The organism is Bacteroides sp. OF03-11BH (assembly GCF_003604005.1).
In the GTDB taxonomy this organism is placed as follows: domain Bacteria; phylum Bacteroidota; class Bacteroidia; order Bacteroidales; family Bacteroidaceae; genus Bacteroides; species Bacteroides ovatus.
In genome coordinates, this window is record NZ_QTMW01000021.1 from 58816 (window position 1) to 116486 (window position 57671).

General features: G+C 43.2%; 38 protein-coding genes (2 of these 38 only partly in view). 10 read left to right on the forward strand and 28 right to left on the reverse strand.

The window, feature by feature from the left end; genetic code table 11:
* Positions 1-582, reverse strand: partial view of an alpha-N-acetylglucosaminidase gene (locus DXA54_RS16090; protein ID WP_120080039.1) — the 5' end (the start) only. It extends 1554 nt beyond the left edge of the window; only the first 582 of its 2136 coding nucleotides appear in the window; it begins with the start codon at positions 580-582; its stop codon lies off the left edge, out of view.
* A gap of 457 nt (positions 583-1039) precedes the next feature.
* Here DXA54_RS16090 and DXA54_RS16095 point away from each other — a divergent pair, with 457 nt between their 5' ends.
* The 4 genes from DXA54_RS16095 to DXA54_RS16110 are packed head-to-tail and all read left to right on the forward strand — an operon-like array spanning position 1040 to position 7006.
* The gene (locus DXA54_RS16095) at positions 1040-2338 is read left to right on the forward strand and encodes an AAA family ATPase (RefSeq protein WP_008650996.1); all 1299 of its coding nucleotides are present in this window, start codon (positions 1040-1042) and stop codon (positions 2336-2338) included.
* A gap of 4 nt (positions 2339-2342) precedes the next feature.
* Positions 2343-2951: an RloB family protein gene (locus DXA54_RS16100; protein ID WP_061411400.1), complete on the forward strand. Its 609-nt coding sequence runs from the start codon at positions 2343-2345 to the stop codon at positions 2949-2951.
* 28 nt (positions 2952-2979) lie between these two features.
* Entirely contained in the window at positions 2980-5178 is a 2199-nt protein-coding gene (locus DXA54_RS16105) for an ATP-dependent endonuclease (protein ID WP_061411394.1), read from the forward strand.
* On the forward strand, positions 5156-7006 hold the full coding sequence (locus tag DXA54_RS16110; protein ID WP_032852892.1) for a UvrD-helicase domain-containing protein: 1851 nt from the start codon (positions 5156-5158) through the stop codon (positions 7004-7006). The genes DXA54_RS16105 and DXA54_RS16110 overlap by 23 nt, the downstream gene beginning before the upstream one ends.
* A 71-nt stretch (positions 7007-7077) precedes the next feature.
* On the opposite strand, the gene DXA54_RS16115 is transcribed toward DXA54_RS16110, so the two are convergent.
* The 16 genes from DXA54_RS16115 to DXA54_RS16190 all read right to left on the reverse strand — a co-directional run bounded on the left by DXA54_RS16115 (position 7078) and on the right by DXA54_RS16190 (position 31356).
* Complete coding sequence (locus tag DXA54_RS16115) at positions 7078-11079, reverse strand: Eco57I restriction-modification methylase domain-containing protein (RefSeq protein ID WP_061411396.1); 4002 nt, start codon at positions 11077-11079, stop codon at positions 7078-7080.
* A 6-nt stretch (positions 11080-11085) separates the two neighbouring features.
* Positions 11086-12102, reverse strand: a complete 1017-nt coding sequence (locus DXA54_RS16120; RefSeq protein ID WP_008650987.1) for a hypothetical protein — start codon at positions 12100-12102, stop codon at positions 11086-11088.
* A gap of 251 nt (positions 12103-12353) precedes the next feature.
* A complete protein-coding gene (locus tag DXA54_RS16125; protein WP_008650986.1) occupies positions 12354-13565 on the reverse strand; it encodes a site-specific integrase in 1212 nt (403 codons plus the stop codon).
* Positions 13566-13570: 5 nt separating this feature from the next.
* Positions 13571-14359 carry a hypothetical protein gene (locus DXA54_RS16130; protein WP_032584237.1) on the reverse strand — a complete coding sequence of 263 codons (789 nt, stop codon included), beginning with the start codon at positions 14357-14359 and terminating at the stop codon, positions 13571-13573.
* Positions 14356-15408, reverse strand: a complete 1053-nt coding sequence (locus DXA54_RS16135; protein ID WP_032584234.1) for a relaxase/mobilization nuclease domain-containing protein — start codon at positions 15406-15408, stop codon at positions 14356-14358. The genes DXA54_RS16130 and DXA54_RS16135 overlap by 4 nt, the downstream gene beginning before the upstream one ends.
* Positions 15405-15755: a plasmid mobilization protein gene (locus tag DXA54_RS16140; RefSeq protein ID WP_032584232.1), complete on the reverse strand. Its 351-nt coding sequence runs from the start codon at positions 15753-15755 to the stop codon at positions 15405-15407. Before DXA54_RS16140 ends, DXA54_RS16135 begins: the two co-directional genes overlap by 4 nt.
* Positions 15756-15931: 176 nt before the next feature.
* Entirely contained in the window at positions 15932-16651 is a 720-nt protein-coding gene (locus tag DXA54_RS16145; protein ID WP_120080041.1) for a hypothetical protein, read from the reverse strand.
* Positions 16652-16685: 34 nt separating this feature from the next.
* Positions 16686-16931 (reverse strand): helix-turn-helix domain-containing protein, encoded by a 246-nt coding sequence (locus tag DXA54_RS16150; protein WP_230583851.1) that lies wholly within the window; start codon positions 16929-16931, stop codon positions 16686-16688.
* A gap of 239 nt (positions 16932-17170) precedes the next feature.
* Positions 17171-18361, reverse strand: coding sequence for a hypothetical protein (locus DXA54_RS16155; protein WP_032584224.1), 1191 nt, complete (start codon positions 18359-18361; stop codon positions 17171-17173).
* Between the two features lie 10 nt (positions 18362-18371).
* Positions 18372-19742, reverse strand: a complete 1371-nt coding sequence (locus DXA54_RS16160; RefSeq protein WP_032584221.1) for a site-specific integrase — start codon at positions 19740-19742, stop codon at positions 18372-18374.
* Between the two features lie 167 nt (positions 19743-19909).
* Complete coding sequence (locus DXA54_RS16165; protein ID WP_207903509.1) at positions 19910-22240, reverse strand: beta-galactosidase; 2331 nt, start codon at positions 22238-22240, stop codon at positions 19910-19912.
* Positions 22241-22328: 88 nt separating this feature from the next.
* Positions 22329-23894 (reverse strand): DUF4874 domain-containing protein, encoded by a 1566-nt coding sequence (locus DXA54_RS16170; protein ID WP_004325013.1) that lies wholly within the window; start codon positions 23892-23894, stop codon positions 22329-22331.
* A gap of 28 nt (positions 23895-23922) precedes the next feature.
* Positions 23923-25233 carry a SusE domain-containing protein gene (locus DXA54_RS16175; protein WP_008650977.1) on the reverse strand — a complete coding sequence of 437 codons (1311 nt, stop codon included), beginning with the start codon at positions 25231-25233 and terminating at the stop codon, positions 23923-23925.
* Positions 25234-25248: 15 nt separating this feature from the next.
* Complete coding sequence (locus DXA54_RS16180) at positions 25249-26763, reverse strand: RagB/SusD family nutrient uptake outer membrane protein (RefSeq protein WP_032852946.1); 1515 nt, start codon at positions 26761-26763, stop codon at positions 25249-25251.
* A 12-nt stretch (positions 26764-26775) separates the two neighbouring features.
* Positions 26776-30165, reverse strand: a complete 3390-nt coding sequence (locus DXA54_RS16185; protein ID WP_120080045.1) for a TonB-dependent receptor — start codon at positions 30163-30165, stop codon at positions 26776-26778.
* A gap of 168 nt (positions 30166-30333) precedes the next feature.
* Positions 30334-31356 carry a FecR family protein gene (locus tag DXA54_RS16190; RefSeq protein WP_004301856.1) on the reverse strand — a complete coding sequence of 341 codons (1023 nt, stop codon included), beginning with the start codon at positions 31354-31356 and terminating at the stop codon, positions 30334-30336.
* Between the two features lie 134 nt (positions 31357-31490).
* Between DXA54_RS16190 and DXA54_RS16195 the strand changes: the two genes are divergently transcribed.
* Positions 31491-32066 carry an RNA polymerase sigma-70 factor gene (locus DXA54_RS16195; RefSeq protein ID WP_004301854.1) on the forward strand — a complete coding sequence of 192 codons (576 nt, stop codon included), beginning with the start codon at positions 31491-31493 and terminating at the stop codon, positions 32064-32066.
* 315 nt (positions 32067-32381) lie between these two features.
* Here DXA54_RS16195 and DXA54_RS16200 read toward each other — a convergent pair whose 3' ends face one another.
* From DXA54_RS16200 to DXA54_RS16210, 3 genes are all read right to left on the reverse strand, one after another.
* On the reverse strand, positions 32382-34280 hold the full coding sequence (locus tag DXA54_RS16200; RefSeq protein ID WP_120080055.1) for an ATP-binding protein: 1899 nt from the start codon (positions 34278-34280) through the stop codon (positions 32382-32384).
* Positions 34281-34397: 117 nt separating this feature from the next.
* Positions 34398-37034, reverse strand: a complete 2637-nt coding sequence (locus DXA54_RS16205) for a valine--tRNA ligase (protein WP_008650965.1) — start codon at positions 37032-37034, stop codon at positions 34398-34400.
* A 66-nt stretch (positions 37035-37100) separates the two neighbouring features.
* Positions 37101-37739 (reverse strand): hypothetical protein, encoded by a 639-nt coding sequence (locus DXA54_RS16210; protein WP_004309825.1) that lies wholly within the window; start codon positions 37737-37739, stop codon positions 37101-37103.
* A gap of 140 nt (positions 37740-37879) precedes the next feature.
* On the opposite strand from DXA54_RS16210, the gene DXA54_RS16220 reads away from it, so the two are divergent.
* Positions 37880-38935: a DUF3810 domain-containing protein gene (locus tag DXA54_RS16220; protein WP_120080047.1), complete on the forward strand. Its 1056-nt coding sequence runs from the start codon at positions 37880-37882 to the stop codon at positions 38933-38935.
* Between the two features lie 12 nt (positions 38936-38947).
* Positions 38948-39736 (forward strand): nucleoside triphosphate pyrophosphohydrolase, encoded by a 789-nt coding sequence (gene mazG, locus DXA54_RS16225; protein WP_004304635.1) that lies wholly within the window; start codon positions 38948-38950, stop codon positions 39734-39736.
* A 106-nt stretch (positions 39737-39842) separates the two neighbouring features.
* Here mazG and DXA54_RS16230 read toward each other — a convergent pair whose 3' ends face one another.
* From DXA54_RS16230 to rpsA, 6 genes are all read right to left on the reverse strand, one after another.
* Positions 39843-40310 (reverse strand): hypothetical protein, encoded by a 468-nt coding sequence (locus tag DXA54_RS16230; protein ID WP_004301847.1) that lies wholly within the window; start codon positions 40308-40310, stop codon positions 39843-39845.
* A 27-nt stretch (positions 40311-40337) separates the two neighbouring features.
* The gene (locus DXA54_RS16235) at positions 40338-40718 is read right to left on the reverse strand and encodes a hypothetical protein (protein WP_004301846.1); all 381 of its coding nucleotides are present in this window, start codon (positions 40716-40718) and stop codon (positions 40338-40340) included.
* Between the two features lie 47 nt (positions 40719-40765).
* Positions 40766-41317 carry an RNA polymerase sigma factor gene (locus DXA54_RS16240; protein ID WP_004304634.1) on the reverse strand — a complete coding sequence of 184 codons (552 nt, stop codon included), beginning with the start codon at positions 41315-41317 and terminating at the stop codon, positions 40766-40768.
* 24 nt (positions 41318-41341) lie between these two features.
* Entirely contained in the window at positions 41342-42883 is a 1542-nt protein-coding gene (locus DXA54_RS16245) for a L,D-transpeptidase family protein (RefSeq protein ID WP_229036809.1), read from the reverse strand.
* A complete protein-coding gene (locus DXA54_RS16250; RefSeq protein WP_008775508.1) occupies positions 42873-43811 on the reverse strand; it encodes a ribonuclease Z in 939 nt (312 codons plus the stop codon). Before DXA54_RS16250 ends, DXA54_RS16245 begins: the two co-directional genes overlap by 11 nt.
* Before the next feature lie 301 nt (positions 43812-44112).
* Positions 44113-45915 carry a 30S ribosomal protein S1 gene (rpsA, locus tag DXA54_RS16255; RefSeq protein ID WP_004301842.1) on the reverse strand — a complete coding sequence of 601 codons (1803 nt, stop codon included), beginning with the start codon at positions 45913-45915 and terminating at the stop codon, positions 44113-44115.
* 96 nt (positions 45916-46011) lie between these two features.
* On the opposite strand from rpsA, the gene DXA54_RS16260 reads away from it, so the two are divergent.
* Positions 46012-51969, forward strand: a complete 5958-nt coding sequence (locus DXA54_RS16260) for a DUF3320 domain-containing protein (RefSeq protein WP_120080049.1) — start codon at positions 46012-46014, stop codon at positions 51967-51969.
* A gap of 1 nt (position 51970) precedes the next feature.
* On the opposite strand, the gene DXA54_RS16265 is transcribed toward DXA54_RS16260, so the two are convergent.
* Positions 51971-53101, reverse strand: a complete 1131-nt coding sequence (locus tag DXA54_RS16265; protein ID WP_008650956.1) for a retron St85 family RNA-directed DNA polymerase — start codon at positions 53099-53101, stop codon at positions 51971-51973.
* 205 nt (positions 53102-53306) lie between these two features.
* Complete coding sequence (locus DXA54_RS16270; RefSeq protein ID WP_008650954.1) at positions 53307-55514, reverse strand: DUF5686 family protein; 2208 nt, start codon at positions 55512-55514, stop codon at positions 53307-53309.
* A gap of 665 nt (positions 55515-56179) precedes the next feature.
* On the opposite strand from DXA54_RS16270, the gene DXA54_RS16275 reads away from it, so the two are divergent.
* Both DXA54_RS16275 and DXA54_RS16280 read left to right on the forward strand, forming a co-directional pair.
* Entirely contained in the window at positions 56180-56659 is a 480-nt protein-coding gene (locus DXA54_RS16275) for a hypothetical protein (protein ID WP_008650948.1), read from the forward strand.
* A 132-nt stretch (positions 56660-56791) separates the two neighbouring features.
* Positions 56792-57671: the 5' end (the start) of a glutamine synthetase III gene (locus DXA54_RS16280; RefSeq protein WP_004301833.1), read on the forward strand. It continues 1310 nt past the right edge of the window; only the first 880 of its 2190 coding nucleotides appear in the window; it begins with the start codon at positions 56792-56794; the stop codon falls past the right edge of the window.

Below are 57671 nucleotides of genomic sequence, written 5' to 3' on the forward strand. Positions count from 1 at the left end.
CCACCAAGCCATAAAGGCCGGGCCGGAAATAAATTCATTGACTTCTTCTGTTGTGTATCCCAAACGTTTCAGCAAATTGTACCAGACCACCTCCATTCCGGTGATGCTCAAAGGCATATTGATGCCATGCATTGCCATCCAGTCTATTTCTTTTTCCCAACGCTCCCAATCCCAGAAAGCCATGGAATAAGAATAAGTGCAATAGTTCAGATAATATCTGTCCTGCATGGATGTTTCCTTACGTATCTTTTCTTGTGGAAGCGGTAGTATTTCCGGTAACTTCTGCGAAAGATTATTCCAGGAAAGATGAATACCGGCTACATATTTCAGATACCAGTTCAACCCCGTAGCCAGAGACAAATCAGAGTTTCCGGTTATCAGCACTTTACCGTCTTCAGAAGATATTTCAAAATAATCTTTTAACGGATTGTTTTCATCAGCAATCATCCGAAAAAGAATTCGATCTTTCGAAGTACCCTCTGTCACACGATCTGCCAATGTATTGACAGGAGACTGTTCGGTTTGGCAGCTACACATCCATGTAGCCCCCAATAATAGAATGAATAAAAGACGTGTATACATAGTTTTATTTACAGTTTGTCAAATATAATAATTAAGAGTCGTATTTTATCTATTTACTACGTTTTATTCAATGAAATAAGAAGAATTGTGGGCGACAAGATATAAAATTCTATAATAAACTGATTTACTATATTTTATAAAGTATATAAAAGAGTAGTTTTGTAATTTAGCGCCATTTTAGTACCACTATTTAGCCATCATAAATAAATCAAGAGATGACGCAAATGACATTGAACAATTAACTTCTTTGGCTGCATAATCCACATTCGTTTACCGTCCTCAAATCAGTCAACACCTTCCGGAGATAATCAGACGGTTAATTTACAGTCCCAACAAATAGCTATTCGCTGATTTTATATTTATATTGCGTAGTTTTTCTACAATAATCGAGCTTATAGTTTGCCATGTGAGATTTTATTTATACCTTTGCACCATGCAATAGATAAAATCAACGATTATGATAGCAGAGATCAGCATTGAGAATTTTTTCTCCATTAAATCGGTTCAGAAAATCAGTTTTGAGCCATCGGCAGATACTTTTATGTCTGATGAGTATTCGTATGAAGTTAAGGACGGTGTAAGATTGCTGAAAGTGGGCATCATCTATGGTGCCAACGCTTCCGGTAAAACGAATATATTAAATGCTATTGAATTTTTCAAGATGCTGGTTTTGAGAATGCCTAAAGACAGGACTGAGAAAACTGGGGTTGTCCCTTTCTTGTTGGATGACACTTCAAGAAACGAAAAGACAAAGATGTCAATGATATTCTATATCAATCAGTCGAAGTACATCCTCAGTTTTGAATTGGATGCAAAGCATATCTATTCCGAGACATTGATTGTTTATGATTCCATTCGCCCGACCAAGCTGTATAACCGAAATTATGATACCACGACAGATTCCTCGACTATTGACTTTGGCGTAAATCTGAAAATGACAAAGAAAAGCCAGGATGTAATTTCCGGAAACACTATCAATAATTGTAGTGTGCTTGCCGCGTTTGGCAAAAGCAATGTGGAACGTACCAGGCTAAATGATGTGTATGATTATTTTGCCAAGCAAGTAAAAGATGTACTGGCTCCCGGTATGTTGCTTTCGGGATATGTCAAATCACGATTGGATAAAGACGAGGCAGGAGATTTGAAGAAATTCATTTTAAATTTCTTGAAAGCGTCCGATTTCAATATAGAAGATGTGGTATTACATGAAGAGGAAGAGCTGATTACACCTGAATTGGAACAACTGATCCAGAATGCCCCTATTGATAAAGATGCAAAGGCTGAAATGCTTAGAAAGGGAAAAATTACAAATACGGAACTGACCTTCAAGCATAAGGCAGGCGATAAAGTATATGATTTGTCGGAAGAATACGAGTCCAATGGTACCATGAGGTTCTTGGGAATGGCGGTGATACTGAATTTCCTGTTAAAGACCAATCGGTTTGTACCCATTGATGAAGTGGAGACAAGTATTCATTATGAACTGTTGGCTTATTTCTTAAAAGTCTTTCTGGCAAACAGTAATGGAACATCCCAAATGCTCCTGACCACACACGACATCAATCTTCTCAACGAGGATTTTATTCGCCGTGATACAATATGGTTTACCGATAAAGACGAACTTGGCGAAACTAAAATAGTACGTCTGTCTTCTTTGGGACTGCATAAGAATCTTTCCCCATATAATGCTTACAAGCAGGGAAAATTGGTAAAGTTGCCGTTCTTGGGTAGTCAGTATATCAACCTGAATGACTAATGATATGGGACGGACAGTAACAAAAAGTATCGCCATCATAGGCGAGGGAGAAACAGAATGGTTTTATTTCGATTCTCTGAGGATTGCGTGTCGCTATCCCTTTAAGGTCGCTCCGGATTTTCCGCAGCACAGCGACATCAATCATATACTGAAACTGGTGGAATCTTACTTGAACAAGCAATATGATTATATTGTATGTCTGTTTGATATGGACAGGCTGTATCAATATCCTTCCGAAATGCAACTGTACCAACGAGCAAAGAAAGAGTATAGCAAGAAGAAATATGCCGGAAAGGTGATGTTTGTAGAAACGAATCCTTGCACGGAGTTTTGGTTCCTGCTCCACTTCTTGCCTAATGTGGTTTGTCGGCGATACGATAGTTACGACCAATTGCTTCCTGAATTGCAGAAATATATGCCGGGGTATGAAAAGACAAAACGATATTTCATACGCACCAACCTCTATAAATACCTAACAGAGAATGGTGATTTGGAACGAGCTATATCAAACTCAGAAAAGTTATGCCAACTCTGCAAGGAATCGCCAGAGGATTTGAAGGCATATTCGGAGGTACATAAGGTGATAAGATTGCTCAATGAAATAGGGTTATAGATTTAACATTTACAAAAGCAAGTAGCGCATGAAAATACAATCTGTTCATATTAGGAATTACCGAAAATTGAAAAATTGTCATATAGATTTTGACGAGAAGAAAACAGTTTTAGTTGGTGCAAATAATAGTGGCAAGACTTCCGCTATTAGTGCTATTGTTTGGTTTCTAAAAAACACAGATAGATTCACTTTAAAAGAGTTTACCGCAACAAATTGGGCAGCAATTAATGAGATTGGCGAGAAATGGCTCGAACATGATTCTGTAGATGAAGCATTATTGGATTCTCATCAATGGGATAACATTGTGCCATCAATGGATGTTTGGATAAATGTCGAAGATGGAGAACAATATCGAGTAAATCACTTGATACCATCACTTAGTTCTTGGGATGGTAAAAAGGTTGGTGTCCGTGGACAATATGAACCCAAAGATGTAAAAAAGCTCTACACTGTTTACAAGGATGCCAAAATAAAGGCAAAAACTTTAGAGGGTACTGAAGAATGGGAGAAAGCTGGCTCTCCAGATTTATATCCAAAAAATTTATGCGATTTTTTAGGCAAAGGTCTAAATCTTAGAGAGTATTTTGATGTGAAATACTACATCATAGATCCTTCTCTTGATCCTGATAACGAAGACGAAGTGCAATCAACGCCAGACAATGAGATAGGCAACAATCCACTTGACGGACTAATCAAAGTAGATACTATACTGGCATCAAGAGATTTTTCAGATCCGGAAGGACAAACAGACAGTGATATAGATACGTTGTCTAAACAGTTTCAACAGTACTATAAGAGCAGTGGGCAAGAAGATGAGGAATTGACTTGTGAAGGGTTGAAACTCCTTGGAGGTATTGTAACAGCGAACAAAACATATGATGAAAAATTAAAAAAGACTTTTGAGGTTCCTGTTGGAGAATTGAAGAACATCAATTACCCTGGATTCCAGAATCCAGAGATAAGAATACGAAGTAAGATTCAGATTGAGGAATCCATAAAACATGACTCAGCAGTTCAATTTGCTATTCAAGGTATGGAGGAATTAGTACTTCCTGAGAAGTACAATGGGCTTGGTTATAGAAATCTTATCTCTATTTATTTGAAGTTGATTGACTTCAGGGAAAAATGGCTGAAAGAATTAAGTGAAGAAAAGAATATTGAGCCTATTCATATAGTGTTTGTAGAGGAACCAGAAGCGCATTTACATGCCCAAGCACAACAAGTATTTGTAAAGAAAGCTTTTGAAGCCTTGTGTAACAATAAACTAATTGAAGAAAATCCTTGGCTAAGCACACAACTTGTGTTAAGTACGCATTCAAATCATGTTGTCAACGAACTTGACTTGAATTGTATGCGCTACTTCAAACGAGTAATAGATGTCGGCAAAAAGATACCTGTTTCAAAAGTTGTAAACTTATCTAGTACATTCGGAACAGACGATGAAACAAAGCAATTTGTAACAAGATATATACGTTTAACTCACTGCGATATATTCTTCTCGGATGCTGTTATTTTTGTTGAAGGCCCTGCGGAAAAGATACTTGTTCCCAGCTTTCTCGCAAAAGCCGGATTAGATTCTTATTATATTTCTGTTATAGAGGTAAATGGTCGTCATGCGCATAGTTTCCGTAAACTTATTGAAAAAATTGGAATTGCAACCTTGATTGTGACGGATATAGATGCGACTGACACAAAAATAGAAGACGGAAAAGAAAAACATCCGTCCGTGATTACAGCCAAAGGAAATGATTATAAGACAGGTAATCCCTCCATTAAAAGTTGGCTTTCAGGAAAAGAACAAATAGACGATTTGTTGGCATTGGATGGAAGAGAAAAGCTTGTGAATAATGTAAGGATAGCATTCCAAACACCGGTAAACGTCAAGTGGGATAAGAATAAAGATGACTTGACTGAAGTATGTCCTTATACATTTGAAGATGCATTGATATTTACCAATCTTGAATTATTTCGACAGGAAGGGTTAAAGAAAATGGGTACTATTACCACAATAGCGAATCTGTTGAAACATAGTAATTCTGCTAATGAATTACAAAATAAGATATTTAAAAAGTTGGAAAGCAAGAGTGGTTTTCAGAAGGCTGACTTTGCTATTTCTCTGCTTTATAAAGACGATTTTGTCGATTTGGTTGCCCCAGTATATATTCAGGAAGGGCTTGAATGGATGAAGTCATATTTGGATTCTAATGGAAACAGAAATGGAGAATAATATAGACTTTCAAGTAGATGAGACACTAGAAAAGTGCATTCTTTCAACACCGCGTAAAAGTTTCTTTCTTTTTGCTGGAGCAGGCTCAGGGAAGACTTACTCTTTGGTTCTTCTTTTGAAAAAAATACATAATAGTATTGGTAAAGACCTTTTGTTGCAAGGAAAGAATGTAGCTGTTATTACCTTTACGAATGCTGCCACAGATGAAATAATCAACCGATTGGATTATAGTCCTATTTTTCATATTTCAACAATTCATAGTTTTGTTTGGGATGTTATAAAGTATTATCAGGCAGATATAAAAAGATTGTATTGTTTTTATATTGAAGAAGATTTAAAAGCGTTGGAAAAGAAGTTAGAAGAAACAGAAAAAAAGACTACCAAAACATATCTTTCCAACGTAGAAAAGTTTGAATACCAGAAAGAACGGTTAGCAAAAGCGCAGATAATAGAAAAGTTTGTGTATAATCCCAATGGCAGTAATCCTGAATATAATGCATTGAAGCATGCTGAGGTTATTAAAATATCTGCTCAAATGATTCTTGAGAACAAAATGTTACAGCGAATCATAGCACAACGATATCCGATACTATTGATCGATGAGAGTCAAGATACGAAAAAAGAACTAATTGATACTTTCTTTGAAATTCAAAGAAACTTTGCTGATATCTTTACTTTAGGTTTACTTGGAGATCAGAAGCAACGAATTTATGCAGATGGGAAGGAGAATATAGAAGATTCTATTCCTATCGGGTGGGAGAAGCCGGTAAAGAGGATGAATTATCGCTGTGCTAAACGGATAATCCAGTTGGCTAACAATATTGGAAAGGATATTGATATTCATGCAGAACAAAGACCGCGTGAAGATGCTAATGATGGTTTGATTAGGCTTTTTGTTATACAACAACGTGAGGGACTAAATAAAGATGAAATAGAGCAAAATGTGATGAGGATTATGAGTGAGCAAACCCAAGATGCAAAATGGACGACCATAGGTACTGAAGTTAAAGTTCTAACATTGGAACACATGATGGCTGCACGAAGGTTAGGATTTTCTCGTTTTTTTGCTCCACTTTATAAAGTTTCAAAATATCAGATGACATTCCTCCAGGGTTCTGTATCAGAAATAGAATTTTTCACAAAGGAAGTGCTACCAATTGCAGAATCTATAAAAGAAGATGGACGAGTTGCTTTAGAAATTTTGAAAAAATACTCGCCATTATTAAGCGGACAGAATACAGAAAAACCATATGAACTTTATTTGAAATGCAGAGAAGAAGCAATAAAGGTTGCTAATCTTGTAAATGAGAATGGAACTATCCGTGTCGTGGTAGATGAAATTATAAAATCTCAACTATTAACAGTACCGGATGTTGTAAGACAAGCGTATATGTTGAGCCCATCGGACATAGAAGATACAGTAGAAGAAGAACTACGTGCCTGGGTAGAAGTAATGGATTTACCAATTAACATGGTACGCAGCTATGATGATTATGTGAACCACCGTTCACAATTCGATACACACCAAGGGGTTAAAGGTCTTGAATTTGATCGAGTAATGGTTATTATAGATGATTCTGAAATAAAAGGATTCTTATTTAGCTATGACAAACTATTTGGTGTTAAAGATTTATCTAATGTAGATTTGAAAAATAAAGAAAATGGTAAGGAAACCTCCATTGAACGAACTCAAAGATTATTTTATGTTACATGTACTAGAGCAAAGAACTCATTAGCTGTTGTGATGTATACAAATAATCCAGAGAGAGTAAAAACTGAAACTATCAGAAAAGGCTGGTTTGAAGAGAATGAAATTATTGTAATGTAATATTGGGATAATATGCACAATAAGAGAGACTGTGCCAATTGTGAGTTACTGGACAGCCTCTCTTCTGTATATTATTCTTTTGAGGTAAGAACCTCTCGTATATACTGTTGATTCTTATCGTCAATGCCAAATAATTTATAAAGTTGGTCGTTCACATCACCATTGTAATCAATAATGCCATTGGCGTCGGAGTAGTCCAATAAGTCAGGAACCTTCTTTGCCAAAGAGGTCAAAGATTCATCGGTAAGTAAAAAGGCGAAGCGGATTATCTCGCTTGTAGCATATTTGAAAAAGTTTTTGGCTTCTTGTTCTGTAGCTAATGTTTTCAATGCTACACGAGAACGGCCAAATGCACTATGGTTATCTGCGATTGCGATTTGATTGCTACGCTTTTGTCCTCCTGCATTGGCACTTGAAACGATGACTTTCCATCTATTCAAGTGTTCCAACCCTGTTGTGATAACATTTTTATTTGCGATGTACCATCGGGCTCTGCCGCTCTTGCCAGCTTTGTCATTTGTGAAGAGTTTTATTTCTGATTTTGGGTCAAAATAATCTCCATCGTTATATTCTCTTACAAGCGTTGGATTCCGTTCGACAAAATCACTTTCAATAGAAAAGAGTTTCTGAGATAAGACAGAATCGTGCAAGCATTTGTATCTGGCAATAATAGTATCTAAACAAGAAACAATTTCATTATCAAGAGGATTTAATGGGAATAAATCTTCCTTGGGGTTATTAGCATTAACTATTATATCTTTTCCATGGATAGAATAGATGTATTTAAAACCACCACTGCCTTTCTGTGTATCTTTCATCACAATAGATAAGCCATCAGCAATACCGACTTCCTTGAACACATCTGTTGAATCAGGGAAAAATTTCAGGAAACATAAATGAGGATCATTGATTTGTGAAAGTCCAAACTGTTCAAGTCCTTTTCCTGAGCGATGAATCCATCTTGCACCGGGATAAATTAGTGAAGTGTATCTGCCCAATCTGTCACTTATTGTTTGGAAATGTTGGAATATACTTGAACTTCGTTTTTGGCCGTTGGTTGTTTCTTTTTGTGCAACAACCTCTTGATACGGTGGATTTCCTACTATCGCATTGATTTTCATCTTCTTTACTCCTGTTCTTTCTGTGATGAATTTATCTACCTGCTTGATAAAATGTTCAGGTTTGTTTTTGATTTGATTTATTAAGTCCTCGAAGTATCGAGTGTTTACCTTTGCTTTTCGGAAGCCGATAAGCGTGCGTTTGGTGATGCTCTTTGCCATAGGAGTTTTGCAGATGACAAAGATGTTTTCAGCCACTACCTTGTCCCATATACGCTGTTCATCCTCAATGCTGGACACCGAAAACAAAGAGTTCTTGACCCTTATACGGTAAATGCTGTATGCCATATACAAAGGGTATAATCCGGACTTGGAATTTATTTCAAGGATTCGGGAATCTGGGGCGAACACATTGGCGGTCACTTCGCCACGGTCAATGAAACGAGGTTCAGACAAGGTGGTTTCATAACCCTTTTCAAAGAAGTTATATCCGCCCAGACAATCGCCAAGGTGCATATTGACGACACGCCAAGGCGTAAGCACCGTTTCCTTGTCGGGATTGCGGAACGTGCTGAATATATCCGTTATACGTTCGATGCGTTCCTCCACACTAAGTTTGTCCGCTGCACGAGCCATGGCACGGATGCGCTTGCCTGCCGCACAGAATATCTCCGGGTCGTAATATTTCTTGATGCTGTTGAACTTCTGTTTGGTAACACCCTTGGGCATGAACTCCTCCCACGATTGCGGGTCAATGAGTGAAGCGAAGTTGTCAATCGTTATATCTTGACCCTCATCGCTCAACTCTGCACCGTAGATAAGCAAAGGCATACGGATGGAGATACCCCGAAGAATAGAAATAGCGGCCTCGCGGTTGTTCTTTTTCTTTTTCAGCTCTTCAAGACGTTTCTTTTCCTCTTCCGTCAAAGGTTGCTTGTCCTTGCCGCGTTTCTTGGATTTCTTTTCAAGGTCTTCAAGTTCCTCGTATTGCTCATCGGTCAGCCCTTGGTTGTTGATGTCCACCTGATTGGTCTTTGGCATTGCCTTGGTCTGGCCGATAATCTTTTTCAGGTCATCAAACTCCTGCAATTCCAAGTCATTGAGCTTCATCAACTCGTCATTATACAGGCTCTTGTCCTCGAAACCGTTGCGGACAACCCTTTCCACATAAACACGTTTGAGTTGCTCCAACATCTTGGGTACATCGAACTGGCTCATCTTAGAGCCTTCGATGGAGATAATCGGACAGAAGTTCAGGAACTCTCCCATAATCTTGCGGTCGTTCCCGCTGGTTTTTCCTGCCTTGGAAGAAATCTTTGCTGTCTCAGCAATGACTTTCAGTGTCCTGTCCGGCGCAAAGTCAAACACATAACACTGTTCCTTGACGCGTCCGTTGATGGTGGCTGGCGTCTGCACACGGAAGATGGTCTGCATATAACTTGATGCAGCGGTATTATAAGAGCCGGACAACATGAATACGCCCGTCCACGCCTTGACACTGACACCCGTGGTCAATCGTCCGCAGGACAAGGTAATGGTACGGGTGGCATCAGGATCTTTGCCGATGGCTTCTTCCACCGCTGCAAGCGCATCCTTGCTCTCTTCGTCCTCGTCACCGTCTCCTGCCACATTCACCACCTTGAAATGCTGGAATACAGGATGTGATTGTAGTAAAGCACTCATGGCACGAGCCTCCTTCACACCCGGCAACATCCATAGCGTATGACGGAAGATGTTGCGATATTCCTCGTTGGCAAACGGATAGCAACTGTCCTTGTCCTCCTTGGAGATAAGACTCAAAAATGCCTTCACATCTTTTTCATGGATAAAGTTTCCGGCTTCATTTACCCGGAAAAACTCACGGAAGTTAAAAGCCACATCTTCATCCACGAACTCATGGAGCAACCGTCCGAGGTCGTATGTATAGATGTTCATCGTGGGCAGGGAGGCGTATGGATTCGGATCACCGAAATGGGTCAAATCCCATGAAGCCTTTGCCCGTTGCTCCATCACATAGTCCCAAGTGTAAATCTCGTCCTCCTTGAAGTCGTCCAACAGGTTGAACGGAGTGCCGGAAAGACGCAGTATCTTGGTATTTGCTTTTGTCAGTTCCTGCATGACAGCCTTGCCGAGTTCTGTCTGTGTCCCTTCGTGCGCCTCGTCCACGATGATGCAATCCCAAGCGGTGGCAAACACCTCATTGTTCTTGTCGAAGTTGCCGCCCACAAGTTCAGAACCGCGCAAATCCTGCATGGAAGCGAAATAGACATATTGGCATTTACCCTGCTTCGCTCTCGCTTCAAGTGAAGCATGGCTGTCACCATTGTTCTTTGAGCCGTATGCAAAACAGGGACAGTCATAGAATATCTTGCCGAAATCCTCGAACCAGCCGCTATCCACCACAGGGCGATGTGTAAGAATCAAAGTGCGACTGAAATCCATATCCTTCACCACTTGCAATGCCGACAACGTCTTGCCAAAACGCATCTTGGCGTTCCAAAGCATCTGATTACCCCTCTTGAATTGTTTCTTGGTCTTTTCAATGGCTTCCCGTTGTTCCGGGCGGAATACAATAGGAGTCTGGTCGTGTGAAACTTCGGCGGAAGAGAGCGATTCCCGTCCCTCCTTTACGGCAACTATTGCCCGTTTGACAGTCTCAAGGTCGGTAATAAACCACTCGTTGGCCTTGTTCTCGGTATCGAATATCTTTTTTCTGATGCCGGAACGTTCCAGAACGCTATGCACTTCCTTGTCGTTGAAAGAACACAAGCCCTTTCTGCTGTTGTATATCGTCAGTTCCGTATATAAGAGGTCGTATGCGATACCAGCCGTCTGCGTATATTGGTTGATGCGTTTCTTCGCTGACTCGTTGAGAGCCTTGCTGTTCGGAGCAAGACCGAAAACATTGTCATTGTCACAAGTGGCCTCGCCCACTTTCAGACATCCCCTGTGTGCGGCATCATTGATGCGGAACACATATATCAGTTTTAATTTTAGTGAAGATGTGAATTTCATGCTGCACTATTTTATGAGATCGATAAATCGGATTCGTTTTCCCATTTTTCCTGTTTTAGGATCTTTGGCCCGCCAGTCCTTAATTTGGCAATAGACACCGTTGTGCCTGCGGATGTCATCTTTCTGACAGCCTTCGCATTGACTGACTTCTTCCCTTGTCCCGAACAAATCAGTTACAACAGTCCGGCGTTCACCGCAGCTGTTCGGGATGACACCTTTAAGTCCGTCCATCTGCCAGACGTTCCATGAAATGATGTAAGCGATATAATTGATGGATTTCAACAAAGGTCGCTTGCCGAACTTTTGTTGATAGTATTCGATAAAGGAGATAAGCATGGATTCACGGGCAATCAGCAAATTGTCACCTTGCCATTCGTAGGCGTAAATGCTCTTATACGCTTCCTGTACCCATTCCAACCATTCGCCGGAAGTTTCCGTGTTTTCGCCAACTACCCGCAACTTGCGGTCAAGCAAACCGATGCGTTCCTCAATAGGAATGGTCTCTCCCGTTGTGGTGTCATAGCGACTGACGATATAAGGGGCTTCCCCGCAGGTTATCTCCAGTCGGTTGTCACGTACATAATCTTTCCAAGTCTTGTCTTCCGGAAATTGAATTTTCTCTGAGTTGGGTCTCCACCGATGACAACCCTGTTCGTCGGTGTACTCCGTATTGAACACATCCTTTCTTCCAAACCATGCTTCATCGATCAGATTGTTCTGCGCATTGCATATCCATGACGGAGTGAATACCTCTGCCATTTCTCGCGAACGTGCGGTTTGGGTGTCACGACTTTTGAGGATACGCGGCATGATGACATGCCCGTTATCTCCGGTAATAAGACAGGGAAGAATTGGCGAATCACATTGATATCCTTCGCCCAGATATTCATAATCGGAAGTCGCCCAAAAGATATTGCGCTGAATATCCTCCTTGCTCGTTGTATGGTCTTTGAGCAGGATATTCAACAGTTCGGGCGAAAGCCGAAAGATACTATCTTCCAATATATCAACTTCAACAGGCATTTTATATCGGGTTTATGAGTATCTCTTGATAAGAGAGCCATCCCGAAGGAATAAGCACTAATAATCAGCACTATAGAAACCCGATTTGACGGATTTACAAAACAGATTATCGCAAAATGCCTTTCATATACCATTATAAATGAGTATTGAACACGGAATTTGAAATATTATGTGTACTTTTGCAAAGTAAACTATATCTCTTATCAAGAGATTCGTCTTTTCGCTCAACACATTTCACCATAAATATCCGGTCAAAAATCTTTCAGGATAAGGCTGTTCGCCTTGTCCACCACGCTTGTGTCAAGCGATGCGAGATAGATGCGCGTGGTCTCTTCCGAATCATGTCCCATGCCCTCCCTGATGACAGAAAGAGGGATGTTCTTGCTCTTGGCAACGCTCGCCCAACAATGCCGGGCAACGTGCATGGTCAGCGGTATGTTCAATCCTGCCAGACCGGCGACTTCCTTCAACGCCACATTGATGCGGCAGATGGCGTTACGATATTGTGGCCGCTCATCGGAGCATGGGTTGGTGATTATCGGCAGGAGGTAGCGGGTGGCCGTATTCTCTCCATACTTGGCGATGATGTCTTCCATGCACTTCTCCCATTTGACTGTGAGTTGCTGCCCAGTCTTTCTTCTACGGTACGTGATTATTCCGTTCTTCAAATCCGATTTTTTCAGATAGGCCATATCAATGAATGACATGCCACGGGTATAAAAGGAGAAGAGGAACATATCCCTTGCATAGTCCAGATGCGGTTTCAAAGTCAAATCAAGTTCCTTAATGTGCTTGATGGACTTCAATGGGATGGCTCGTTTTACTGTCTTCCCGATACCCGTGTAAACGTGTTTAAAAGGATGTCTCTGTTCCGTCAGCTCCTTTTCCACGGCACGGTTGTAAACGGCACGGAGTATGCGCATATAAAAGGAAACCGTGTTGGGGCAGATGCCCTTGCCTTTGAGCCAGGCCTCGTAAAGCATCATGGTGTTGCCGTCAATCTCGCACAAGAGTATGTCCTGCCCCTCACGAAACTTCATAAAACTGGTCAATGCCGCCGTATAGGTTTCTGATGTGCGGACTTTGCCAAGCTGCTTCAACTGTCCTTTGATGCCCTGCATGAAACGGAACAGCGATTGTTCGCCCGTTTGCCCGTTGAACTTCTCGACGATGCTGTCAGCGGAATCAATTCCTCCTTGCCTGTCGCATTGGGCGACTATGGCTTTCAACCGTCTGGTGTCCCAGTCAATATGTTCCGCCACTTCACGGAGATACCGTTTCCTGTTTTCACCGATTTCGGACAGGATTTTCACAGAGGAAGTTCTCTTGTCCCATTCCGTGTCAAATATGCGGTAGTCCGTCTTGACTTGGCGGACTATGCGCCCGTGGATTACCTGATAATATATGCTGCCCTCCCTGCCGCTTGCGGTGGAAGGACGAAATTTCACTTTTATGGATGCCATTCACTTTATTTTTGTTGTTTGGATTGTTTTTCTTCTTCTCTCACTGTCTTGACCTGCCTGTTGAATATGACTAAAGTGGAATCCGCACCGACAACATCCACCAGTTTCTCGTAAGCTCCGACGGTCACAGCCAGTCCTGGGTGCAACTCGTTAAGCATGATTGTAGTCACATGGTGTTTGTCTGCAACCGTTCTCAACCGCCTGTTTTCTTCCCGGTACTCATGCCATTGTACCCAACTTACGGCAAACAGGGCAAAGAATACGAGCATACAACCAATACCAGCCCATGCGTAAGGGTTCTTGTGCCAGCCATCGGGAACTTTGCTCCATAACAGCCTTATTGTGCTTATTGCCTTGTCCGGGCGGATTATCTGCCATAGTTCCGATATGGAACTTTGCTTTTGGCGTGACTTTTCCGAAGCCAGTTTGTCATTCTCAATGTGGCTTGTCAGCCTTTCCAATATTTTGTTGAGCTGTTCCTTGATGGTGAGAACACCATGTTTGCGCATATCCTTCTCGTTGGCTTCGGTGTATAACCGCAGACTTGCTACCGCTTCATCACCTATTGATTGCTTGTATTTCTCGATGGCTTCCTTGCTTCCGAAAATGGCATTGACATTTTCCGGTGCATTGCCATTGAAGAACCGTATAACAGGCTCCAACTTCGCTTCCAGTCTTTTCAATGCCTCGTTCTTGTCCGGGCTATCCTTTGCGTCCAGTTTTTTCTTGATTTCCTCGATGTCCACTGCCAATGCCCCGATAAGGTCGGTTAAGTTCTGCTTGTTGTCCTTCATCTTTTTCTCCTCCTTGGTTTATGTTTGTCCTTTTCGTTGTCATTGTCTCCCCAGCCGCTTTCGTTTCCTCCACCTCCGCCACTGGATGAGACCTTGGCTTGGTGCGGTTGTACGCACAACTCCATGAGTGTGCCGATGGTCACTTGAACGATGTTTGAACCGGGTTCGGTAGGGATGCTTCCGTTGCCGTCCGCTTCCGCTTTGGCCGGTGACGGCTCTCTTATAAAAGTATCAGCCGTATTGTTGTGGAATCCCACATCCTGCCGAGTCGGTTGTGGCTGTTCTTGCACACGGGGCTGCCATTCCATGCCCTCGGCAATGTGGCTTCCGAACAGCTTGTCTAACTTATAAAAGCTCATGCTCCGGTCTATCCGTGAGCCGCTGAATGAGATTTCATTCTTCGTGAACGACACACCGATTATTTTACCTTCGTTCCTATTGTATTTGAAATTCACCCCGATACCCTGTTTTGCCAGCATGTCACACAAATCCGACCAGCAGTTACAACAGGGTAATGCCGCCTTGATAGCGTCATAGATTTGGTATTTCACCTTGTCCTTACCACGCAGGCGGTCACGTTTCACGTTCATCTTGCCCTTGGAGAAGTACAGTCCGTATTCCCTCGTGAGAGCTTTGCATACTTTTACATTACGCACATTATCGTTGCTGTCACTGATGGTGTTCCCGTCATTGTCCACCCTGTTGGCCACGATATGCAGATGCTGGTGTTCCCTGTCGGTATGGCGGCACACGATATACTGGGTGTTCGTTATACCCATGCGCCGCATATACTCACGGGCGATTTCGACCATCAGGGCATCCGTCAGCTTGGGTGTGTCCTCGTGTGCGAAGTCCAGCGAGATATGGTACACCGGATTTTTCAGCTTGCGTCCCGGTTTGTCGTCCGCCTGTCCCTGCATACTTCTTGCGATGGTGGCGTTGTCATCAAGCCTCACGTCCTTGCTGTCGATGAGCCTTGCCTTTTTCGGGTTGTTCACGTAGTTCACCACTCTGGCGAAACTTGCCCGTTTTTTCAAGTCGCCCATCATATCTTCCCGATGATTTTATTGAACTCGTCCAGCAAGTCCATGATTTTGCCTTTCAAAAGAGAAAAGCCCTGCTGGTGCGCCATCTTCGCTAGCTGGTTCAGGTTGTTGCATCCTCCCTCCAGCATCCTTATCTGTTGCCTGTCCTCCTGTGTCCGTGCCGCCTCGACTTTGCCATGTAACAACAGTTCGCGCAGGAAGTGTGACGGCTTCTTGCCGGCATCTGTTATCCGTTTCATGACCGCTTTCCATTCGGCAAGCGTGAGCCGTGTGGATATGGTTTTTGTCCGCGCCTTGCCTTTCACCGCCTTGGGGCGGCCACCCTTGTTTCTGTTCTCCTGATATGTCATATCCGTTTTCCTTTATCCGTTAAACCGTTCTGTTTTTTAGGGCTGTAATCCGGGCTTGCCGTTTCCCGTGTGGCCGGGTCGCCATTGGTGGCGTGGTTTTCGTGGACGAAAACATTAACTTGCCAGCCCTAAAAAATATCCCTTCTAAAACGCTGTCGCTTGCCATTTCTGCCGCTTCATTCCTGTGGATGTTTCCATTTCTGTGAGCCGGACAGAGTATTGCCATCCTCTAAAACAGGTGTGTTGCCGGCATCCACAACGGCATTTTCCACAGTGCTTTCCACTTCGCTTTCGGTTGTTGCTGCCGTTTCGGTTTCCGCTGTTCCTGTACCTTCTATAATAGGATTGGAACCGGTCAGATTCATGGACGGTAAGCCATCCGTTCCCTCTGCCGTTTCTTCTATCGGTTTTTCTTTCTTCTTCCTTGTCGAACTGCGGCGCAAGGTCTCTAATTGTTGCCCGTTGAAAAGGAAAATCCGTACCCCTTCGTATGCCTTGATTGTCTGGCGGTATGCCGGATTCTCGATGAGCCGCCCTGCTATCATCCACGACTTCACGCACACCATGTCTATGATGGAAGTCACGGGATTGGAATCAACACGGATTAGCCCGCGTTCCGAGAAATCCTCCAACAGGCGGGACACCGCCTTGCGCCAGATGCCCCATTCCTTGGCCAGTACCAGCATGGAGCTGTCCACCTGTCCGGGATGGACGGCATAGCCCAATCCCCGTTTGGTGCTCTGTACTTCCGATACTGTCATCTTCGACAAAAGGGAAAGAAGATAGGTAAGGTTGCATATCCCGTCCGTGCTCCCGTGCAGGAAGTACCATGCCTCCACGGACATTGCCATCTCCAATTTGTAGCACGGCAAAACAAGCTGCTTCAAATTCTTCATAAGCCTTGACGTTTTTTGTTGTGCGTCTTGTAAATTATCCCTTGGAGTTCTTGTCAGCCTTCCTGTTGGTCGCTTTCAGGCTCTTGATGCGGTCTATCTGTTCCTTGGGAAACAGGACACGCCGTCCAATCCGCTGTCCTTTGATGTGTCCTAACTTCTCGTGCCGCCAGATGGTCGCTATGCTCACACCCCATTTCTCCGCCAGTTGCCGGATGGTGTAATACTCCGACGTGTCCTGTGGTGCCCGTTCCTGCCGGTATTCCTCAAACGCACACCTCACGCTTGCGCCGATAAGCTGTTGAAGCTCGTCGCGCGATACCAGTACCATTTCTGTCTTATCTGTCATAATTCTCTGATTTTAAGTTCATGGCGGCAAAGGTAGAGCAATAATAAAACCTGTGAATTTGTGGTATTCTGTAAAATGACACCGCATGAAAAAAGCCGTCAAACAACTGGTGCTTAACGGCTTGTGGAAGTCTGTGGGTTGTGGTGAATTGTAGCCACCTGTGGGTTATGTCACTATTTTATCATGGGAAGCAGCTCTTTGAGCTTCGCTATAAAGGTTTTCTCCACGTTATACTTGGCGAGGCTTTCGGGTGTCAGCCCCATGGAACGGGCAGCGGATGCCCTGTAACCTTTCCAGTCCTTGAAGTATGCTTTGGACAGCAGGATGGCGACACAGCGCATCTTGCCCTTCACGCAACTGCCGTATATCATGGAATAGTCGGCACGCATGACGGCACGGAGGAAGTCCCGGTCGGAAACGGCATTGCCGTCCAATAGAGGCTTGCCTTTGTCGGAGCCGCTCTGTACGGTGAAAGTGGTAAGGAAACGGTACAGCCTTAAAACGGGAACCTGCGCGGTCGTACTGAACGCGCCGCCTTGCATTGTATCTGTGGCGGTAAAACCGGATGACGCTTCTTCCGTACAAGAGGGTATTGTTTGTGATGTTGCCGACTTGGACTCGTTCTCATGCAGCACGTTCCTCTTGACATATCCCATCGTCATTGCGATATGGAACATCTTTATTCCTGCGGACTGCGCTTTCACATCATCATTTTGGGGCAGCATGGAAAGGTGGACGGCTTCCGTAAAATATTCCGTGAAGAGTTGTGCCAAATCCTTGTCGTTGGCATTGACAATATACTCCTTGACGGCTTGGATTTTCGCCTTGTCCACTTTGGCAAGCATGGCATACATTTCTTTCCCTCTGTTCCCGTCTGAATCCTTTGCACACTTCCGTATGGTGGCACGGATGGTGTCGATGCAGTCGGTGGCTTCGGTACGTGTCATTGATTTGGGAGAAATATCAGAACCTTCCGGCGATACTTGCTCCTGTTCTTTTTCGGGAAAGAAGTATTGACTTATGACTTCCATACTCAGGTAAGCCACCCCTGTACGGAAAGCCGCCTTGTTCAAGTCCGCATATTTGGAGCAGATACCGTGAAGCCTTTTCGTGTCATCGTGAAGTTCGACAAACTTCCGTGCCAACTCCTTATCCTCGTGCTCGGTGACATATTCCCTGATGCCGGCCAAAAGAAAAGACAGGGGCTTTAAGTTGTATCTGATGTTCCGGCAAATATCCTTGCAATCCGTTTCGTCACTGCCGGAAGACTTGTCGGCAAGCGATTCCGCAAGCTTCAGGCTCCCACTGATTACGTTGGACAGCTTGAACAGGTCGCTAATGATGTCAAACCTTGATTTTTTCATAAGCACCTTCTTATATTTTGATGATACCCTTGAAGTCCTTTAATGCTATGACGGCCTTTTCCTCCGCGTCCAGTTTCAGGTAGCGGCGCAGTTGCGCCTCGCTGCTGTGTCCGGTGATGGCTTGGATGGAAGGCAGAGGGACACCAGCCTTGTACGCGTTGGTGGCGAAACTTCTCCGGGCTGTATGGGAAAGGAGCATGTCGCAGAACCTCCTTCCCCGTTTGGGGTTGAGACGCTTCTCGTCAAAGCCGCAGTCGTGTGTCCAGCCGAGCAACAGGCCGATGGTCTTCACCAGCTTGTTCATTTCATTGGGATGAACCGGTGGCAGCTTGCCGTCATATTTGGCAAGTATGGCTCTCACGCGCCTGTCAACGGGGATATAGACTTTCTTCTCCGTCTTCTGTTGGGTGATGAGTATGAACTCCGTGCCGCCTATTTCCGTTATCATGTCCTCACATATCCTTGAATAGTCGGAAACGCGCTGCCCGGTCAGGCAGCCCACGATGAAAATGTCCCTCACGTGCTCCAGTGTCCTGATATGGGTGATGCGGCATTTGGAAAGTTGTGCCAATTTCTCGTCCTCGCTGATGTCAAGTGATTCCAGTCTCTTTTTCACAGCTTCCTTGGTGGAAAGGTCAAGGTTGAGCATTTCCTGTATCTGTTCCGGCGTGAGGTAGATGTTGTCCACCTCCTCCTTTTTCGGCACGAAGTCGGAATGACGGAAATCATCGCATTTGGTCAGCTTGTCCTCATAGGCCGCCTTTGCCACTGTGCGGACATCGGTCATGTACGAGTTGATGGCGTTGGGCATCAAGCCTCGTTCTTTCCAGTAACCGACAAGGCTGTTGCGTGTCTCCATCGTCATGTCATCCAATCCGAGTTTGCGGTGTGTTTCCTTTTGGTAGTTGCGAATCTGTTTTTGGATAATGCGCAGACCTTTTATATAGGCAGGTGATACTTTCACGGTACGGCCTTTCTTGGTGCGCCGTCCGGTTTCCATGTCTTCTATATAAGAGGTAAGGAAATCCTCGAACAGCATCCTGCCTTTGGGCTTGACCTCCACAATCTGCATCATTCCGTTGAGCACGTCGTGTTTCACGCTCTCGATGATGTTCTTGGCCTCCTTGGGGTTGAACCCGTCCGCTTCGAATGCCGCCTTTATCCTCGCGAGGACTTGGGCGAACTGCCCGTACTTTATTCCGATGCTTGACATCAGGGCTGACGAGGTGTATTGCAGGCTGCGATACTTTTCCCATTCAAGCTGCTTGATGGTGAAGCCCGTCACGACTTTCATGTTCGCCTTTCCGGTGCGCACACGGGCATAGATGGAACCGTAGTCCTCCTTTCCTGCCTTGGATGATTTGATGAAGATGAAATCCATACGCGATATATCTTGGTTACTGTGATGCAAAGGTACAAAATATATCCCGAAATATGGTATCAAATAGTACCAATATTTTCTAAAACAGTGAAATTTCGTGAGTATTCAAACCAAATGAAAACATCTGCAAATAACTGATATACAAAGATAACCTATAAAATGGAATTTCACTGAATATATTTAGTGGATAGTGGGAGACCATATATATTTATATCTTTCACCTTTCCTGATAAGAATGAACCTTTACGAACTTTCACGCGAAAAGCCGAAACCTTATAAATTTCTTTCAGGTCTATAATAACCCGGTGAGGATGGTTAGACTCCACAGCCGCATTCGTATGCCAGAAAGAAGAGATATCTCCATCAAACAGGTTTTCTGCTATTCCCAAGTTCTTATCAGCTTGTTCGCTGCTTACATAAACGACTTCCCATTTAGTTTTGTCAATCGGCTGTCCCTTATCATCTATCAGTTCCACTTCCGAAATGCAGGCCTGATTATCCTCTGTGTAGGAAGACAGAGTCTCTATACAGAAGTGGCGAAGAGTAGTCGCAACCGGTAAATCGAATGACTGCCACTCATTAGTCTCCTGCAAAGTAGTTTTTAATGCAAGATCACCGTCTTCCAGAATCGGAGTGCCTACCACTGCACGACGCTGGCCTTTCTGATAATTCTTATCAATACCCAAACTATCCAGAATGGGTTGATTCAATCCTTGCAAAACACGCTTACCCGTATCTTCCATTTCAAACACTACAATTTCATTTTCTCCCTCTTTCAGCCATGGAGCGGGCAGATAGAGTGTTTGTTGAGGGCCGATATTCCAGAAACGTCCCAGAGATTTGCCATTTACCCAGACAGCACCTTTGCCCCATTGACTCATATCCACAAAGCAATCACCTTTCTTCTCTACTGTAAACGTTCCTTTATGGAAAGCAGGAACGCCTTTGATGGTTTCGCCAAACTCCATTTCCGAAACTTTTTCTTTATACAGAGGCAATGGAGTAATAGACCATCCGGTCAACTTTTCATTTCCCCACAAAACTTGGCTGGTGATACCTTTCCGGTTAAACAGTATATCGGGGCCATAGTTGACACGTCCGGTATTTTCTACCAGAATCTCCAGTGTGGCAGGTGTCTTCGACACATTCAAGGTCATACTGTTCTGATTGTAACGACGATCCAGGCTGGCTACCTGCTTACCATCTATCAGGATCACAGCATAGTCACGCAAATCCTGTATGACAAGTTTCTGTTTTCCCGCTTTTTGAAGTGTGGTCTGATAATGAATATATCCGAAATCAACTCCCAAATCTTCCATCGACAGCACATTTTCGGACTGGGTAGTCTGATGAAATGCAGTTCTCAATGAAGCACTCTCCTTTAATTCGACTGTTGCAAAAGTGGTAGTCGGATTATCTTCTGGAACTTCCGGCAGTACTGTTCCCGCAGGCAGGTATTTCTGAATCACTTCCCTGAATGCATGATATTTGGGATAACAATTTCCCCATTCACCCAAGGGAGCGTCATAATCATAGCTTGTGGGCTGGGGCTGATAACCGCCTCCGGTATTGGCTCCATTGGTATACTCAAAGTTTGTACCACCATGAAACATATACATGCTGACAGAAACACCGTGGCTCAACATCCAGTCCAGCTGTTCGGCGGGACGTTCATAAGCAACAGAGGAATGTCGTCTGCCCCACTCATCAAACCAGGCCGGATAAAACTCCGCTACAAAATAGGGACCGCCCTTTTGATACTTATCTATCACTTTGAATATATCTTCACCAAACACTCCGTTCAATGTAGGCAGTGCGCCCTCAGTATGTCCGGCTTCCACCTGTCCACCACCGTCGCAGGTAAATAGCGGAACATTGAACCCTGCTTCTTTAATCATATCGCGGATAGCGGCAAGATACCCTTTATCCGCTGCATACGATCCATATTCATTCTCCACCTGCACCATAATAATATTACCTCCATTATTGATGGTCAAAGGAGACAGTTGTTTGCCAAGCTCTTTGATATATCGTTCACAATAGGACAGAAAACGCGGATCTTTACTGCGATAAGTCATATCCTTTTCTTTCAGCAGCCACGACGGGTAACCTCCGAAATCCCATTCTGCACATACATACGGACCGGGACGAAGAATCACATACAGTCCCTCTTCCTGTGCCGTACGGATAAATTCCGCAATATCAGCCTGTCCACTGAAGTCAAACTCTCCCGGCTGACGTTCATGGAAGTTCCAGAAGACGTAGGCAGACACCGTATTCAGACCCATCGCACGCGCTCTCTTCAGGCGGTCGCGCCAATACTCGTGCGGAATGCGGGGATAGTGCATTTCTCCACAAATCAACTGAATATCCTTTCCCTCGATAGTAAAAGTACCATTTCCTATTCTAACCTGTTCCTTGGGGGAGGAACAGGATGAAATTAGAAATGATACTATGATGTTAAGTATAACAAGTACGGTTTTATGATTTTTGTTCATCTTCATTCAAATAAGATGTGAGTTTCAAATACTCCGACCGCAACATGAGATCTGTTCTATACGGTCGGAAGTATTCATCAATTTATTTTTAGAATGTAACTGTTCCGAACAGGTTCACGGCATATTTGTCTGCATCATCATACCAATGAGTCACATTCTCTGTTTTAGCAAACTTAATGGCATATACCGAATTGTATTTCCAATCGGCTACTTTTTCGGGCATCCAGATTCCCACTTTATAGGTTCCGCTCACACCGGCTGCCACACTTCCTTTGATAGTGTATTTCGCAGCCTGATTCGGTTCCTGTTCGGTAGCCGGAATCCAGGTTTTAGGATCCACATCCAGTTTGAATTCTTTCACTACCTGGCCGCTTTCGGAAACCAATACGAGATATACCTCTTTCGGATTAATCACCGTAGCAAAACCGGTATTTGTAATCGTCAGATCGTATTCCAAGTTTCCACCTTTTGCTTCTACTTTCGATTCACTTTGAAGATTCAGACGATAGCCCAAATGGTCGCGTACAAAATCATAGAATGAACGGACAACTTCATTGCCCTCCTCATCTTTGAAGTAACTCTCATCAAACAGAATGTGATTATCATTTAATAAAGCGGGATTTACCTTTACCCGTTTCCAACTCATGATATTCAAATCATAGTTTTGCGTCACATCAAATGCCGAGTAACGGTGTTCGCGCAAAATACGCAGTGATTTTATCGGACTAATCAACTCTGCCAATCCCCATTCTGTATCCTCATTATAAGGGATCTCACCACTCATATAGAAATTGTTCACTTTCACCTCTTCCGTTATCTGCTTGTAATCATCCGTATTAGGAACAAAGTCATTGCCCGGTGCAAGCGGATGTTCGCCGGCTGTAAAATAATCATTCGCATATCCGATGCGTCCACGAGATCCTTCCTGTTCCAGTGTCAACGCTTTCTTATGATTCGGATAACGCATTTCTACACAATAAGGTGCAGGCAAGGCTCTCAATAAAGCACTGACGATTGCATTCTTCGCACTCTGGTCATTCATCAACGGAGAAGTATGCCACTCTCCCCAAGCACCGATAAAACCAACCTGCATGGTAGCAATTTGTCCAATGTATTCATTCAACAGAGGAGTAAGTTGCTCGATGTGCCGGAGAATCCATTGTTTGGATTCGCCACCGGAAGTATTCAGCCCGGCGTGATTGTATGCAAAACGAAGAATGGCTTTATACCCCTGCGCTTTCATCAACTCGAATATCTTGCGGATATTCGACAGAGCTTCAGCATCCAGGTCTTTACTCACCCAGTTAGTTAAGTAGATATATTGCTGTACAAGAGTCAGGTTGTCGTCCTTTGCATCAAATTGCTCTACTTTCTTCGTATACAAATCATTGCCATAAACCTCATAATCATTATATGGACTTTTCATTTGGTCGGCAAGCAAATTACATTCCAAGTGGAATCCCCTATCGGGATTCCTAAGCGACTCGATCGGTACAATATTTCCTGTTACCTCCGGAGTTTCCGGTTCACTCGTTCCGTCTTCTTCTCCATATTGTCCCGCATATACATCTATTGTATCAGAACAAAAGCTACACATAATACCTAATAATAAGGTAGATAATATGGTCATAGTTTTCTTTATATTGATTAACATGATTGATATACTTTTAATTTTCACCCGATTAATTTTCATTGTAGATAAAACGTGCAGGAGCACCGGTTGTCCAAGGACTCCACAATGTTGCCCCTCCATCATGAAGAATGCATTGATGAGACATATCATCAGTGACCAACAGATAACAGTACGGTCCGGTATGATTAGTGATTGCATCACCGCTCCATTGACCGGAAGCACACAAATTGAATTTCCAGTCGTTCAAATGCGCCTGTCCTTTTACTGATTCATAATATTCAGGATCTTTCAATACATTCCATTGACCTTCGGCAGTTCCGGCTTCTGCAAACAAATTCTTATATTCCTGTATGGTCGGCAAACGCCATCCCTTAGGTGCTATCTTATCACGAATATCGTAATGATAATGCACTCCATAGGCTTTCACTCTACCTTCTCCGAGCGATGCAGGTGTCTTTTTGAAATTATTCGCTTCAATATCTGTACCATCAGCATATTTAGTTGCGCGCAGGTTATCTGCCAACCAAACCAATGATGTTTTGTCACTATAAAATATACGAACAACACGATAAGTAATCTTTTCATCTCCACGAACATCGATGAAGCGCATCATTTCTGTCATATTCAGTACTCCGGAAGAACGTGACACCCATTGCCCATCATCAGTCTTCACATTCCAATACACAGAATTGGAAGTCCAACGTTTGATAGAAAGTTTATCGAGCAGTGCCTGAAGTTCTTCATGAGTCAATGATGATTTACCATTCACAACTCCCACACTATGTTCGGCAACCGTCTGTTTCATTTCAGGATCCAGTGAGAAACAAAGCGAGTACGAGGTAGATTCAGGCCATTCCTGGGTATCCCATTCAAACTGCACAGCAGTTTCCGGGGTATTTTCAGCCAAAGAAATCTTAGTCAAATCTTCCGGCTGCACTAATTTGCTAGTCATACGTTTCACCCGAATGGTGCGTGCTTCCGAAGCTGCTGCGGTTATATTACCAGTTTCTTTGACCGTCCAATACAATACCGCTTCCTGCCCCGCTTTAATTCCCAATTGAGAAAAACTCTGATCGGCAGTCAGTGCAGATATCGCAACAGAAGTCGATTTTCCTGCATCAATTATTACCGGTTCTTTGAATTTCCTGTCAGTACAAATAAGCAGCTTTGCTCCATTTTCCAGAGGTTTCTCCCAAGAGAAACTATATTTCTCAATCGATAAATCATTCAAATCAATGATCGCTCCATCTTGAGGCGCGCTCAAGTAAATATCCGACATCGGAATGATTACATTGTACTTGTCTTCCTTACATCCGGCAAGCAACAAGATTCCTAATAGACTATATAATAAATGTTTCATAATGCTATCTATTTTTTAGTAACCGGGATTTTGAATTATAATGCCTTGTCCTTCAGTAATCAGATGAGTAGGCAACGGGAATTTCTCATATTTATATTGTCCATCCACTTTCGTTTCTATTTTACCTGTCGGCTGTCCGGCAAATCTTGCTTTGGCAAGTGCTGCTTCAATAAATTTTCCGTGGCGGATCAAATCCTGACGACGCACTCCTTCAAAATAAAATTCATGTCCACGTTCTTCCAACAATTTATCCAGAAAATCTTCTACAGATGAAAAATCACTCAATTGATAAGCTTTTAGTCCACCATGAGTAACCCGCACCTGATTCAACAGGCCAATCGCCTCTTGAGTGATACTGTTTCCATTGCGAACGATAGCTTCCGAAAGTAAAGTCAATACATCCGCATAACGATAGATGGGCATATCTATTTCGCACTTCTCACCTACTACCCCCTCAATTTTATATTTCACCGGAATTGCACCGTAGAAGAGTATACCTGTCGTACCACCGTCACGGTCAAGCGCCCGGCTATGGTGTACGCCCTCCGTACCTGTATATTCACCAATAATTCTTTCACGTCTCTTGTCTTTAGGATCATAAGATTCGTATGCAGGCCAGGATATTTTAAATCCTCCCCAGGCAGTCACCGACATTCCGGCAGGAAGCGGATAGTCAGAAGTCAGTACGTGAGCGAACCATTTCTGTTCCATCACACCGGCCTCGGCCACACATGAGAATATGACTTCCGAATTCTTTTCACCAGATAAAGAGAACAGAGAGTTATAATCGTCTACCAATTTATAACCGTATTCCGGTTTTGTCAATTCACGTCCTATTTTCTCCGCCTCATCCCATTGCTTGGTCATCATGTAGAATTTCAGCAATAATGTATTGGCCAATCCTTTGGTGAAGTGTCCGTAATTTGTATCTTCATACTTATAGGGCAACACATTAGCTGCATCTTTCAAGTTGGAAACAATGTATTCACGCATAGCTTCTTCCGACAAACGTGGAATAACAATCTCCGCTTCCGGTTTTTGCAAAGTCTCCAGATCGGCGATAGGTATCGGACCATACATATCATACATCAGAAAAGCCAGGAAACCACGTCCGCATTTCAATTCCGCCATATAGCGAGCTTTCAAGGTTTCATCCATATTCACGTCCTTGATGCGATCCATTGTCAAAGTCATGGAAGCCAAATACTGGGAATAGTCATACACACGACGATAGTCACCGTCGATATGCCAGTCATTAGCTTCATACGAATTGTATACGGTAGTCCATCCCCAAGTGTTTTCCACATAATCGGTTACCATTTCCGAAGTCGTCACATAGCCTGCCGCTACTTCAAAAATTCCCCACGGAGAAAACACATAATAAGCACTCGAATTGACCAAAGCATTTACATCTTCAGCATTTTGGGGAAACATTCCCGGATTAATTTTATTATATACTTCCTGCTCCAGCGTACAAGACGAAATGAGGAACAAGAGAGTTGCTATTGCAGTATAAATTGTCTTTTTCATATTCATCACTTATTAGAAAGATATTGATACACCAAAATTATATGAGGTTACATTCGGATATGCATAGGTCCCGTTGTCCGTTTCCGGGTCCAGACCTGTCCAGTTAGTAATCACAAACGGATTGTTCACGTCTACATATACACGGAGATTCTTGGCAATCTTCTGGCTGACAGGCACTTTATATCCCAATGTAATGCTTCCACAACGAACATAATAGATAGATTTCACATAGTAATCCCCCCATCCGCTTCCACCTCTGACAAATGTCGGATCTGTGGCTGTCAGGTTATTGCTATTAAAAGCTTTCAGGGCATAAGTAGAAACATTGATACCATTGTCCATACGTGTCCAGCCCTCATAATAACTGGCTCCTCTCTTTCTGCCGGCTTCTCCATAGAAATAGATATTCAAGTCGAAGTTCTTATATCTGAACGAGTTGTTCAGACCGTAGATAATTTTGGGATCACCATTACCCATATATACTTTATCCTCATCTCCCAATACTCCGTTTCCATCGCGGTCTTTCAACTTCATCATACCCGGAACCAAGTCTTTTTGAGCGTCCGGGACTTTTTCTCCCGGTTGCAGGATGCCAAGCGCTTCATATTCCCACCATGCACGAATCGGATCATTTTCTTTTTCATAAGGTTTGGGTTTCCAGTTCGGGTCACGTGTCAGCCAACGGTCATTGTAATGTGACAAGGTTAATGTCGTATCCCATTCAAAATCTTTAGTAACGATATTCACCGTATTCACTGTGATTTCCACACCCTGACTTTGTGTTGATCCTATATTACCCGCTATTTTATTTATTTCATTATAAAAAGGCAATGGTTTATTTGTCACCAACAAGTCTGTAATCTTACGTTTGAAATATTCGGCTGTCAACTTAAATCGGTTGTTGAGTATACCTAGATCCACACCTACATTAAATTCCGTAGTCGTTTCCCAAGTCAGGCTCCTGTTGCCCAAATCCGAAGCATATACTCCTGTTGATTCTGCACCTCCGATAATGGCACTTCTTCCCACTTCATAATAGTCGTAAATGCGATAACCGACATTAGAGTTACCCGTCTGTCCATAAGAAGTTCTTAACTTCAACATAGACAACCAGTTTGAAGCCCCTTTCATGAAATTTTCTTCACTTATCATCCAACCGGCTGATACGGACGGGAAATAACCCCAACGATTTTCCGGGGCGAAATTGGAAGCAGCATCAGCACGAACTGTAGCTTCCAGTAAATATCTGCCTTTATACGAGTAATTGGCACGGGCAAACAAAGAAGCAATGCTGTTAATAGAAGCCCATGAACCTACAGATGGTTTCTTGTAATTTCCTGAACCCAAACTATTATATCCAAAGCCATCTACAAGAAAATCTTCATTTCCGGCACTCAATCCATCATTTTTAAATTTTTGGAACGAATAACCACCAATAGCTTTCACGTTATGATCGCCAAAGCTCTTGGAGTATTGAGCTGTCAGCTCCATCAGATAGGCAGTACTTGTTTCCTGCGAAATATCCGCTCTTCCGTTTTTGGTCTTTCCCTGCAAAGTTGTCTTAGGCAAATAGCTGGAACGTTTCTGGAAACTACGGTCGACACCTAACTGCAACTTCACTTCCAAGTCTTTCAACGGTTTCACGGATACGAATGCAGATCCTATGATCCGGTCTTTTACCGTATTATCCTTAATATCCAACAAAGACACCGGATTCGCAACGAAGGGACGTTTCGGATCAATGAAATAATTTCCTTCAGAGTCATAGATAGGAATTGTAGGATTGGATTGGATAGCACCGGTCAATACACCGGAATATTCATTGGCATTGTCTCCCAGAGGAACATTGTCATACTTATTCTGCGAGTAAGTAGCAGTCAGTCCGAAAGAAACATATTCACTCAATTCCTGATCCAGATTCAAACGGGCAGAAAAACGACTGACACCATTATTCTTGACAATTCCTTCCTGGTTCATATAGTTGACAGAAGCCAGATAACGGGTTTTCTCCGTACCACCATTCACAGAAAGATTGTGCTGTTGCGTATATCCATTGCGCATCACCGCATCCAACCAATCGGTACCGCTAGCAGTCAATATTTCATCATTATTGAAAGTGGGTTTATATTGAGTAGGCGGAGTGTCCTGCTTTTCAACATATCCTTCATAGATACCCATTCCGTTCAACTTTAACCACTCTTCATGCATCTGTTTATTATACATATCCATATACATACGAGTATCAAGCATCTTGTAGTTGGAACGAGCTACCTGCACCGACCCCATACCGGAATAAGTCACTCTGGGCTTTTGACTTTTACCACGTTTAGTGGTAATCAAAACAACTCCATGTCCGGCACGCGCACCATAAATAGCTGTGGAAGCAGCATCTTTCAACACAGAAATGGATTCAATATCATCCGGATTCAATGATTCCAGTACATTATCAATATTACCCGATTCATAGAAACCATTACCAGAACTTAAATTGGAAGTAGAAGACACCGGGAAGCCGTCGATTACAAATAAAGGTTCATTACCAGCACCGGTAGACGCTTCTCCACGAATACGAAACTTCGCCTCACCACCCGGTTGTGCAGAAACCTGGTTCACACGGAACCCCGCTGCTTTACCCGCCAACGCACGAGATACATTCGGTACGGTATTCATCTCCACATCTCCCATGTTTACCATAGAAACGGCACCGGTCAATGTCTTCTTGCTCTGTGTACCATAACCCACCACTACCACTTCATCGAGTTGTTTGGAATCTTCCTGCAAAATGATTTTCATATTTTTTCCGGGTTGCACGGCAACCGTTTGAGACTGATAGCCGATATAGGAGATATCGAGCTGTGCCTTCGATGAAGAGACGGAGATTTTGAAGTTCCCGTCAATATCTGTTATCGTACCGTTACCCTGTACTCCTTTTTCTAATACACTGGCTCCGATAATCGGCTCCCCCTGTGCATCTGATATAGTACCGGATACGGTTATTTTCTTTTCTTGTTCAGGAGACTGTGCCTCAATGGATAATATAATCTTCTTGTCTAGTACCGAATATTTTACATTAGTACCGGAAAAGATTTCTTTCAACACACTAAAAATGTTGCTTTTATCAGCAGAAACTGATACGCGACGATTCAAATCGACATGCTTATTATTGAAGAAGAAATCAAAATCAGACTGCTCTTCAATTTCTTTTAGAATGTCCTCCACCCGCTGATTACGTACATCAATACTGATTAAAGCCTTTTGAGCGTAACTATCGGCTGCATAGGTCAGCCCAATAGAACATACTAAGAACAAAACCAATAGTCTCATAGATAATGGGATTTTTTTTGAGGTTAGCCAAAGTGACTTTACCACCCATAAAAATTGGATGCTAAAATAATTTTGCATAATTTTGTAATGACTTAAAGTTAATAAAAAGTTTATCTAAGCTTGTCGCCAAACAAGCATCAAAAAGATTTACCGATTTCCATACGGGAAGATACGCCAATATCCTCCCGTATGTTTTTGTTTAAGGGGGTCTGTCTTTCATTGCATTTTTGTTTTAAGGTTAATCAATCAATATATTTCTATTTTACTCTTTTCATCTTTTATATCCGGCGAATCAAGATAACGCCAACGGATTTGAGAAGAAAGCTGGAAATATTCCAGAATACGCTCGAGGCGTTGATTTGTAAACGTGCCAGTAAATGAGTCTCCTTTCAAACGGTCGTTTTTAATAATGAATTCCACATTATACCGCTTCTCCAACATTCGCAATCCCTCTTCGAGAGGAGTATTTCTAAATATAATCTTTCCCTCTTTCCAAGCTATTTCCGACTCACCGGAGGTGGCATAAAGCTGCACTTTACTGTCTCTTATATCATAGACCAGCTTCTGTCCGGGATCCATCAGCACTTTTTTCGAGCCATTGTCAGATGAATAAATAAAACCTATCTTTCCTTCAACCAATGTTGCTGCAATCCGGTCTTCTTTTTCATAAGCCTCTACATTAAAATGAGTTCCCAGTACTTCGATCTGTGATTGGTGGGAAGTAGAAACTATGAACTTCTTTTCCGGGTTCTTGGCTACTTCAAAATAAGCCTCTCCCTGCAATGTTACATTTCTCGTGTCGCTATCGAAGCGTGAGGGATAACTCAAGGTAGATTCGGAATTCAGGAAAACCAATGTGCCATCGGGCAATGTCAGAGAAGTCATCATTCCGGGATTTGTTTTCACTTCCATCATTTGTGCCAATTCCTGTTCGCTTCCTCCCCAATGTTGTACCATCAGAGTAACGAGAAGTGGAATGAACAGCACTGCTGCCGCACGTTGCGCCCATTCCCACCATGTCGTTTTCCTTTGTCTGTTACCTGTCATTCTACTTTTCACCTTTGTCAATGCTTTCTCTGTGTCGACTTTCGTCATGATGTGAACGGTATCTGTAGCAAGATAAAGAGCATGTATCTGTTTGGCCATCCGCCGGTTTTCTTCCGACTCATCCATCCACATCTCAACCTGCAGACGCTCTTCTTCCGTTGCCAGTCCCTCACAATAACGGGGAAGCAATTCTTCTATTGTATTTTTATCAGTCTTATCCATATTCGTATTTTATTGCCTTTTACTATAAGACAAGAGAGACTTGTGGAATTCCTAAACCAAATCTCATTTTTTTTCAGAAAATCTTTGTTTTCTTATAAAAAAGCTATATTTGCAGTGAAATATCAAACTAATACATGAAAGAAGTTCACCTGTCAGAAAGCAATTTCCTATTATCTGCTATACAGCGAGGCGACCAAAAAGCATTTGATGCACTGTTTCGGAGGTATTATCCGGCACTGTGTGCCTACGGCCATCGCTTCGTCGATCTGGAAGATGCGGAAGAAATTGTGCAGGATTCTCTTTTATGGATTTGGGAGAACAGAGAAAATTTGTTTATCGAAACCTCGCTTAGTTCGTACCTCTTTAAAATGATATACCGCAAAGCTCTGAACAAGCTTGCACATATTGACGCCACTCAACGTGCCGACACTCGATTTTATGAAGAAATGCAGGAGATGCTACAAGATACGGATCTTTATCAAGTCGAAGAGTTGACACAACGCATCAAGGATGCCATTGCCACATTGCCGGAAAGTTACCGGGAAGCTTTCGTGATGCATCGGTTCCGGGATATGAGTTATAAAGAAATAGCGGAAATTCTGGGAGTATCTCCCAAAACTGTAGATTACCGCATTCAGCAGGCATTAAAGCAACTACGCGTAGATTTAAAGGATTATCTGCCTTTATTGCTACCAATTCTATTTCCTTAAAATAAACCAGCTATCTATTTTCTTATCTATTACGTTCTATTTACTAAAGTACTAATAGATAACTTCCGTTGTATTAGGGATAAACTTACATTCCCCTACTGCCAAACTTCTTTTTGGCTAAGAGAAATCTATAATTGCAAGCTTCATTTATAAAAACGGAAGTTCTGATTATATAATTGCAAGTTTCGTTTATACAATCAGAACTTGCGTTTATAGTTTCTTCTTAGTCAAAGACAACTTATCCAATAAGGGAAAGGAAGTTTGCAATAAGAGCATAGCAACTTATCTACTGATAGATTGGAGAGAAATAAAGCATTAATTCTGCCGATAAGGTAAGGTAAACCAGAAAGTAGATCCTTTGTTTTCTTTCGACTCCACTCCTACTTTCCCTCCCAAGCGGTCTACAATCGTATGGCAGATAGAAAGTCCCAGTCCGGTACCTTGCACAAAGGAATTGTACTTCACAAACCGTTCAAAGACATGGATACACTGTTCAGAAGACATTCCACAGCCAGTATCCGACACATAAAAATAAATCGTTTCGGAGTCTAGCAGACGATACCCCATACGAATGGTACCCACTTCTGTAAATTTGATGGCATTAACAATGAAATTGGCAAGTAGCTGAATCAAACGGTTCTTATCCGTATATAATGTACATTCGGGCAGTCTCTCCACAAATGTGAAAGTCACATTATTGTGTCGCAGACGTAACTGCATACTCTGCTCGATTTCTTCAAGCGTCTGATTCACATCAATCAAGGCAGGATAGAAATCGAATGTACCGGCTTCAATCTTCGACAAATCCAGAATATCATTAATCAACTGGAGCAACAAATCCGTATTTGTTTCAATGAGGTCTGCATATTCGGACATTTCTTCACGGTTTTCGACATGAGGAAGCATATTGGAGAATCCTACAATAGCATTCAAGGGCGTACGTATCTCATGACTCATATTAGCCAGGAATGCGGATTTCAATTGATTGGCCTGTTCCGCTTTTTCCATTGCTTCATGCAGACGACTATATGCTTTCCGAAGAATGCTGATATAATATATGATAGCAACAATCAGAATTAACAGGAAGATGGAACAGACAATAATTTCAACAGAATACTGCTGAAAAAAAGTCTTGGGCTCATTGACATAAACAGCATCGGCCGGATAACGGTATGACGGTATATTATGAGCTTTCAATACCGGATAACAAAGATAGGCACTTCCTTTCCCTCCCACTCCACCGGGAATATTCCGGGCCTGTTCACCCTTCAATATCCGATCAAGAATCTCCAGCAGAGAATCGCTGAAAGATTCTGCCGAGACATAGTATCCACCCGCAAAAGTATTGTTCGATAAATCTTCGTGAGAAAGCAGGAACAGAGGCGAAGGAGTAAAATTAGTGATAATCTCCTGAATGTGATCGAAGAGATAGTTGTTATCATTCTCGTTATGCGACTCAAACCATGAATAATAGATAATCCCCGTATTGGATTTATAGCTGCGCAACGTATCGAGTAGCATTTCCGTGGATAATTGAGTGGTGGAAAGAAGCTCCAGACGCAAATCAGGAAAGTTTTCCTCTACGGCTTCTTTCACATCTCGGCGGGTTTCTTCACTGATATACCGATCGTCTGAAATAAAAGCCAGACGTTCCATGTCAGGTATCAGTTTATAAATTAAATCTACGGTCTCCTTGACGTAATAATGCTGCTTCAAGGAAGTGATATTATATTCCCGTCTCCATTCTTCCGCAGAAACACTGTTACTTTCTGTGAGTGGAGCATGAGACAGCAGGATATCCAGAGAAGCAGGCAGACGATCGCGGGCATTTGTCACAACTACCGGGACATCTTCCCATACATCATCAAACAATTCACGGCAAACAATCCATCCCGGATCTCCAATCATCACAATAGCAGTGGGAGGCTCCGGATACTTCTGACGCAAATGGGTGACTACGGCATTCGCCTCCATCTCATTCACCAGAGCAGGTACGGAAAGCGATTCCGCCTTCACAGAAATTCCTTGTTTCTGAAGAGCATCATGAAGACACCAATAAAAGTTTTTAGCCCAAGGCAGATTGAAATTAATCGAGTTTAAAACCAGTACTTCTTTATTTGTATTTTCGGTTCGGGCTGACGCAGGTGATAAGAATCCTTCAATAAAAAGGAATAATCCAAGGAGGAATGGAATGATCCGTAACGATTGTTTCATTTGTGGTATTCTATAAATAGCGGAAGCAAAGATAGTATTAATTTCTTTAGTGCAAAAAAAAGGCATCCCAAAACGAATTGAGATGCCCTTTATTATATAAAATTAAGTATCAAAGGATTATGATTTCTTCAAAGCCGCAATACTTTCTTTCAAAGAATTAATGATGCTCTCTGCATCGGCTTGCTTCTTACGTTCCAGTTCAAGAACGGCAGCCGGAGCATTATTGACGAATTTCTCGTTGCTAAGTTTCTTCATCACTCCCTGCAAGAATCCTTCTTTATGCTTCAATTCGGCTTCCATACGGGCGATTTCGGCTTCCACGTCAATCATATTACCCAATGGCACGGCAAATTCGGTCGTTCCTATCATGAAAGAAGAAGCACCTTCTGATTTGCTTTCTACCACTGTTACGGAAGACAGGTTACACATCTTGATAATCACCGGATTCAATTTCTCTACCGGATGAGTGCCTACAACCTGCAATTCGAGTTCTTCTTTCAGAGCAATGTTTTTCTGCAAACGGATGCTACGGACATTACTGATGATTTCCTTAGCTACTTCAAACTCTGCCAGGAATTGTTCATTTGCTCCGACCGGTTCAAACAGTTGAGTAACCATCAAACTTTCACCCGGTTCACGCTCACGCAGTTGTTGCCACAATTCTTCTGTGATAAATGGCATAAAAGGATGCAGCAATTCAAGCAGACGCTCGAAAGAGCTAAGAACCATACTATAAATAAAGCCATTAACAGGCTGTCCATAAGCAGGTTTCACGATTTCCAACAGCCAAGAAGAGAATTCATCCCAGAACAGTTTGTAAACCAGCATCAACGCTTCGCTCAAACGATATTTGGAGAAGAGATCGGCCACTTCAACAGCTGCCGCATCCAGTCTTTGGTCAAACCACTGAACTGCCAGATGTGCATCGGTAGGGATCTCAATAGTACCTTTGGCATTTGTCCAGCCCTTAATCAGACGGAAAGCATTCCATATCTTGTTGCAGAAGTTACGTCCCTGTTCGCAAAGTGCGTCATCGAAAAGAATATCGTTTCCGGCAGGAGCAGAAAGCATCATACCCATACGTACTCCATCGGCTCCGTATTTCTCGATCAACTCCAACGGGTCGGGAGAATTACCGAGTGACTTGGACATTTTACGTCCCAGTTTATCACGAACGATCCCTGTGAAGTAAACGTTCTTAAACGGCATCTGTCCTTCGTACTCGTAGCCTGCCATAATCATACGGGCTACCCAGAAGAAGATAATATCCGGTCCTGTCACAAGGTCGCTGGTCGGATAGTAATAGTTGATTTCTTCGTTACCCGGATTGTTGATTCCGTCGAACAAAGAGATAGGCCACAACCAGGAAGAGAACCAGGTATCCAGACAATCTTCGTCCTGACGGAGATCTTCGATTGTCAAGGCGGCATTGCCGGTTTTCTCTTTCGCTTTTGCCAATGCTTCTTCTGCTGTAGCAGCTACCACATAACCGCCCTCCGGGAGGAAGTAAGCAGGAATGCGATGTCCCCACCACAACTGACGACTGATACACCAGTCTTTGATGTTCTCCATCCAATGACGGTAGGTATTCTTGTATTTTGCAGGATAGAACTTCAGTTCATCGTTCATTACCGGAGGCAATGCCATGTCTGCAAAATGCTGCATCTTGAGGAACCATTGCATAGATAGTTTCGGTTCGATCACTACGTTGGTACGTTCCGAGTAACCTACCTTATTTGTATAGGCTTCTGTCTTGTCCAGCAGTCCGGCAGCTTCGAGGTCTTTCTCTATCTGTATACGAACATCGAAACGATCCATGCCGATATACATACCGGCAGCTTCGCTCAATGTACCGTTATCGTTGAAGATATCAATGCTAGGCAGGTTGTACTTTTCACCCAGCATATAGTCGTTTACGTCATGAGCAGGAGTCACTTTCAGGCAACCTGTACCAAATTCGATGTCTACATAATCATCTTCAATCACAGGGATGGCGCGGTTTACCAGCGGAACGATCACTTTCTTACCTTTCAGCCATTCGTTTTTCGGGTCGTTCGGGTTGATACACATCGCTGTGTCACCCATGATTGTTTCAGGGCGGGTAGTTGCCACTACGGCATAGCGTCCTTCCGGATCACCTTCTACTTTATAGCGGAGGTAATATAGTTTTCCGTGCTCTTCTTTGTAGATCACTTCCTCGTCAGAAAGAGCGGTCAATGCCTTCGGGTCCCAGTTTACCATACGGACACCACGGTAGATCAATCCTTTATTGAACAGGTCTACGAAAACTTTCAGTACACTTTCACTGCGTTTCTCGTCCATAGTGAAAGCAGTACGATCCCAGTCGCAGGATGCACCGAGTTTACGAAGTTGTTTCAGGATGATACCTCCGTGTTCGTCTGTCCAATCCCAAGCATGTTTCAGGAATTCGTCACGAGTCAGGTCGGTTTTCTTGATGCCTTGAGCAGCAAGTTTGTTTACTACTTTAGCTTCAGTAGCAATAGAAGCATGGTCAGTTCCCGGTACCCAGCAGGCATTCTTGCCTTCCATACGGGCACGACGAACTAAAATATCCTGAATGGTATTATTAAGCATGTGTCCCATGTGCAACACACCGGTGACGTTCGGGGGCGGAATGACGATGGTGTAAGGTTCACGGCCATCGGGTTTCGAACTGAATAAATGATGGTCCAGCCAATACTGGTACCATTTTCCCTCCACGTCAGCGGGATTGTACTTACTTGCTAATTCCATATTGTTTTATGTATATATGATAATGTATATTCTAAAAATAACGGGTGCAAAATTAATAATTTAAATTCAAATCTTACCACCCTCGGGGTGTTTCTGTGCACGGAAAGAGAATTTATACCCCTCATAAAGAGCGAATCCGTAGAATAAAGCAGTCATTGACATCACATTTTCCAGCATAATAGAGAATATTTCTCCATAGTCCACACTTACCAGAACGTCGAAATAGGACATATCATAATCCTGGGAAATATACCCGATAATGGAAAAGAAATCACCCAGGACACAACTAATCAGGGATAATGCCGCACCGATAATTCCGAAAATGGGACGTATTCCTTTCCCTTTCCGCATGGCAAAGCCAACCATAAATCCGATAGCAATGGGCATAAATCCAATCTGACGACCCGTAGAAACAGATATCAGTCCCCATGCCACCGCACCCACAATACAGGCAGCGACTGCGTACAGTACTCCTTTGGAGAGATTCTCTTCGGCAAGCATTTCTTCTTCTGTCATAGATACCGGGAAGTCTTCCGGCTTGGGAGGGGCTAATCTTTCCAGCTCTTCATCTTTCTCAAAACTTTCACATTCTTCTTCAAAAGCAGGAAGTTCTCTGGTGCGCTTACAAACAAGACCTTTACCATTCACGAAATCACGTGATACGCAATTCCGGCAATACTTTTCAATTTCTTCTGATGTAGCCATCTTTTATCCGGTTTATGTTGAATGACTTTCCCTATTATACAAGTTATAAAGCCATTGTTAACAGATTTTTTGCAAATATAGAGGTATTTTTTCGCGCGACGTCTATTTAATGCATATTTTTGTTGACTGATATTAGACAAATGATGAAAAAGAAGCCAAATGTAAGATATTTAGCCTTAGGAGCAATCTTAATCCTGGTGTGGCTAACGCAATGGATTCCTGCTCTGGCAACAATCTATTCGCAAACAATCTACCCTTTTATCTCTTACGTTTTGTCGTTTTTTTCCAATTTATTTCCTTTTGCGATAGGAGACTTATTTATCTTCCTTAGTATCGCGGGCGTGATTATTTATCCTATTTATGCCCGTCTCCGCAAAAAGTTGTCTTGGAAGAAAATTTTATTGCGTGACGGCGAATATCTGTTGTGGATTTATGTATGGTTCTATCTGGCTTGGGGACTGAATTATTCTCAAAAGAACTTTTACCAACGAACCGAAATCCCATATACAGCCTACACTCCCGAAAATTTTCAGGAGTTCGTTGACGACTATATCACCCAATTAAATCGTTCGTACACCCCTGTAAATAGTATCAACCAGGATTTGATACGGGAAGAAACCGTACGAATCTATAATCAGTTAAGTGATAGCTTGGGCGTGCACCGACCTCCACACGATCATCCGAGAGTAAAGACCATGTTGTTTACTCCGTTCATTTCCATGGTAGGAGTAACCGGTAGCATGGGGCCTTTCTTCTGCGAATTCACCCTTAACGGAGATTTGCTTCCCGCCAACTATCCCGCCACTTATGCTCATGAACTAGCCCACTTGTTAGGTATCACCAGCGAAGCGGAAGCCAATTTCTATGCCTATCAGGTTTGTACCCGTTCACAGGCAATGGGTATCCGTTTCTCCGGATATTTCTCTGTACTGGGGCATGTACTGGGGAATGCAAAAAGATTACTTTCAGAAGAAGAATATACAAAACTCTTTCAACGCATCCGACCGGAAATTATTGAATTAGCCAAGAATAATCAAGCCTATTGGGCTGCCAAGTATAGCCCGGTAGTGGGAGCCGTACAGGATTGGATATACGATCTTTACCTGAAAGGAAACAAGATAGAAAGTGGCCGCCAGAACTACTCGGAAGTAGTAGGGTTATTGATTTCTTACCAGGAATGGAAAAAAATGAATTAAATAGATAGATTTATGTCACATACCAGACAAGAACAGATGGAAGCCTTTGGACGCTTCCTGGACATTCTCGACGAACTGCGTGTTAAATGTCCCTGGGACCGTAAACAGACGAATGAAAGTCTGCGTCCCAACACCATAGAAGAGACTTACGAACTTTGCGATGCCCTGATGAGGGATGACAAGAAAGAAATCTGCAAAGAGTTGGGAGACGTATTATTGCACGTCGCTTTCTATGCTAAGATAGGCTCGGAAACAGGAGATTTTGACATCAAAGATGTTTGCGACAAGCTGTGCGATAAGCTGATTTTCCGCCATCCGCATGTCTTCGGAGAGGTGAAAGCAGATACAGCCGGACAAGTTTCCGAGAACTGGGAACAGTTGAAACTTAAAGAGAAAGATGGAAATAAGAGTGTATTAAGCGGTGTGCCCGCTGCCCTGCCCTCGCTTATCAAGGCTTACCGTATTCAGGACAAAGCCCGCAATGTAGGTTTCGACTGGGAAGAACGGGAACAGGTTTGGGATAAAGTGAAAGAAGAAATAGGTGAATTTCAGGAGGAAGTGGCCAACATGGATAAAGAGAAAGCGGAAGCTGAATTCGGTGACGTGATGTTCAGCCTCATCAATGCGGCACGCCTTTATAAAATCAATCCCGATAATGCACTGGAACTTACCAACCAAAAGTTTATCCGCCGCTTCAACTATCTGGAAGAGCACACCATCAAGGAAGGAAAAAGTCTGAAAGATATGTCTCTCGAAGAGATGGATGCCATTTGGAATGAAGCAAAGAAAAAAGGACTGTAACTTCCTTACCGGCATAAAAAAACAGAGGCTCTATTCCCACCGGACAGAGCCTCCATTTTACTCAAACAGAGCGTCTGTTCATACGAATCAGACGCTCTGTTTTTCTTTATTTCTTCTTTGAATCGTCTCCCTTGTCTTTGCTACGATTCATACCTTTTATCATTTCGCGGTGAAAACGCATCTCTGCACGTTGCACGAGAAAAATCTTCTTGCTTGAAAGAATCTTTTTAAACTTACCCAAATAAGTTTTATCAAGCTGGTCGGCAGCAATACGGTTGTTGGCTACCTTCTCATTGATTTCTGCATATTGAGCTTCCGTCGTTTTATCATCCTTGCCTTTGCGCATCAAATCCCATGACTCATCATTCAGTTTCTTCTTTTTATCCTGGAGTTCAAAATAAACGGGAAAGAACTTGGCTGCTTCTTCTTTATTCAATCCAGCCTGTTCGATAATGAAAGCTTTTTGTTTTGCCCTGAACTCCTCCCGGGATAAATGCTGATCACATCCATCAGCAGCCCAAAGAACAGGCATAAAGCCACATAACAAAACGACCAATGCGATAAGTTTTCTCATTTTCTGTATTCAATCAGTTTTTATAAATCATTCTACACTTGCGTCACTCAAATAAACATATAACGAATAATCATCCAGCATGGCACGATCCACTGCTACATCAATCATTTCGTCAGATACGACTACTTCAGTATCCACTTCTGTCACCGCTACATCATCTGCTGCAGCAGGTTTATGATCTGTTGACGCTACCCGGATAATCAAGGCCGCCCCTACGAACATAGCTGCCATATAGAGCAATGGTTTCAGTCTTGTCCATGTGCTGACAGGTTCTTCCTTAAAAGCAACTTTCTCTTTTTCAGGAAGTTTATTCATTACCTCCGAAGTCAGGTTCTCAAAGTAACCATCGGGCACTTTGAAGGAATTTTCCTTTCCAAGCTTCTTCAATAAAATATCTTCTTCTTTCATACGTTTTTCTCCTCTCTTTTCATTAGACAGTGTCTCATTTAAAAGGTTTAATCTATTTCTTCTAAAAACTTCTCAATTTTCTTCACCGCATGATGATAAGATGCTTTCAGTGCACCGACCGACGTGCCGAAGATTTCCGACATCTCTTCGTACTTCATTTCCTGATAGTATTTCAGGTTGAACACCATACGCTGCTTTTCGGGCAAAGTCTGCAGGGCTTTTTGCAAGCACATCTGTATCTTGTCGCCCGAAAAGTAGGCGTCACTTTCCAGCTTTTGCACAACTACTGCTTCGGGATCGTCAATATCCACGGTAGTCATGGCACGCTGCTTATTCAGAAAGGTAAGACACTCATTCAGCGCGATGCGATAGAGCCAGGTCGACAGCTTCGCCTCGGCACGGAAATAATCGATATTCGTCCATGCCTTGATGAAAGTGTTTTGCAGGAGATCGTTCGCATCCTCATGCGACAGTACCATCCGGCGGATTTGCCAATACAATTGCTCGCTATACTGCCCCACAATCATTTCAAATCCTTTCCGCTGTGTACTCTCCTCCTGAAGGAGTTTCAGAACTTCGCGTTCGTTATAAGGAATCATAATCTCTCGTATCTGTATGTTTATTTATGGTTTCAAATTCAGGTTATTCATCGCCTCTAGTAAGGACGGATCATATTTATAAATGTCCTCACAATACCTCAAATTATTATCGGCAGACAGATAAACCGTCTGATAATCTATAAATAAAGGTATATATTGTTCCAAACTATAATGTTTCAATTCACGATAAGCCGCACTGATGGGCAGCTTCTTTCCCTCTTCACTCACCGGCTTGATATCCATTGCAATACGAATACGGTCTTCCAACAATTCATCCGGCTCTTTCAACAGGAAGAACGCGAAGTCGAGTGCTTTTTGAAGACGGACGCAACCGTGGCTCACCGCACGATTATTCCGTGTAAAAGCCCACCGTGACGGAGTGTCATGCAGATATACGGAATGAGGATTGGGAAAACGGAAGATGATACGTCCCAAGGAATTCCCTGTTTTGTTGTCCTGCTTCACCGTATAAGGTACGCCACTTCCTGCATACTTCGCCCATTTAATACTGTGGGGATCTACCTGGAGTCCATTCTTATCGTATACCTTCATGCGGTTACGGGTAAAATACGTCGTATCTCTGCGGTAAGTAGGAATGATCTCTTTCCGAATTATGCTTTGAGGCACATTCCAGTAAGGATTCAGTTCCATATAATAAATCCTGCTTGACAATAGAGGAGTTTTATTCTTCACAGTCCCTACACAAATACGCATCTCCAGGATAGAGTCTGTTTCTTCGTTGACGGCTTGCAACATAAATGCCGCCACATTAGCTATCACATATTTTCGTCCTTTATCCAATGCATATTGCCAACGTGCCCGCTCCATGTTTACCAATAGGCGGTCGCGATAATAATCCGTAGTATCTGTCACTCCCCAGCCATTCACACGAACCAGCTCTTCCTGCATCTTATGATAAAGCGGGGAAGCGGGTTGCGCCCGGTGAAAAGCGGCGTTAGGATTTGCACGCAAAGAGTCGAGAGCGGCCATTGCAAACTTCACGTCACATTGTTTTAAAGGAATGTGGTCGATCGAATCATTCCATCTGCGCTCCGGAGGCAAGAATCCGAATTTCAATTGACACACATACGAAAGATAGGCGGCTGTTAACTGATACTCCACGTCTGCCAGCAGACGGTTCATCGTTTTCCCTTCACGCAGTTTCAAGGTTCGTATCTGTTGCAATTCCTCACGGATGCTATCGACAGGATACAGATTCGGATTAACTCCATGTTGTGAAATGTTTCCTAACCAGAATAACATCGAGTCTGCCACCTGTACGGCAGGTTTATCGGATATGAGAGAATCGTTCAGCCAAAAGAATTCATCCTTTTCCTGATAATGTGCCAGCAAAACCGAATCCCAGGGAGTTACCGGATTTTCGTTCAGGCAAATACGAATCATCTGATGAATGCTGTCTGCATTTATTTGATAAGCAGGATGGAACAGTTCCTGGAGGGAAGACAAAGAATCCGGTATCGGAGATTGAGGTTTCTCTTTTTTACAGGCTGCCAAGCAACCGAAGAGCAGGATGATTACTCCCCAAAGCAGTCGACTACTTTTCATAGACAGTCCCTCCATCAACGTCAATACACAAATTTTCTTTCGCTAAAATGGTTTGTGGAAAAATGGCGGACGCTTCATGAAGTAAGACAGATTCATCTTCATAACGGGCGGAAAAATGTCCGATCACCAGTTGTCTCACATTGGCATCCAAAGCAAGCTGCGCAGCTTGCGCAGCAGTGGTATGATAAGTTTCCTTAGCGCGTGCCTGCTCGGTCTGTGCAAAGGTGGCCTCATGGAAAAGCAAATCTACATTTTTAATTTGTTCAGCAAGGGACGGACGATAGATTGTATCGGAACAATAAGCATATTTACGCGCCGGAGCCGAAGGGCGGGTTAAACGTAAATTGGGTATTACTTCTCCCTCGGGAGTTACAAAATCCGCTCCGTTCTTGATGCGGTTCAGTTCATAGACCGGGACTTTATAAAAGTCTACCATGTCCCTGATGATATGATTAGGACGCTGTTTCTCTTCAAAAAGGAAACCACAACAGGGAATTCGATGTTTTAAAGGGATTGTGGTTACAGTCACCGAACGGTCATCGTAAATGAGCATCGGTTCTTTCGTTTCGAATTCATGGAAGAACACCTTATAAGTCAAAGTCTTGCAAAAGAAAGCAAGCATCGGCGCAAACAACTCTTCCAGTCCTCTTGGAGAATGAATATGTAAATCAGCAGTTCTCCCTAATAATCCGAATGTAGAGATCAGTCCCAACAATCCGAAACAATGGTCACCATGTAGATGAGAGATGAAGATATGATTTAATCGGGAAAATTTCAGTCGCGAGCGGCGTAATTGCATCTGTGCTCCCTCGCCACAATCAATCATAAATAGTTTTTCACGCAAGTTTACGACTTGAGAGGTCGCAAAATGTCGCGTAGTAGGCAAAGCAGAACCGCATCCCAATATATGTAACTCAAATTTTTCCATGGTATGCAAAGATAGGACATTTCACATTTAATCTTGCAAAGGAAAAGGAAATATTTCACCCCAGGGTTACACAGATTAATACAGATTTTGATAATTTATTTTTAGACATAAGAACAAAAGAACATAAAGGCAGCGCTTTGAAAATTATTTCTGTTGCTTATTGAACTGCTATTTTATTTTTTATTCTTTTGTTCTTATGTCTGAATTAAATTCCCTCTTATCTTCATTTCTTAAATCTGTGGTGAATAAAAAAAGCGCCCCCAAACGGGAGCGCCTTTCATTGGAAAATATTCTATTCAGATTATTTCTTTCCTTCCAACTGTTCTTTCAATGCAGCAAGAGCGTCGATATCGCCCAGCGTAGTTGAAGCAGCCTGGTTCTGGATCATCGGAGAATCTTCTCTCTTGTTGCTAGAAGATGACTTCTTAGCACCAGAAGCAGCTTTCTTTTCTGCTCTTTCTTCAGCCTTAGCTACATCTTCGAAGATACGGCTGTGAGACAGGATGATTCTCTTAGCATCTTTGTTGAACTCGATCACTTTGAATTCAAGTTTCTCATCCAACTGTGCTTGTGAACCGTCTTCTTTTACAAGGTGTTTCGGAGTTGCGAAACCTTCTACACCGTAAGGAAGAGCTACAACAGCACCCTTATCCAACATTTCGATGATTGTACCTTCGTGTACAGAACCTACAGTGAACACAGTTTCGAATACATCCCAAGGATTTTCTTCGAGTTGTTTGTGGCCAAGGCTCAAACGACGGTTTTCTTTGTCGATTTCCAATACCTGAACTTCGATGTCAGCACCAATCTGAGTAAATTCTGATGGGTGTTTTACTTTCTTAGTCCAAGAAAGGTCAGAGATGTGGATCAAGCCGTCAACACCTTCTTCGATTTCTACGAATACACCGAAGTTAGTGAAGTTACGAACTTTTGCAGTATGCTTAGAACCTACAGGATACTTTTCTTCGATAGTTTCCCATGGATCTTGTTTCAGTTGTTTGATACCCAAAGACATCTTACGTTCTTCACGATCAAGTGTCAGCACAACAGCTTCTACTTCGTCGCCTACCTTCATGAAATCTTGTGCAGAACGCAGGTGTTGGCTCCAAGACATTTCTGAAACATGGATCAAACCTTCTACGCCCGGAGCGATTTCGATGAATGCACCGTAGTCAGCCATAACGACCACTTTACCTTTCACCTTGTCACCAACCTTCAAGTCAGTGTCAAGAGCATCCCATGGGTGCGGAGTCAGTTGTTTCAAGCCAAGAGCGATACGTTTCTTTTCATCATCGAAGTCAAGGATAACAACGTTGAGCTTCTGATCCAGTTCAACCACTTCTTTCGGATCGCTAACACGTCCCCAAGAAAGGTCAGTGATGTGGATCAAACCGTCTACGCCGCCAAGGTCGATGAATACACCGTAAGAGGTGATATTTTTAACAGTTCCTTCAAGAACTTGTCCTTTTTCAAGTTTACCGATAATTTCTTTCTTCTGTTGTTCCAGTTCAGCTTCGATAAGAGCCTTGTGAGATACAACAACGTTTTTGAATTCCTGGTTGATTTTAACCACTTTGAATTCCATTGTTTTGCCAACGAATACATCATAGTCGCGGATCGGTTTAACGTCGATCTGAGAACCCGGCAAGAATGCTTCGATTCCGAATACGTCTACGATCATACCACCCTTAGTGCGGCACTTGATGTAACCCTTGATAATTTCTTCATTTTCCAGAGCAGCGTTAACGCGATCCCAAGAACGAGTAGCGCGAGCTTTTCTGTGTGACAGAACGAGCTGTCCTTTTTTGTCTTCCTGATTTTCGATGTATACTTCTACTGTATCACCGATCTTCAGATCCGGATTGTAACGGAACTCATTCAATGGGATGATACCGTCTGATTTGTAACCGATGTTCACAACTACTTCACGCTTGTTCATTGCGATTACGGTTCCGTCAACAACCTCACGGTCGTTCACTTTGTTAAGCGTACCGTCGTAAGCTTTTTCCAGTTCATCGTGGCTAACGTTGGTTACTGTTTCGCCATTTTCATAAGCATCCCAGTTGAAATCTTCAATAGGAGCTACGTTCTTTAAGTTTTCCATTAATAAATAAATTGTTTAATACTTTAATTAAATAAGACATTATATTATCTATAAATCGGGCGCAAAGGTAGGAATATTTTCTTGATTGACAAAAGAATGGCAGAAGAAAAGAGAATTATATCCGTATTTTTTGTAATATTGCAATCTTTAATTTATACAGTTTTTGCCATGGACGAGAGATTGGACAAAGTCAAGGTGCAATGCGACTATTTACCGCTTATTAATTTTGCGATACAACAAAACGGTGCATCAATCATTCATCAGCTTTCTATTGAGAATACAACGCCTGCCCCGCTGAAGGACATTCAGGTACAAATCACGACAGAACCGACTTTCGGAAACGCCGCTCCGATAGCTGTGGCACAGATTCCGCCCAATGAATCGATATGCCTGTCGTCATTCAATCTCACTTTGTCCGCCAACTATTTCACACAGCTGACCGAACGTTTATCCGGCAATCTGAAAATTGAAATTACTTCCGAAGCAGAATCCGTATTCTGCCAAACCTACCCTATCGACATTCTGGCATACGACCAATGGGGAGGGCTCAATGTATTGCCCGAAATGCTGGCCGCTTTCATCACCCCCAATCATACAGCCATTGTGCCAATCATCAAGAGAGCCGCTTCCATCCTGGGACAATGGACTGATAATCCGTCCCTCGACGAATATCAAAGCCGCACTCCGGACCGGGTAAGGAAACAGATGGCCGCCATCTACACGGCTATCACGGAACAACAGATTATATACAGCACCATCCCCGCCAGCTTCGAGGAATATGGGCAACGTGTACGGCTAGCCGACTCCGTAATGGCACAAAAACTGGGAACCTGTCTGGATATGGCCTTGCTCTATGCTTCCTGCCTGGAAGCAATCGGTCTGAATGCACTCATTATCATCACTCAAGGGCATGCTTTTGCGGGAGCCTGGCTAGTGCCGGAAACTTTTCCGGATCCTACCATTGACGATGTTTCCCTGTTAACCAAACGGACAGCCGAAGGAATCTACGACATTACCTTAGTTGAAACGACCTGCATGAACATGGGACATTCGTCCGATTTCGACAATGCAGTGAAGAAAGCGAACGGAAAGCTGACGGATGGAAACAGTTTCATTCTTGCCATAGATGTGAAAAGAGCGAGACATTCGGGCATCCGCCCCATCCCCCAACGCACTCTGCACGGGCAGGTATGGGAAGTAGAAGAAAAGGAGACCGACATTCAAAGAAGTGCCGTTCATGCCACTCCGCAAAGTATCAATCCGTATGATTTATCGGGCAATGAAACCCAGGCCGTGATTACCAAACAACTGTTATGGGAAAGACGGTTGCTGGATTTAAGCCTGCGCAACAACCTGCTGAATATCCGGATTACCAAAAACACGCTCCAACTCATCCCGGCTAATCTATCCTGTCTGGAAGATGCATTGGCCGACGGAGAAGAATTCCGCATCCTCCACCGCCCTGCCGATTGGGAAAGTCCGGCGATGGATTTCGGGATTTATTCCTCCATACCGGAGTCTGATCCCATGATTGGTTTCATCAACTCGGAACTTTCCCAGAAAAGGTTGCGTTTCTATCTGCCCGAAAACGATTTAGGCAAGGCACTGACTCACTTATACCGCTCTTCGCGTACTTCTATCGAAGAGAATGGAGCCAACACGCTCTATCTGGCTCTCGGACTTTTGAAATGGTACGAGACACCTTCCAGCGAACGTCCCCGCTATGCCCCCATCTTGCTATTACCGGTTGAAATTATCCGTAAATCGGCAGCCAAAGGTTACGTAATCCGTTCCCGGGAAGAAGAAACAATGATGAACATCACCTTATTGGAAATGCTTCGCCAAAACTTCGGAATCACCATATCAGGATTGGACCCGTTGCCTACCGACGAAAGCGGCGTAAACGTCAAGCTGATCTATTCCATTATCCGCAACAGCATTAAGAACCAGCGTAAATGGGACGTGGAAGAGCAAGCGATTCTGGGTATCTTCTCTTTCAACAAGTTCATCATGTGGAATGACATTCACAACAATGCCAACAAACTGGTTCAGAACAAGATTGTGTCCAGCCTCATCAACGGAAAGATAGAATGGAAAGCCGCCACAGAGGAAATAGATGCAACGGATATGGACAAACAAGTGTCGCCTGCAGACATTGTATTACCCATCATCGCCGATTCTTCGCAACTGGAAGCCATCTACGAAGCCGTACACGACAAGACTTTCATCCTGCACGGGCCTCCGGGAACAGGAAAATCGCAAACGATTACCAATATCATCGCCAACGCGCTTTACAAAGGAAAACGTGTCTTATTTGTAGCGGAAAAGATGGCTGCCCTCTCCGTTGTGCAAAACAGATTGGCAGCTATCGGGCTGGCTCCGTTCTGTCTGGAAATTCATTCCAACAAAACAAAGAAATCCGCCGTTATCTCGCAACTGAAAGAAACTACGGAAATTATCAGGCAGACACCTCCCGAAGAATTCAGAAAGGAAGCGGAACGCCTGCTGAATTTACGGGCGGAATTGAATCAATATATCGAAGCCCTGCATAAAGAATACCCGTTCGGGGTTTCATTATACGACGCCATTATTCATTATCAATCCGTGGACGTCGAATCTTGTTTTGATATTCCACAAGCTTATCTGGATACATTAGATAAAGACACATTTGCCCAATGGGAAGATGCCATCGAGCTGCTAGTCCGGACGGCCAATGCGTGTGGACATCCTTACCAGCATCCATTAACCGGTATCTCGATTACCGAATATTCATCAGCCGTTAAGGAGGAATCCTCCCAACTGCTCACCGGATTTATCGACCTGTTGACCACCATCCGGCAGAAGCTGGATGTATTCTCCATACTTCTAAAAGATACGGATATACACCCTACACGCAAGGATTTCCAGACAATCTCCCACATCATCCGGAGAATACTCGACATTCCGGAACTGACTCCCGAATTGCTGACTTTGCCGTTGCTCAACGAAACACTGAATGAATACCGGGAAGTAGTGGTTCACGGACGGAAACGGGATGAACAAAGGAAAGAGATAGAAACCGGATTCACCCAAGAAATCCTGTCTATCAACGCCAAGCAGATGATAACCGAATGGAACCGGGTATCCGCCCAATGGTTCCTTCCCAGATATTTCGGACAGCGAAAAATCAGAAAGGCAATCAACATATATGCTTTAAAAACGATTGAAACAGAAGATATCAAACCTCTGCTCCACCGCATTATCCGGTATCAGGAAGAAGCTGAAGCCGTCCAAAAATACACCGGGCAACTTCCCTCCCTATTCGGACGTCCCGGCAAGAACGAGGATTGGAACACCATTGAGCAGATAATCGACGACATGACTTCCCTCCACTCGCATTTGTTGAACTACGCAAAAGACATTGCCAAAGTTTCGCAAATCAAGCAGAATTTGTCCGCACAACTCACTGAAGGAATTCAAACATTCAGAGACATTCATGCTCATTCTTTCAATGAACTGTATCAGCTCGCAGATACACTCACAGCCACCGAAAAGAAATTGTCCGGCATGCTGGGTATCTCGATCGAAGAACTTTATACCGATTCAGCCGACTGGATAACGATTGCCTTGTCAAAAGCCCGAACCTGGAAAGAGAACCTCGACAAGCTCAAGGACTGGTATCAGTGGCTACAAGCCTACCAAACCCTGCATAGTCTGGGAATAGGATTTATCGCGACGGAATATAAGGAAAAGAATATTCCTACCGGCCAACTTACAGACAGTTTCCGCAAGAGTTTCTATCAGGCGGCTATCCGGTATATCATTGCCAAAGAGCCGACTCTGGAATTATTCAACGGTAAGATATTCAATGACATCATTGCTAAATACAAACAAATATCCGCCAAATTCGAAGAAACGACGCAAAGAGAATTATTTGCCCGGTTGGCCTCCAACATTCCGTCTTTCACTCACGAAGCCATCCAAAGTTCCGAAGTGGGTATCCTTCAAAAGAATATCCGCAACAATGCCCGCGGCATATCTATTCGCAAGCTATTCGACCAAATTCCCACTTTGTTGTCGCGCATGTGCCCGTGTATGCTGATGAGTCCTCTTTCCGTCGCTCAATTCATCGATACGGACGCTGATAAATTTGATTTGATTGTCTTTGATGAAGCCTCACAGATGCCTACTTATGAAGCGGTGGGCGCCATTGCACGGGGTAAAAACGTCATTATCGTAGGCGACCCGAAACAAATGCCTCCTACCAGTTTCTTCTCGGTCAACACCATTGATGAAGACAACATTGAAATGGAAGATTTGGAGAGTATCCTTGACGACTGTCTCGCTCTGTCTATCCCTTCCAAATATTTATTATGGCACTACCGAAGCAAACATGAGAGCCTCATCGCTTTCAGCAACTCCGAATATTACGATAACAAACTGATGACTTTCCCCTCACCGGACAACATTGAATCGAAAGTCAGGATAGTCAACATCAACGGTTACTATGATAAAGGCAAGTCGCGCCAGAACCGGGCGGAAGCTCAAGCTGTGGTGGACGAAATAGCCAGAAGATTGAGAAGCGAGGAATTAAGAAAGAAAAGTATCGGTGTAGTCACTTTCAGCATTGTCCAACAAGCCTTGATAGAAGACTTATTATCCGACCTTTTTATCTTTTACCCCGAACTGGAAACTCTTGCGCTGGAATGCGACGAACCGTTATTTATCAAGAACCTGGAGAATGTGCAGGGAGACGAACGCGATGTTATTCTCTTCTCTGTGGGCTATGGCCCGGATGCAGAAGGGCGCGTCAGCATGAATTTCGGACCACTGAACCGGGCAGGCGGCGAAAGAAGATTGAATGTAGCCGTTTCCCGTGCCCGGTATGAGATGATTATCTATTCCACCCTAAGGTCGGAGATGATCGACCTGAACCGGACTTCTTCTATTGGAGTAGCCGGACTAAAACGTTTCCTCGAATATGCGGAGAAGGGAACCCGAAGCACCATCAACAGTGTGCCAAGACAACTGTCGGAAGCAACAGTCTCCATCGAAACGATCATTGCCGACAGACTGCGCTCATTGGGTTACACCGTGCATACAGACATTGGTTGCTCCGGATACAAAATAGACATAGGTATCGTCGACACCGAAAATACCTCTAACTATCAGTTAGGTATTATCTGCGACGGCAAAAACTACAAACGTACCAAGACCGCACGTGACCGGGAAATTGTGCAGAATAATGTATTGAAAGCACTCGGATGGGACATCTACCGGATATGGACAATGGACTGGTGGGAAAAGCCGGACGAAGTAATGGCAACTATCCAAGAGGCTATCGCCCGGAAAAAGAGTTCAAAGGTCGGCTCAATGACAGCAACCGAAATCAATTCTACTCCGACAGAAGTGACAGAACCTGCACCGACGACACAGATGACCAACAATGAGATTTCATTCGTACTCAAGGCATCGCCTGCTGCTCCTGAAAAGCAAGCTGCTTCCGTTCTTTCTACTCAAAACCGGATAGAACAAAAGTACAAGTTTGCAAAGATCACCCCATACAGTTATTCACCGGAAGACTTTTTCTTTACGGACAGTTACTCTATCCTCCTCTCCCAAATACGGAAGATTATGGAAAGCGAGGCGCCAATCAGTAAATCCCTGCTCTGTAAGAAAATCCTGTCCGAATGGGGAATCAGCCGCTTGGGAACACGGGTAGAGGCACAAATAGAAACAGCACTCGACACATTGAATATCTATCGCACAGAATACGAAGGACTTGTCTTCTGCTGGAACGACAAAGAGCAATGCGCTTCCTATTCAATCTATCGCCCGGTTTCCGACCGGGAAGCGACAGACATACCACCTGAAGAGATAGCCAATGCCATCCGGCAACTATTGACCGACTCCATCAGCCTGCCTGCGGCAGATTTGATAAAAGCATGCGCACAACAGTTCGGCTTTGCCCGTATGGGATCGAACATAGACGCTGCCATGCAAAGAGGTATTCGCGAAGCTGTGAAAAGGAATTACGCCAAGATAGAAAATGAACGGGTAACGATTGCCAATTAGATTAATACCCTTTCTCCAAACATTTCAAACGGTTAATAGAATCGGATACATACGCATTGTCCGGTTCTATTGACCGCCAATAACAAAGTTCTCCAATCAGCCGTTTCAGATAGACAGGATCACTCGAGCCAATCCGGCGCTGATGTTCCGCCAAGCCTTTCGTCAGGATAAAATAGACATTCTTCCGGATCTCTCTCTTTCTGGCTTTAGGGATTGTCAGTTTCGCACCGGAAGAGACAGATACTCCTGTAATAATCTTCCTGCCATACTCATTGATAAAACGGGTCTTTTTATGATTCGGTTCGAATTTCTCATCACGGATGATTTGTTTGATCCGGGGAATGATTTGTTCTTTGGGAAACACATCTCCCGAAAAAGTCAGGTCATCGGCATAGCGGGTATAAGTCAGTCCGTATTCCGCTGCCAGTGCCGCCAATTTCTTGTCCATCTCATACCCCACGATATTGCTTAACGCCGGACTTGTAGGCGCTCCCTGCGGCAAGTGCCTGTACAAGCAGCACAACACTCCCAATACCTTAGACACATTTTCCGGATAACCAATCTTCTCAAATGTCTTTTTCACCCTCCGGCTCCGTATCGAAAAGAAAAAATCATGAATATCCATTTTCAAGACATACCGTTTTCCCAGATGGGGACTGGCATTATCAACCACAGAATGACCGCTCCGGAAACCTACTGCCGCCGGATGAATCATTGTCACAGATGATAATATTCGAGAATTAATAGTGGTTTGAATAGATTGTAATTCTTTGTCAGGAGCAGAAATCATCCGATAACCTCCCTTTCTTTTTCTCATCCAGAACTCCCGGTAATGTTCGGAAACATCCCGTAGAATTTCCTTCAACCGTGCCGTTTCCACTCCCAACAAGTTGGCGCACCAAACAACAGCCGATTCATCAAACTTTTGAACATACTGCGTTCTCGGAACAGTTCCCCCCAAAGCATGCCTAAGCCAGGCTCCGTGTTCCCATTTTACCTTAGTAGTCTTTTCTTCCTTACCACTGCTTGTTGCTTTCCATCTTTTATACCCCTCCTGTTTCCTGCTTGAAGAAATTATCTTATAAACAAGGAAAGCGGTGATAACAATGATCGTTATTAAAATTCCGTCCATTTTGTATATGCATATAAAAAAGAGAGAAGAGAGGATGACTTATTTACTAAAATAAATTTAGGTATTTATACCTTAGAATTTATTTTCTAGGAAAATACCTGTGCTTATGAGGCGACTACACCTCTTTGATGCTAAATTCTGCCCTCATCCTCTCTTATACAAAGATAACTAAAATCTTTCGATAAAACAACCGGAACGAAGAAAACTATCGGTTGAACAACTCAAACGTGAACTTACAGCCTATTCCTCCAAATTTCCAGTTTTCGCTACTCACAAAAACTCCTACGTCGAAAATATGCGTACCGATGCCATATCCTACTTCCAGATAAGGTTGAAGGTGCGGCATAGAGAGGGCACTGATATAAATACGTTCATTCTGCACATAACGGGTGTACTTCATCAGATGCCGGAGAATAAGGAACGGAGCTTCGTAGGTGAAATGCCCCCGTACATAACGGCGGGAGGAGTTATACCAACGTGAGTCAAGCACCTGAAATACTCCGCCGATTTCATCATTCCAACCTACGGGAAGATTATGGCGGGAGAAATTGGCAAAGTCCACAAAATACAACTCATCCTGATTGGTGAATGCTCCGAATCCGAAACGATAATAAATATTACGCATCAATCCCAACCGGATTTGATGCTGAAGGTCAAACTCTATTCTTTCATATTCACCCGTACTCTTGAACACTCCTTTAATACCTCGTTCATAATCGACCGAGAAAGTCGGGTATAAAGAATGGAGGTTAATCTTTCGCTTTCCGTTCATATAATAATAGAGTCCCGGAGTCCACTCTATCCGGATGCGGGGAGCAAAACTGATATAAGTGTTCTTGAATTTATCCATAAATTCCGGGGGCGGCATCGGATAATCACCGGTAATCACAAAACGGGAAGGCTCTACCGCTGTTCTTTTATGGGCAGAGAAACCCAGACCGATATCCAGTCCGTTGACTACTTCAACGGTATGACGGAAATTGAAATACAAGTCCTTAAAATAATCGAGATGAATTAAATCGAAATTGAAGATACTGTCCGGCATAGCTTTCAGTTCGTCCAGCACTTTACTACTATAAATACGGTTACCGTTACCCACATTCAACCGGAAGAATCCCCGTTTCTGCGGCCAGTATTCAAAATCGGCATTCAATGACCAGTAGAATTCCTTACGCGTAAAGTTGTATCCGAGTTTAGGCACAATGCGAAGTAATTTATCCCCTCTGAAAAGACGGTTATAACGAAAATCCTGTCGATAAGACAAACCGTTGCTTCCACTATAACTGAATAAGAGCGGATTGATAAACGGAGAGAATCGCACGCTTCCGATATTGGACAAGTTGAATTTATAATCTTCTACCATCAAATCACCCATCGTTCCCCAAAAGGCCTGACTCTTGGACGGCTTTTCTACCGTTGTCGTGTCACGCCGAAGCAAATTGTCGGAATATAGTTTCTTCTCGCTTTCGCTCAAAGGGATGGGGCGCATGATGGCAAAGGTAGAAGCATCCGTCTTATAAGCATTCGTATCACACTGCAAAGAGAAGGATTCTGAAAGGTTATAATTCTTCTTTTCTTTCTTACGTACCTTCTTTTCTTTCAATTCAATGGATTTATAATCTAAAGAAGCGGTATAATTACCGTCCACCTTATTTCCGAGAAATTTGAAAAGAGCTTCCACTTCATAACGCACTGGCAGAAATTCATTTTTCTTGCCTACATCTCCCATCTTAATCCAACAGGTAAATGTTATCAGTTCCGATCTCCCCGAAAAACGAATTTCACGAACACTCCAAACGTTACTACTGACCACCATATATCCACCCACCAACTGATCGCTCTTAGTGCGGGGGATAAAACGAACCCGATAATCCAGATTGTTAGGATCTCCCATCACGCTGTCTATCCGGTATTTATAGTATTTCTGTCCGTTTTTGGCCAGTGGTGACAATAAACGTTCATCATTCAATAAAGAAGAAGAGTAGATATTTACATTAAAATACTCGAGCAATCCAGGCAATCCCCTGTTTCCTCTCACAGTTCCCTGGGAAGCCTTTACTTTCTGATCGTAAATATTGGGAGCCGTATAATGAAGGTCACTGTATGTTTCAAGCAGATATTCGCGAACACCCTTTTGCAAACGAAACATAGAAGGTACATAACGGAGAATAAAATTCTTTTTCTGAATATCCATCTTACCTTTTATATATAGGTTCGCGCGATAATCACTGACTATCGTTTCATACAAAGGTGCAAAAGTCATCACACGTTCTATAATGGAGTCAGCAGAGATTTCCTGATGGGTATAAGGATTCATTATATAATTATTGGCTGCCCCCTTTGGTATAAAAGAGAACAGACACAATATGCATCCTATCAATATTTTATCTCTCAATCGTCGTATCTCCTTCATTAACGTAGGCAAATATAAAAAAGAATATCGAAAAGCAAGAAAAGTTAGACACTAAAAAGAGTTATCAGAAGAAAACCTTCACATTATTCAAAATAACATGGAGATAAGCTAAATCTTTGGTGCGGTTGTCTCGAAATAAATGCAGGAAGCTCTGCATATTCTGCTATTCTCTTCATATATAAAAAACGAAAATCCTCTTTCAACCTATCACCACCTTTCTGAAACTCTTTATTCATCGTGCTTGCAGAATGGTGATAGGTTGAAAGAGGAATTAATAAAACCTGTATGGAAGAAGTTATAATATGAAGGGGATTTTAACAATAATGGAAAAAATACAAAGTTCCAATATCTGTAAATATAAGAGCCCCCTGAAAACATATTAATGACTAAATCAACCCTTCTATCTTTTTATTTATCACTTTATTCTTGACAAAGAAGAAAATTGTCGTATCTTTGCGATACTCTTCATATCAACCAGGCAGGGAACCTGCCTCGTTTCGTGGCAGGCATTTTTATGCCTGTCCTGATGCTTCATATGGCGGTTTCGTACCCCCGTGTGGAGTGTTAATGCACCCACTGCCTGGTTGGTGAAGAGTAACGGGAAAGGCGGAACCGCTCTTATTTCATAGAAAATCTTCGCCTACCACCTTATTCATAATTATATTATGGAAACAAAACAGGTTACCGTTCAACCAGCGGTGGGAGGCATGATAAAGGCTTCCAAAGATTCATTCGTTATTCCTAAAGAGGAATTAAAGGATTTCTACCTTAAATTCGCTTTCCTCCTGAACCCGGATTCCTGCTCCATAAACCGCACCGAATTCGAACTTTTAAACATTCTGCTGAAAGACCTGAAAAAAATCCTGGCAGCATTGACTCACCTCAACACCCATCCTTGGGACGAAGGCATTGCAGAAATCCAAATTTCATGCGGTGTTTACTCCCTACAAGACAACTTGAGCAAAAAAGAGCGTATGCAGATGAACACCTCTACGGGTAAACACCTACAATTTCTTACCCAAATGGCTGTGAACAGCCCAATGTTCAAACTGTTATTCAAGAACTATCACAACCATTATATCCAAGTGGAAAGTTTGGTTAAACAGATGGCTAAAGAAATCGACCAACAGCAACAACAAGAATAGAAGTTGGAGAATAAACAGAGGGGATACTTTTAGAAAAACACATTATTTTTCAAAATACCCCCTCCAAAATAGGGGTACTTTCAGAAAAAACATATAATTTTGCGCCATCAACCGATAAAAAATAGACCATTTATGTCAAAAATGCGTTTTTTTGCCTTACAAGAGCTTTCCAACCGGAAACCTCTGGAAGTTATTGCCCCTTCCAACAAACTCTCTGATTATTATGGTAGCCACGTGTTCGACCGCAAGAAGATGCAAGAGTATCTTCCCAAAGAAGCATACAAAGCTGTAACCGACGCTATCGAAAAAGGTACACCTATCAGCCGTGAAATAGCAGATTTAATTGCTAACGGTATGAAAAGTTGGGCTAAGTCACTCAACGTCACTCACTACACACACTGGTTCCAGCCTCTGACAGACGGAACAGCCGAAAAGCATGACGGCTTTATCGAATTCGGCGAAGATGGCGGAGTGATTGAACGCTTCTCCGGAAAACTACTGATCCAGCAAGAGCCGGATGCTTCTTCTTTCCCTAACGGCGGTATCCGCAACACTTTCGAAGCACGAGGATATACAGCATGGGATGTTTCTTCACCGGCATTCGTTGTAGATACCACTCTTTGTATCCCCACTATCTTCATTTCTTATACAGGTGAAGCGTTGGATTACAAAACTCCATTGTTGAAAGCACTTGCCGCTGTAGATAAAGCAGCAACGGAAGTCTGCCAGCTATTCGACAAGAACATCACACGCGTATATACCAATTTAGGATGGGAACAGGAATATTTCCTTGTAGACTCTTCCTTATATAATGCACGCCCCGACCTCTGCCTGACAGGACGGACACTGATGGGACACTCTTCTGCCAAAGACCAACAGTTGGAAGACCATTATTTCGGCTCTATCCCTCCACGTGTCACTGCATTTATGAAAGAACTCGAAATCGAGTGTCACAAACTCGGTATTCCTGCCAAAACACGCCATAACGAAGTAGCTCCCAACCAATTTGAGT

Coding starts and splice junctions, on each gene's coding strand:
- DXA54_RS16095 (WP_008650996.1), top strand. CDS start 1,040: ATGATAGCAGAGATCAGCATTGAGAATTTTTTCTCCATTAAATCGGTT.
- DXA54_RS16100 (WP_061411400.1), top strand. CDS start 2,343: ATGGGACGGACAGTAACAAAAAGTATCGCCATCATAGGCGAGGGAGAA.
- DXA54_RS16105 (WP_061411394.1), top strand. CDS start 2,980: ATGAAAATACAATCTGTTCATATTAGGAATTACCGAAAATTGAAAAAT.
- DXA54_RS16110 (WP_032852892.1), top strand. CDS start 5,156: ATGGAAACAGAAATGGAGAATAATATAGACTTTCAAGTAGATGAGACA.
- DXA54_RS16115 (WP_061411396.1), bottom strand. CDS start 11,079: ATGAAATTCACATCTTCACTAAAATTAAAACTGATATATGTGTTCCGC.
- DXA54_RS16120 (WP_008650987.1), bottom strand. CDS start 12,102: ATGCCTGTTGAAGTTGATATATTGGAAGATAGTATCTTTCGGCTTTCG.
- DXA54_RS16125 (WP_008650986.1), bottom strand. CDS start 13,565: ATGGCATCCATAAAAGTGAAATTTCGTCCTTCCACCGCAAGCGGCAGG.
- DXA54_RS16130 (WP_032584237.1), bottom strand. CDS start 14,359: ATGAAGGACAACAAGCAGAACTTAACCGACCTTATCGGGGCATTGGCA.
- DXA54_RS16135 (WP_032584234.1), bottom strand. CDS start 15,408: ATGATGGGCGACTTGAAAAAACGGGCAAGTTTCGCCAGAGTGGTGAAC.
- DXA54_RS16140 (WP_032584232.1), bottom strand. CDS start 15,755: ATGACATATCAGGAGAACAGAAACAAGGGTGGCCGCCCCAAGGCGGTG.
- DXA54_RS16145 (WP_120080041.1), bottom strand. CDS start 16,651: ATGAAGAATTTGAAGCAGCTTGTTTTGCCGTGCTACAAATTGGAGATG.
- DXA54_RS16155 (WP_032584224.1), bottom strand. CDS start 18,361: ATGAAAAAATCAAGGTTTGACATCATTAGCGACCTGTTCAAGCTGTCC.
- DXA54_RS16160 (WP_032584221.1), bottom strand. CDS start 19,742: ATGGATTTCATCTTCATCAAATCATCCAAGGCAGGAAAGGAGGACTAC.
- DXA54_RS16165 (WP_207903509.1), bottom strand. CDS start 22,240: ATGAACAAAAATCATAAAACCGTACTTGTTATACTTAACATCATAGTA.
- DXA54_RS16170 (WP_004325013.1), bottom strand. CDS start 23,894: ATGTTAATCAATATAAAGAAAACTATGACCATATTATCTACCTTATTA.
- DXA54_RS16175 (WP_008650977.1), bottom strand. CDS start 25,233: ATGAAACATTTATTATATAGTCTATTAGGAATCTTGTTGCTTGCCGGA.
- DXA54_RS16180 (WP_032852946.1), bottom strand. CDS start 26,763: ATGAAAAAGACAATTTATACTGCAATAGCAACTCTCTTGTTCCTCATT.
- DXA54_RS16185 (WP_120080045.1), bottom strand. CDS start 30,165: ATGCAAAATTATTTTAGCATCCAATTTTTATGGGTGGTAAAGTCACTT.
- DXA54_RS16190 (WP_004301856.1), bottom strand. CDS start 31,356: ATGGATAAGACTGATAAAAATACAATAGAAGAATTGCTTCCCCGTTAT.
- DXA54_RS16195 (WP_004301854.1), top strand. CDS start 31,491: ATGAAAGAAGTTCACCTGTCAGAAAGCAATTTCCTATTATCTGCTATA.
- DXA54_RS16200 (WP_120080055.1), bottom strand. CDS start 34,280: ATGAAACAATCGTTACGGATCATTCCATTCCTCCTTGGATTATTCCTT.
- DXA54_RS16205 (WP_008650965.1), bottom strand. CDS start 37,034: ATGGAATTAGCAAGTAAGTACAATCCCGCTGACGTGGAGGGAAAATGG.
- DXA54_RS16210 (WP_004309825.1), bottom strand. CDS start 37,739: ATGGCTACATCAGAAGAAATTGAAAAGTATTGCCGGAATTGCGTATCA.
- DXA54_RS16220 (WP_120080047.1), top strand. CDS start 37,880: ATGATGAAAAAGAAGCCAAATGTAAGATATTTAGCCTTAGGAGCAATC.
- mazG (WP_004304635.1), top strand. CDS start 38,948: ATGTCACATACCAGACAAGAACAGATGGAAGCCTTTGGACGCTTCCTG.
- DXA54_RS16230 (WP_004301847.1), bottom strand. CDS start 40,310: ATGAGAAAACTTATCGCATTGGTCGTTTTGTTATGTGGCTTTATGCCT.
- DXA54_RS16235 (WP_004301846.1), bottom strand. CDS start 40,718: ATGAAAGAAGAAGATATTTTATTGAAGAAGCTTGGAAAGGAAAATTCC.
- DXA54_RS16240 (WP_004304634.1), bottom strand. CDS start 41,317: ATGATTCCTTATAACGAACGCGAAGTTCTGAAACTCCTTCAGGAGGAG.
- DXA54_RS16245 (WP_229036809.1), bottom strand. CDS start 42,883: ATGAAAAGTAGTCGACTGCTTTGGGGAGTAATCATCCTGCTCTTCGGT.
- DXA54_RS16250 (WP_008775508.1), bottom strand. CDS start 43,811: ATGGAAAAATTTGAGTTACATATATTGGGATGCGGTTCTGCTTTGCCT.
- rpsA (WP_004301842.1), bottom strand. CDS start 45,915: ATGGAAAACTTAAAGAACGTAGCTCCTATTGAAGATTTCAACTGGGAT.
- DXA54_RS16260 (WP_120080049.1), top strand. CDS start 46,012: ATGGCAGAAGAAAAGAGAATTATATCCGTATTTTTTGTAATATTGCAA.
- DXA54_RS16265 (WP_008650956.1), bottom strand. CDS start 53,101: ATGGACGGAATTTTAATAACGATCATTGTTATCACCGCTTTCCTTGTT.
- DXA54_RS16270 (WP_008650954.1), bottom strand. CDS start 55,514: ATGAAGGAGATACGACGATTGAGAGATAAAATATTGATAGGATGCATA.
- DXA54_RS16275 (WP_008650948.1), top strand. CDS start 56,180: ATGGAAACAAAACAGGTTACCGTTCAACCAGCGGTGGGAGGCATGATA.